Source organism: Pseudomonas sp. MF08875 (assembly GCF_059862525.1).
Genome location: NZ_JCBCUW010000006.1, coordinates 112,696 through 163,179, shown reverse-complemented (window position 1 = coordinate 163,179; position 50,484 = coordinate 112,696). Strand labels below are relative to the sequence as shown.

Here is a 50,484-nt window from a genome sequence, read left to right as displayed (position 1 = left end):
GATCGCTGATGATCGGGGCAGTGGGGTTCATGGGCGTGAAATCCAAACCAGGCATAAGGTTGCGAAATTCGCAGTTCAGCCAGTCGGCCATAACCCGCCAAAGAGGCTAACAGCGTTGGGATGTGAAGCGCGCCAGGCAGCGGGGCGCGGCGGCATTGTGCCTAGTTGCGGGGGAGGATTGAGGGGGGGTGGAGCGTTTAAATATGAGGCCTACATAAATTAGAGAAACGCCCTACGCAAACGTGCACGTTAATGGGCCCGCGCGCATTGCAACGTAAAAAATATCCACCCGACCAAGACTCGCCTGCCGGCCAATACCCGAGCAAAACCATCGGCATTTCTTGATCGCCATCAAGCTGTTTCCCACCCTGCGGTTTCTAGAATGGTCACGCCAAGCAATAGAGGAAGCGACCATGTCAGAGACCTTCACCAAAGGCATGGCCAGGAATATCTACTTTGGGGGAAGCGTGTTCTTTTTCCTCATTTTTCTGGCCTTGACCTATCACACGGAACAGACCTTCCCGGTGCGCAGCAACCAGGCGCAGTTGAGCGAGTCGGTCATACGGGGCAAGGGCGTTTGGGAGCGCAATAACTGCGTCGGTTGTCACACGCTGCTGGGCGAGGGCGCCTACTTTGCGCCGGAGCTGGGCAATGTGTTCACCCGCCGTGGCGGCGATGAGGCGTTCAAGCCGTTCCTGCACGCCTGGATGAAAATGCAGCCCCTGGGCGTACCCGGGCGGCGGGCGATGCCGCAATTCAATCTCAGCGATCAGGAGGTGGATGACATTGCCGAGTTCCTCAAGTGGAGCTCGAACATCAATACCAACGGCTGGCCGCCCAATAAGGAGGGCTGAGAGATGAGCATTGCCAATCCACATCTGAAATTCGCCTCGCAAGCCGTGGCCAAACCTTACTTCGTGTTTGCTCTGATCCTGTTCCTGGGCCAGGTGCTGTTCGGTTTAATCATGGGCCTGCAATACGTGGTGGGCGACTTTCTGTTTCCGTTGATCCCTTTCAACGTGGCGCGGATGGTGCACACCAACCTGCTGATCGTCTGGCTGCTGTTCGGCTTCATGGGCGCGGCTTACTACCTGATACCGGAGGAGGCTGACCGTGAACTGCACAGCCCGAAACTGGCGCTCGTGCTGTTTTGGGTGTTCGCCGTGGCGGGGGTGTTGACGATCCTGGGTTACCTGTCGGTGCCCTATGCCACGTTGGCGCGGATCACCGGTAACGACCTGCTGCCGACCATGGGGCGTGAGTTCCTGGAGCAGCCGACCATCACCAAGATGGGCATCGTGGTCGTCGCCCTGGGCTTTCTCTACAACATCGGCATGACCCTGCTCAAGGGCCGCAAGACCACCGTGAGCATGGTCATGCTCACCGGCCTGATCGGCCTGGCGGTGTTCTTCCTGTTCTCCTTCTACAACCCGGAAAACCTGGCCCGCGACAAGTTCTACTGGTGGTGGGTGGTGCACCTTTGGGTGGAAGGCGTGTGGGAACTCATCATGGGCGCGATGCTGGCCTTCGTGCTTATCAAGATCACTGGCGTAGACCGCGAAGTGGTGGAGAAGTGGCTGTACGTGATTATCGCCATGGCCCTGATTACCGGGATCATCGGCACCGGTCACCACTTCTTCTGGATTGGCGCGCCCGAGGTCTGGCTGTGGGTCGGTTCGATCTTCTCGGCGATGGAGCCACTGCCGTTCCTGGCCATGGTGATTTTCGCCTTCAGCATGGTTCGCAACCGGCGCCGCGAGCACCCCAACCGCGCCGCCACGTTGTGGGCCAAGGGCACCACGGTCACGGCGTTCTTCGGCGCTGGCGTATGGGGTTTCCTGCACACCCTGGCACCGGTCAACTACTACACCCACGGCACCCAACTGACGGCGGCCCACGGCCACCTGGCGTTCTACGGTGCCTACGCGATGATTGTGATGACGCTTATCAGCTACGCCATGCCTCGCTTGCGCGGCCTCGGTGAAGCACCGGATGCCCGCTCGCAGACCTGGGAAATCCGTGGTTTCTGGCTGATGACCCTGTCGATGGTGATGATTACCTTGTTCCTCACCGCTGCTGGTGTAGTGCAAGTGTGGCTGCAACGCTGGCAGGCCGATGGTGTGGCCCTGCCATTCATGGCCACCATGGATCACCTGGCGCTGCTGTTCTGGGCGCGGCTGGTCAGCGGCATTGGCTTCCTGCTCGGCCTGCTGTGCTACCTGTACAGCTTCAAGCGCCGCGGCGCGGAAGTGAGGCAGCCCCATGCGGCGGTGAGCCGGGCATAAGGAGAAAGTGAGGGGCTGTGTGTGGATGTGGCTGCGGGAGCGGGCAAGCCCGCTCCCACACAAGCCTGCTCCCCTACGCCTGTGCTTTCACAAAAGCCCGTTCACCGACAGTGATCCATCCAATCCCCAAGGAGGGCGGCCCGGCAGGTACTGCGGGCCGTTTTACTTTCTACCCCGGCCGAGGACAGTGCCATGGCATTTACCGTTGAACTGGAAGAGTGGGTCGGTAGCGTTTGGCACCGCTTTATCACCCGCCGTGCCAGCCCGGATTTCCCCGAGGCGCGGGTCGAATTGCTTGAGCGCCAGCGTGCGCTGGCGTTGCTGTTCCGGGCCACGGGCGGGGCCAGTGGCATGAGCGTGGAGGCCGCCAGCGAGCGCGACCTGCTGCTGCGCCGCAGCTTGCTGCAACAGGTCGCCGGCACCTGCAAGAGCGTGCCCCTGGCCTGGCGCGACGACAACAGCCTGCGCCTGCCGGCGAGCCTGGCGGTGTTCCCCGACGCCACCCTCAACCAGGACCTGTACCGTTGGCTCGCACTGTTGGCCGCCGAGGCCGGGCCGATGCGCCATTGGGGCCGCGACAACCAGCGCTGGACCCGTCACCTGTTGCAGCGCTACCCGGCCATGGCGCCACGCTACCGGCGCCTGGTGGACGCCCATCTGGCGCTGCGCCCCGACCCGGCCACCCTGGGCCCCGGCGAAGCGGCCCTGGAACGGGCCCTGTGCCAGGCCCTGCGCGAGCCCGGCAGTGTCGAGCAGTTCCCGCGTAGCGAACGGGCGGCCTGGCCGCTGCCGCTGTGGCTGTACCCGCCGCAGCAACTGGGCAGCCCTCAGGCGGCCGACCTGGACGATGAATCCGAAGAAACCCTGGCCACCCGCCCCGGCGAGCAGAAAAGCGGGCGCAAGCGCGCCACCCGGGTGGACGAAAACCGTCGTGACGGCGGCTTTTTGGTGGTGCGCCTGGAGAACCTGTTCAGTTGGACCGAGCACGTCGACCTCGATCGCTGGTCCGACGACAGCGACGACCCGGATGCCAGCAAAGTCGCCGATGACCTCGATGAGCTGACCCTGTCCCGCCAGCGCGTGCGCAAGGGCGGCGGCTTGAAGCTGCACCTGGATCTGCCACCGGCCGATGTGGACGACATTCCCCTGGGCGAGGGCATTAAGTTGCCGGAGTGGGACTACCGCCGCCAATGCCTGCAACCGGACTTCGTCAACCTGCAAATGCTCCTGCCCCGCGACGACGAAGCGCGGCCCTTGCCGCCCCGCCTGCACGCCCCGGCGCAGCGTTTGCGGCGCCAATTCGAGCACCTGCGCAACGACCGCCAATGGCTGCGCCAACAACCCCAGGGTTCAGAGCTGGACCTGCCGGCGTGGCTGGATTTTCACGTGGAGCGCCAGCACGGCCAGTGCGCCGAGCGCGGTTTGTTCCTGGAGCAGCGCCACACCCAACGCGACCTGGCCTGCCTGCTGTTGGCGGACCTGTCGATGTCTACCGACGCCCACCTCAATGACCAGCACCGGGTCATCGATGTGGTGCGCGACAGCCTGTTGCTGTTCGGCGAAACCCTGGCGGTGCTGGGGGATGATTTCGCTCTGTACGGCTTCTCGTCCCTGCGTCGCCAGCAAGTGCGCATGCAGCAACTCAAGTCATTCACCCAGCGTTACGACGACCACACCCGGGGCCGTATCCAAGGCCTCAAGCCTGGTTACTACACACGCATGGGCGCGGCGATTCGCCAGGCCAGCGAACTGCTCAAGGGCCGTAAGCGCCGGCGCAAACTGCTGTTGTTGCTCACTGATGGCAAGCCCAACGACCTGGATCTGTACGAAGGCCGCTACGGTGTCGAAGACACCCGCCAGGCTGTGCTTGAAGCGCGGCGCCTGGGGCTGACGCCGTTTTGCATCACCATCGACCAAAAGGCCGGCGACTACCTGCCGTACATGTTCGGTGCCAATGGCTACACCCTGATCCACCAACCCGAACAACTGCCCCTGCGGTTGGTGCAGCTGTACCGGCAACTGACCCAACCGTGAGGGATGACGGTGTGCAGCTGGGAGCACACCGCTCCCACCGGGATATTTCCGGGTTTACGAGATCCGGGTAAGCCAAAACTCCACACTGGGTTCACTGGCTGTTGGCGCAGCCGCAGGCTCAATAAATGCTGCGCGGCAACCAGAAGAACATGCTCACGCAGAACAGGGTCAGGCCCAGGCAGAACCACATGAAGCGCCGCTGGCGGTCTTCGCTGGCCTGTTCGGCGCGGGCGGGCAGGGGCATGCCGCATTCGTCGCAATCGCTGGCGGCGGCGGGGTTGGTGTGTTGGCAATACAGGCAACGGCGCATGGGGGTTACTCGAACTGTTCCAGGCGCAGGCGATCGAGAACGCTGATCTGCCGGCCTTCCTGGGTGATGATGTTTTCGTCGATCAGCCTGCGGATGATCCGCGAGAAGGTTTCGGGCTGGATCGACAGGTGCCCGGCGATCAACTGTTTGGCCATCGGTAGCTCGAAGCGGTTGCCCGGGGTGGGCAGGCGCATCAGTTGGGTCAGCAGGTAGCGCACCACGCGGTGGGTGGCGTTTTTCAGCGACAGGGTTTCGATCTCGTTGACCCGCTGGTGCAGGCGCACACACAACTTGCCCAGCAGGGCGAACGTCAGGCGGCTGTTGCTTTGCAGCAGACGCATGTAGGTGGCGTTGGATACCCGGTACAACTGGGTCGGGCACACGGCTTCGGCCGAGGCCACGTAGTTGGGCGTGTCCATCAGCATCATGGCCTCGGCGAAGGTCTGGCGGTCGCCCACCACCTCGAAGACCTTTTCCTGGCCGTCGGGGGTGAGGCGGTAGATCTTCACCGCACCGGCGATCACAAAGTAAAACGCCTCGGCCGGCTCGCCCTGGCGGAACAGCGGTTCACCCTTGTCGACACTGAGCAACTGGCTGGTGCTCATCAACTCGTCGAGCTGCTCCTCGTTCAACGGCTCGAACAGGTGATGGCTGCGCAAAATCTGATGATGGACACGATGTAGCACCATGGGGATTGATCCTGAAAGTGAAGGGCGGGTCAGAGCAGCCCGAGGGACAGGCTGCTGGCCAGGGCCAGTACTGAACTGAGCACCACAAACCAGGTCAGCGGGGGAATGATTTTTTGCATGGCGCGCTCCATCAATGAATAGGTGACCTGTGCAGAGCAAGAGCCGGGCCAGGGGCGCAGGCCTTGATCTGTGCGGGCTCAGGCCAAGATGTGGTCATAAATACCCTGGCGCACTAGGGTTTTATTGACCCTTAAATGGTTTTAATGACCATTTCTATGGCAAGCGGGCTTGCCCGCGCTCGGGTGCGCAGCCGCCAGTACGGTGGGGTGAGCGCCACTTTAGGGCGGCTGCGCCACCCCGTGCGGGCGAGCCCGCACGCTACAAAAACTGCCGGCGGCATGTTCGTTGCAACCCAAGCCCCGACCGGGCGCGCAATCTAGCGCAACCGCCATGACCCGCCTTGATCTATGACAAGGGCGGGCCGTGGGCAATACCCGATGATGACGCCGGGGTATTGCCCGGCGAGGCCCGGGCTGTTTAAGGAGTGCAACGATGCAAGTGCTTGACCGTCGTACCGCCATGGCCATCGTGCCGTTGTTGCGGCTGGCTTTCCGGCCGTTTTTCCTGGCCGGTAGCCTGTTGGCGCTGCTGGCGATCCCCCTGTGGCTGTTGGCGTTCACCGGCCAGCTTGGGCAATGGCAACCGGCCGGCGGCTGGCTGGCGTGGCATCGCCATGAATTGTTGTTCGGGTTTGGCCTGGCGATCATCGCTGGGTTCCTGCTCACGGCGGTGCAGACCTGGACCGGCCGCCCGGGCCTCAGTGGCAAGCCCCTGGCGGCCCTGGCGCTGCTGTGGTTGGCGGCGCGCCTGGCCTGGCTGGCCAATGCCCCCTGGCCGCTGCTCGCCGTGTTGGAGCTGGCCTTCCCCCTGGCCGTGGCCGGGGCGATGGGCGTGACCCTGTGGAAGGTGCGGCAGACGCGCAACTACCCGATTGTGCTGGTGCTGGCCCTGCTGGCCGGCGCCGATGGCTTGTCGTTGCTGGGCTTGATCCAGGGCCATGAAGGTTGGCAGCGCCGGTCGGTGCTCACCGGGATCTGGCTGGTGGCGGCGATGATGGGCCTGATCGGCGGGCGGGTGATTCCCTTTTTCACCCAGCGTGGCCTGGGCCGAGCCACGGCCGTGGCGCCCTGGCCGTGGCTCGACTGGCTGCTGTTGGGCGGTTCGGCCCTGGTGGCGCTGTTGTACGCCAGCGGCCCGGCGTTGACGGCCAACCCGGCAATCGGCCTGCTGTTCGGCGCATTGGCGGTGGGCCACAGCATTCGTTTGGGGCGTTGGCATGATCGCGGCCTGTGGCGCGTACCGCTGCTGTGGTCGCTGCACCTGGCCTACGGCTGGCTGGCGCTGGCCTGCCTGGGCATGGCGCTGTGGCATTTGGGCGTGCCGCTCAACCCCAGCCTGGCGGTGCATGCGCTGACCATCGGGGCCATGGGCGGGTTGATTCTGGCGATGCTCGCCCGCGTCAGCCTGGGCCACACCGGCCGCGCCCTGGAGCCGCCGGCGGGGATGAGCCTGGCGTTCATCCTGCTCAACCTGGCGTGCCTGTGCCGGGTGTTGCTGGTGTTGGTGTTGCCTTTGGGCGCCCTGTGGTTGGCGGCGCTGTGCTGGACCCTGGGCTTTGCCCTGTACGCCTGGCGCTACGGGCCGATGCTGGTGCGCGCGCGGGTGGACGGGCACCCGGGTTGATGGGCCCCCTTGACGGAGAAACGCTGTGATCTACCCCTTGCTGTTGATTGCCCATTTGCTGGCGGCCATTGCCTTTATTGGCACCCTGTTCTTTGAGGTGGCGATCTGGTTCAGCGCCCGTCGCCCGCTGCCCTGGTCGGCCCGCTTGAGCGCCGACCAAGCCATCGCCCAGCGTTCGCGCAAGGTGCTGCATGGCGTGGTGCTGGTGCTGTACGGCGCCGGGGCGGGCCTGGCGTGGCATCACTGGGGCGCGCTGAGCCAACCCCTGGCCAGCCATTTTGGCCTGCTGCTGACGGTCAAGATCTTCCTGGCGCTAAGCATCATCGGCCACTACCTGCTGCTGGCCTACTGGCTCAAGCGCGGGCGCATCACCCAGGCCCGCGCCGACGGCGTGCGCCACAGCATCCTGGGGCACATGCTGTTGATCGTGGTGTTGGCCAAGGGCATGTTTTATTGGTGAGTGGGCAGGGCGGGAGATCCCCTGCGGGGCCAAGCCCCACAAGGGTTAGCGCAGCCCTCAAGCTTGCGGATCGAGCGCCTGCACAAACAACACATTGTTCTCCAGGTGGATGTGTTGCATCAGGTCATCACGAAACTCTTCCAAGCCACGGTACAGCGCGCGCCAGGTGTTGCAGGCGTTGGCGGGTGGGGTGATCTGGTCGGTCAGGGCCAGCATCCGCTCCAGGGCCTCGCCATGCTGGTCGTGCTCCCAACGCATCACCTGGATCGGTGGCGCCGCTTGCGGGCCCAGGCCCTGTTGCAACAGGGGGAACAGGATCTGCTCTTCCTTGCGCATGTGGCTTTCCAGCTCTTGTTGGATATCGCGCAGCAGGTCAGCCAGGCCGTTGGGGCAGCTGTCGCGCGCGCCGTGGACCTGCTCGACGCGGCTGGCCAGGCGGATCAGCTCCGGTAGTTGTTCGCGGTGGCGGGCGTGGTAGCGGCTGAGCAGGTGCTCGATCAACCGCGTCTGCGGTTCATTGCGCCAGTCGTGCCCAGCGTCGCCGCGGGCCTTAAGGGCCAGCAGCGTTTCGGCTACTTGCAGTGGGTCCAGGCCTTTGCCCAGGGCCGCTTCGCGCAGGCTTGTGCGGCCACCGCAGCAGAAGTCCAAGTGGAAGGTATGGAAGGCGCGTGTGGCGCCGGGAATGTCACAGGCCAATTGGCCCAGGCTTTGGTCCAGCAGGGAAAGGCTCATCGGGATTCCTTATGCGGTTCACGGATTCCTGAAGGCCGTTGCAGGCGTTGTGCCAGATCTAAATGATTGAAAACGAACAATTAATTTTTTGTGGTGGTGATTTCTACCCTGGAGTGACAGGGTAGTTGCCACCCTTTGAAGGTAATGATGACCATGCTGCGTGAAAGCCTGGTGGCCGACCTGATCGTCGAGCTGCCCAATGCCGTGCGGTTGCAGCGTCTGGTGCAGACCCTGCGCGAATACTTCCACAGCGGCGCCGTCGGCCTGTTGCGCCTGGACGACGACAGCCTGCGCCCGGTGGCCACCGTGGGCCTGGTGCACGAAGCCCTCGGCCGGCGTTTTGTGATCGCCCAGCACCCGCGCCTGGCCGCGATCATGGCCTCGCGCGCGCCCACCTGGTTCGAGCCCGACAGCCGCTTGCCGGACCCTTACGACGGCCTGCTGGACAACCATGTCGGCGAATCCCTGCCGGTACACGACTGCATGGGCGTGAGCCTGTACGTGGAGGGCCGCGCGTGGGGCGCCATCACCCTGGATGCGTTGCACGCCGGCACCTTCGATGCCCGCGCGCGGGACGAGCTCAAGCGCTGCACCCTGCTGATCGAAGCCGCCGTGCGGGTCACGCGCCTGGAGCAGGAAAACCGCAGCCTGCGCCTGTCGCGCAGTGACCTGGTGGACGTGCGTGCGCCGCGGGAGGAGGGCGAGATCCTCGGCCAGAGTGAAGTGCTGCACCAATTGCTCAATGAACTGGACGTGCTCGCCGACTCCGAATTGCCGGTGCTGTTGCTGGGGGAAACCGGCGTGGGCAAGGAGCTGTTTGCGCGGCGCCTGCATCGCCTGTCGCGGCGCAGCCACAAGCCGTTGGTGCAGGTCAATTGCGCGGCGCTGCCCGAGTCCCTGGCCGAGAGCGAGTTGTTCGGCCACGTCAAAGGCGCGTTCTCCGGGGCCAGCAGCGACCGCGCCGGGCGTTTCGACGCGGCCAATGGCGGCACGCTGTTTCTCGATGAAGTCGGCGAGCTGCCCTTGAGCGTGCAGGCCAAGCTACTGCGTACCCTGCAAAACGGCGAGATCCAGCGCCTGGGGGCGGACAAACCGCTGCATGTGGACGTGCGCATCATCGCCGCCACCAACCGCCACCTGCCTGACAGCATCCGCGATGGCCTGTTTCGCGCCGACCTGTACCACCGCCTCTCGGTGTACCCGGTGCCGATCCCGCCGCTGCGCGAACGGGGCAACGATGTGCTGCTGCTGGCCGGGCATTTTCTTGAACTCAACCGCACTCGCCTGGGCCTGCGCGGTTTGCGCCTGGCGCCCGCGGCGGAGCGGGCATTGTTGGATTACGCCTGGCCGGGCAACGTGCGCGAACTGGAGCACGTCATCAGCCGCGCGGCGCTCAAGCAACTGAGCCGGGGCAACAGCCGCAGCCAGATCATTACCCTGGAGGCCGGCGCCCTCGACCTGGATAACGGCCGTGGCGAGCCGGCCCCCGCGCCGCTGATGGCTGTGACCCCGCAGCAGCCGTTCCAGCCCATGGCCGAGGCAGTGGACGCCTGCCAGCGCGAGAAAATCCTCCAGGCCCTGAGCCTGTGCCGCGACAACTGGGCCAGCGCGGCGCGCCTGCTGCACATCGACCCCAGCAACCTGCACAAACTGGCCCGGCGCCTGCGCCTCAAGTAAGGCGCGCGCGGCACAGTGTTGATGGTGGTCAAGGTTCTGCGTGGCGCGGCCTCGCACACTGCGCAGAACTTTTTGGAGAGCTCCGCCATGACCCTGTCCCTGGCGCAAATGCGCCGCAACTACACCCGCGCCGGCCTGCCTGACGACCTTACCTGTGATGACCCCCAGGCCCTGTTCCACGAATGGATCGCCCAGGCCAGCGAAACCGAGAACGCGCCGTTCGAGGCCAACAGCATGGCCCTGGCCACCGTCGACAGCCAGGGCCGGCCCCATTGCCGGATCCTGCTGCTCAAGGGCCTGAGCGAAGAAGGCTTCATTTTTTACACCCACTATCTGAGCGACAAGGGCGAGGAACTGGCGGGCAACCCCTATGCCGCCATGACCTTCTTCTGGCCGGGGCTGGAGCGCCAGGTACGGATCGAGGGCCGCGTGACCCAACTCGACCCCCAGGACAGCGACGACTACTTCGCTTCGCGCCCCCTGGCCAGCCGCCTCGGTGCCTGGGCCTCGCCCCAGAGCCAGGCCCTGGCCAGCCGCGAAGAACTGGAGTTGCGCATGGTCGATACCCGCGAGCGCTTCGCCAGCCAAGAGCCGCCACGGCCGCCGCATTGGGGTGGCTACTGCCTGCACCCGCAGCGCCTGGAATTCTGGCAAGGCCGCCCCGACCGTTTACACGACCGCCTCGACTATCGCTTGCACGACGGCGTGTGGGTACGTAACCGCTTGGCGCCGTAAGCCCGCTTGCTACAACCACAGCCTGCGGGCATACCTCCTTGGAGGAATAGCCGCGCCCGGCCCACGGGTGCAGGCTTTGGCCAATATTCTTTGCAATGGGAAGACTCTCACATGGCCCATCTGGCGCAACGCACCTTCCAACCCCTGAACATCGCCGTGCTGACCATCAGCGACACCCGCACCCTGGCCACCGATACCTCCGGGCAAACCCTGGTGGATTTGCTGCAAGCGGCCGGGCATCGCCTGGTGGACCGAGGGTTGGTGACCGATGACATCTACCAGATCCGCGCACGGGTTTCCCAATGGATTGCCGACCCGGCGGTGCAAGTGGTGTTGATGACCGGCGGCACTGGCTTCACCGCCCGGGACAACACCCCCCAAGCGGTGCAGCCGTTGTTGGATAAGCAGGTGGACGGTTTCGGCGAGTTATTCCGCCAGGTCTCGCTGGCAGAAATCGGCATGTCCAGCCTGCAATCGCGGGCCCTGGCCGGGCTCAGCAATGGCGTGCTGGTGTGCTGCATGCCCGGTTCGCCCGGGGCGTGCCGCACGGCGTGGACGAAGATCCTCGGCGAGCAATTGGACAGCCGCACCGGCCCGTGCAATTTCGCCCCACACCTCAAGCCCCAGGGCGAGGCTCTGGTCGGCGCTTGCGAGTCACGGCTGTGAGCCTGTCGGTGTGCGACAGCGGCCATCTACTGCCGGTGGACGAAGCCATCGCCCATTTGCTCAGCCAGGCGCCGGCCGCGCCAGCGGTGCACTACGTCGCCCTCAGCCACGCCCTGGGCCGGGTGTTGGCGGCGGAGGTACGCAGCCCGATGAACCTGCCGGCCTGGGACAACAGCGCCATGGACGGCTACGCCCTGCGCGCCGCCGACCTGCCTGCCGGGGGCGGTTACTTGCCCGTGGCCGGGCGCATCGCCGCCGGGGATGATGCCGCCGCGCCGCTGCCGGTGGGGCAGGTGGTGCGGATTTTTACCGGCGCGCCGTTGCCGCCGGGGGCCGATACCGTGGTGCCGCAGGAGCGCTGCCAGGTCGATGGCCAGCGCGTCTGGTTGCCGGCGGTCACCCTGGGCGAGCACGTGCGCAAGGAGGGCGAAGAGGTGCACCGGGGCGAACGCCTGTTGGCGGCGGGCAAGCGCTTGCGCGCCCAGGAAATCGGCCTGCTGGCCGGCGCCGGGGTGACTCGCCTGGAGGTCTACCAGCCGTTGCGGGTGGGCCTGTTGAGCAGCGGCGATGAGTTGCGCGAACCCGGCGAGCCGCTGGCCCCGGGGCAGATCTACAACAGCAACCGCCATTGCCTGGGCGCCATCCTGCGCGGCTGGGGCGTGGAGGTGGTGGATTACGGGGTGATGCCCGATGCCCTGGCCGCCAGTTGCGAAGCCTTGCGCCGGGCCGCGGCGGAGTGCGACCTGCTGCTGACCTCCGGTGGCGTTTCGGTGGGCGAGGAGGACCATCTCAAGCACGCCATCGCCGAGGTGGGCAGCCTCGACCTGTGGCGTTTGGCGATCCAACCGGGCAAGCCGCTGGCCTTTGGCGAGGTGGCAGGCACGCCGTGGGTCGGCCTGCCGGGCAATCCGTCGGCGGCGCTGATTACCGCGCTGGTGGTGCTGCGCCCGTTCGTGCGCAAGGCTCAAGGCCTGTGTGACCTGATGCCGCAGGCCGTGTGGGTGGCGGCGGATTTTTCCTGGTTGAACGCCAACAAACGCCGTCAATACCTGCGCGCCCGGCTCGCCGCCAATGCTTCGGGGCAACTGAGCGTGGCCCTGCATCCCCAGCAAAGCTCGGCCATGCTCAGCGCCGCGTGCTGGGCCGACGGCCTGGCGCTGGTGGAGCGCGGCCAGGTATTGAGCCTGGGTGAACCGGTGCCGTTCCTGGCGTTTGCCGAGCTGTTGCAGTAGGCGCACTTGATTGTGGTCAAGGTCGGCGCGTGGGCGCTGGTTATGCTGGCCACGGATTTTTCGCCGGCGCGGGCACCTTCGGGGGCGGGCCGGTGCCGACCTGGGTTCTGATGAGGATCAACCATGCAACTGGTCTGCCCGGCAGGCAACCTGCCTTCGCTCAAGGCGGCCGTGCGCCAAGGCGCCGATGCCGTTTATGTGGGTTTTCGAGATGACACCAATGCCCGGCATTTCGCCGGGCTGAACATGGACGACAAGCAGTTCGACGCCGCCGTCGCCCATATCCGCGAGCACAAACGCAAGCTGCTGGTGGCGGTCAACACCTACCCGCAACCGCGCGGCTGGGAGCGCTGGCAACGGGCGGTGGACCGCGCCGCCGACTTTGGCGTGGACGCCATGATTACCGCTGACCCCGGCGTGCTGCACTACGCCAGCCAGCGCCACCCCAACCTGGGGCTGCACCTGTCGGTGCAAGGCTCGGCCACCAACGCCTCGGCCCTCAAGTTCTATGCCGAGCGCTATGGCATCCGCCGCGCCGTGCTGCCCCGGGTGCTGTCCCTGGCCCAGGTCAAGCAAGTGGCGGCCAGCACCACGGTGCCCATCGAAGTGTTCGCCTTCGGTAGCCTGTGCATCATGGCCGAGGGGCGCTGCCACCTGTCCTCCTACATCACCGGCGAATCACCGAACCTGTGCGGCGTCTGCTCGCCGGCCAAGGCCGTGCGCTGGAGCGAGGATGCCGAGGGCTTGAGCGCGCGCCTGAGCGAGGTGCTGATCGACCGCTACAGCGCCGATGAGCCCGCCGGTTACCCGACCCTGTGCAAGGGCCGTTTCCTGGTCAACGGCAAGCGCTTCCATGCCCTGGAAGAACCCACCAGCCTCGACACTCTGGACCTGCTGCCGCAACTCAAGGCCATGGGCGTGGTGGCGGTGAAGATCGAAGGCCGCCAACGCAGCCCGGCCTATGTCGAGCAGGTCACGCGGGTCTGGCGTACCGCGCTGGACGCCCATCGCGCTTCGCCCGCGACCTTTGCGGTCAAGGATCAATGGCGCCAGGTGCTGGCCGGGTTGTCCGAGGGCAACCAGACCACCCTCGGCGCTTACCATCGCTCATGGCAATAAGGGGAGGGCACATGAAGCTCAGCCTGGGACCGGTCCTGTATTACTGGGACAAAGTACAACTGGGGCAGTTTTACGCCGAGATGTCGGCCTTGCCCCTGGACGTGATTTACCTGGGGGAAACCGTGTGCTCCAAGCGCCGCGCGTTTTCCCTGGATCAATGGCTGGGCCTGGGGCGTGAGTTGCAGCAATGCAGCCCGGCGCAGATCGTGCTGTCGAGCCTGACCCTGATCGAGGCCGCCTCCGAGCTGTCGAGCCTGCGCCGCCTGTGCGACAACGGCCAGCTCCTGGTGGAGGCCAACGACATGGGCGCGGTGCAGTTCCTTGCCGAACGCAAGCTGCCCTTCGTCGCCGGCCCGGCGCTGAACATGTACAACGGCCATGCCCTGGGGCAATTGCAGGACGCCGGCATGATCCGCTGGGTGCCGCCGGTGGAATGCTCCCAAGGGTTGATCCGCGATGTGTTGGACCAGCTCGGTGAAATGGGCCGCACGCTGCCCGAAGTGGAAATCTTCGCCTACGGCCACCTGCCCCTGGCCTATTCGGCGCGCTGCTTCACGGCGCGGGCGGAAAACAAGCCCAAGGACGACTGCGATTTCTGTTGCATCAACTACCCCGACGGCCTGGCCCTGACCAGCCAGGAAGGCCAGGCCCTGTTCACGATCAACGGGATCCAGACGATGTCTGCCCAGATCACCAACCTGTTGGCCGACTACCCGGCGCTGGTGGCCTGCGGCGCTGACTTGCTGCGCTTGAGCCCGCGGGCCCAAGGCATGGCCGAGGTGGTTGCGGCCTATCAACGGGTGCGCGAAGGCGCGCCGCCGCCGCTGTTCGTCGACGGCTGCAACGGCTACTGGCACGGCCAGGCCGGCATGCTGCGGGTTGAGGAGGTGGGCCTGTGTTGATCCGCAAAGCCTGGCTGCTCAAGGGCGCCGACCGCGTGCTGCCACTGGCGCGCCGTGTGCCGTTCGGGGTGCAGCGACTGGTGTTGCAGCAGGCCCTCAACCGTTGCTTCGCCGAGCCGTTGCGTGACGGCGAGTTCGAACTGCTGCGCGGGCGCTGGATGTGCCTGCACGTGGCCGACCTGGGCTTGCGCTGGTACGTGACCCTGGCCCGTGATGGCCTGCGCATCGCCCGCCAGGCCGAGGCCCAGGTGACCATCCGCGGCAACTGGCGCGAGTTCCTGTTGCTGGCCAGCCGACAGGAGGACCCGGACACCCTGTTCTTTCGCAGGCGCCTGGTGATCGAGGGCGATACCGAACTGGGCCTGGCCCTGAAAAACCTTATCGACAGCCTCGACCCGGACGTATTGCCGCCCTGGCTGTGGCGCAACTTGGAGCGTGCGGGCAAGGGCCTGGCCAGCGCCGGCTAACAGCGTGGCGGCGGATGCGGGCGGTGGATACTTAGGTTTTTGCGGGCGGGACAGTGAGTAGGCTGGCGGCTTTACCCTCCATCAAGGATGAGCTCAATGCCCCAACCGATTAGCCGGAACACCGACTCCGCGCCCGCCAGCCTGCATTACGACCTGCTCAAAAGCCGCTTGCCGGCCTGGTACAGCGCCGCCACCACCCACCGTCAGCAAGCTTTGGCCGAGCACAGCCTTACGCTGCCCACGTGGTATCGGCGCGCCAGCCACGGCGCGCGCACTGCGTTGCTGGCCCGGCATGGTCAATACCACGCCACGTTGAACCGTATCGACCACCAACTGGGTGCGGTGCAAGACATCATGGCCTTCGCCGAGCCCCTGTTAACCCAAGCGATCCAGAACGAATTCGGCCTGGCCCTGGATGTGCGCCAGGTGTTTTTCGCTCGCAAGTATGGCTTCAAGGGGCGCGACGACCTGTTCGGCGCATTGGTCTTCGAGCGTCAGGACGACCCCGCCAGCCACTACCTCTACCGAGGCATCTCCCTGCTGGAAGCGGCACTGGCCAACTTCGCCCCCGAAGACGAGCAGGCCAGTGCTTGCCATGACTGCCGAGTGATTACCCGCTGGAGCAGCTATGACGGCGCGATCCTGGCCGATTATGCCGCTGTCTCCAGCCAGGCCGTGGCGCTGGCGCCCGAGGCTTTCGCAGGGCTGTGCCGACGCCTGGACCTGGGCCGACGCTATCAGGAACACTTGCAAAGTATTGTGCTGCCGCCCGACGCCCAGGCCCGCACCGAACTCAACGAACAACTGCGCGAGCACCATCGACAGCTGCTGACCCTGAGTACCGAGATCGGGGGCCTGCAAGGTGCCGGCGTGGGGATCGGCAGCCAGGCCTACCAGATGCTTCAGCAGTGGTTGAGGGCGCCGGGTGAGGCGCGGCTCGACGGTCGCGCGGTGGTGGCCACCGCCTTCAAGGTTCTGGATGTGGAGCTGATCGGGCCCTTGCTGCTGGGGCCGGCCCGCGAAGGCAGCGAGCGGGTCGAGCGGGTGCTGGCCTATCTGCCCGGCGACCCGCAGCAACCCTTCAAGGAGTACGCCTCCAGCGCCGAGTTCATGGCCGATTTGCGCACGCGCCTGCACAGCGGCGCCTACCGACGCTTTTTCAGCCGTTTCATTCCAGTGCGTGAGCAGGGGCGTTTCTTCGAGCGTTTCAACCGCTTGTACCAACCTGCCGAGCAGTCGGATGCGACCCAGGATTACCCGCTTGGCCCTCGTCCTGCGGCGCTGCCCATGACTGAAGTGCCCTTGGTCGGCGACCTCTGGCAGTTGCTGGCCCAGCGCCAGGTCAACAAGGTGTTTGCCGATGCCCGGGTGCTGGCGGTGCCTACCGGCGACGAAGACCGTCAGGCACGCCTGGAACGGCTTGCCGGGTTTCTCAACGCGGCGCAGAACGTTTTCATGCTGGCGGCCTTTGTCGTTCCCGTGTTGGGGCCGCTGTTGCTGGCGGTCGGCGCCGCGCAGATGCTCGATGAAGCATTCGAGGGCATCGAAGCCTTTGAAGACGGTGAGCTGAGGGAAATGTGGGCCCATCTCTCCAGCGTCGCTTTGAACGTTGCCTTTATCGCGGCTGGGTCCGCTGTGCTGCCCGCGATCCATTCCTCGCCTAAGGTCGATAACCTGCGCCCCGTGGAACGGCCCAACGGCCAAGCGCGGCTGTGGCACCCGGACCTGGCGCCCTACGCGCGCGAGGTACCCCTGGTCAACGGCGCGCAGCCCGATGAACAAGGCTTGCACCGGGTCAACGGCCAGGCTTACCTGGCGCTTGAAGGCAGGTTATATGGCGTCACGCAGGAACCGCTGACGGGCCGCTACCGCATCCAACACCCCACCCGCCCCGACGCCTATCAGCCTTTGTTGCGGCACAACGGCACCGGGGCCTGGAGCCATGAACTGGAACAACCGCGCACGTGGCAGGGGTCGTTGCTGATGCGCCGCCTGGGGCACCGGGTGGCGGCGTTCAGTGACGCGCAACTGGAGCAACTGCGGCGCATCGGAGGCTTCGACGAAGGCCTGTTGCGGCGTTTGCATGCCGAAGGCGAGCCGTTGCCGCCCTTGCTCGCTGACCAGATCGCGCGGTTTGAGTCGGCCCGCCAGATCGACGCCTTTATCGACGCCATTGGTAGCGATGTGCCGTCGCTCAATGCCAGCGCCGACCCCATGACTCAGTTGCACATCCTCACCCAATACGGGCAATGGCCACGGCAGGCCCGCCTGCAACTGCTCGATGCCAGCGGTGAGCCGGTGTGGCGTTATGCCGAGCCGCAGGCGTTGCCCGATACGACCCGTGAGGTGCGGCTTTGGGAAGCCCAGGTGCGTAGCCCGGACCTGCTCAGGCATTTGCTTGACGCCATGGATCGGGCAGGCGTGCGCCCGGGGTTCGAGGGCGATGTGGCCGGTGCCCCGATGGAAGCGCGCGTGGCGCATCTGCGCGAAAAAATCGCCACCTTGGCCAGGCAGCAAAAGGTGCGCTTATTCAACGACCATTACGCCAGCCTCCAGGCCAAGGACGGCCCGCGGGTGGACTTATTGATGGCGCGTTTTCCCCTTGTGCCCGCGGCGGTGGTCAAGCAGTTGCTGAGCCTGGTAAGCCCTGCAGAAGAGCTGCAAATGGCAGCCTGGGACTTTACCCAGCCGCAGCAAACCAAACCGGTGCCGTTGCGCTTGGCCGAAGCGCTGCGCCTGTACCAGCGCGAGGTGCGCCTGAACCGCGCCTATGAGGGTCTGTACCTGGATTATCTGGCGAGTGCGGACACCCGCAGGTTGCAGTTGGCTACCCTGCAGACCCTGCCCGGGTGGAGCGCCAGTGTGCGCATCGAGTTGCGCGCCGACTAATTCAGTGGCCCGTTGCGTGCCAGCGCCGGGCCCGGCGAGGCGCGGTTCACCAAGGTGCTGGTGGAGCAGGGCGGGCGCTATAAAGCCTATGACGCCCAGGAAAACGAACTCTGCGCCTGGACGGATTTCTACCAGGCGGTACAACACGCCTTGCCCGACAGCGAGCGCCTGGCCTTGGGTGTGCCCTCGGTGCATCAGGGGGCTGAACTCGGGCAACGGGTCTTGGCCAGAATCATTCCCCGGGGGCAAGCGGCCCAGGTGCTGGGCATGCAGCCGCTCAAAGCGTTCTTCAAGCCACCCTTGCGCCTGGACGCCGGCCGGGTGGGCTACCCTCTGAGTGGCGGCTGGAAATGGTGGCGCGCAGGCTCGTCCGTGTTGCGTGGCAAAGTGCTGGAGTTGTATCCGGATTTCTCGCCGGCGCAAGTCGATGCCCTGCTGCAATCCCTGGGGCGCAATGCCCAGGTCGCGCTGCAAAGGCTCGCGGTGGAGTTTCAGCAGTTGACCAAGGCCCTGGACCAATGGGCTGCACAACGCCTGATGGTGGAGGCGGGTGAGCATCACATCCAGATTGTGCCCGATGGGACCAAGCAGGAAGTGGTGCGCCGGATCAAGGCGTGCTGGCGCCAGCAGGGGCGGCGCATCCGCCTGGGCGATGGCCAACTGGGTGGTTTTGAACTGGACCTCAACGACCTGCGTGTGGGCCAGTTGCCGGACCTGTCGGCCAACTTCAGCCATGTCGCCTCCCTGAGAATGCGCAACATGGGCCTGACCCACTTCAGTTGCGAGGCGTTTCTCAGTGGCTTCCCCCAGCTGCGCTGGCTGGACATGATGAACAATGGCCTGCGCGTACTGCCTGCACCCCTGGCCTCGATGCGCCAAATGCCCCGGCTTTACCTGACCGGCAACCGGATGGTGCTGACGGCGTCAAGCGCCCAAACCCTGGCAGGCCTTACACAGTTGAAAATCCTCAACCTGGCACGCAACCCCTTGGGCGTGCTGCCGGATTTTTCCCCATTGAGCGACCTGCTGGGCCTGGACCTGCACCAAACCGGTATCGGCGTTTGGCCTGTGGGCCTGCGCGGCCAGGCGCTGGAGGCCCTGGACCTGCGCGACAACCAAATCGCCGAAATCCCCGACTACCTGTTCACCCCCCCGGCCGAGGAAGCCGAGGCGATCATCAGAATCAACCGTGTGACCTTTTTGCAGCGCAACCCCATCAACGAAGCCAGCCGCCAACAGCTGCTTGGCTACTGGCCGCGCGTTGAGCAGCAGTACCCACAATGGGTGCAAGGGCGCCTCCCCGCGACCTTCACCTTGGGCGAGGTGGAGCCGACCGGGCAGAGGGGCACAGTGGCGCGTTGGCTGAACAACCTGAGTGGTGAAGACGCCCGGAGCAAGACTGCTCTGTGGGATGCGCTGCGACGCGAGCCGGGCGCTGACGAGTTTTTCGAACTGCTGCAGCGTTTGGGTAACAGTTATGTGGACGCTGAAAGCTATCCCGACCTGCAAGCGCGCATCTGGCAAATGCTGGAGGCGGCCGAGCAGTCGACCCAATTGCGCACACGGCTGTTCGAACAGGCCGGCGAGCCTGCCTGCGAAGACCGCGCGGCGCTGTCTTTCAGCAGCCTGGAAATCACCTTGATGGTGCACAACGCTACCCTGCTCAGCGCGGTGGGCGAAGAGGGCGAGCAGCTCTACAACTTGGCCAAGGGCTTGTTCCGCCTGGACGAAGTGGAAAGCATCGCCTTGCGCGATATTCAGCAGCGCAGGGATGCCATTACCACGGCCGACCTCAGCCAGGAGCAGCAGCTTCACCAACTGGCGCGGATCGAAGAAGTGGAGGTGCGCCTGGCCTACCGGGTGGGCCTGCGTGAGCGCCTGCAATTGCCAGGGCAGCCCAAGAGCTTTCGCTTTCACGCCTTGGCCAACGTCACTAACGCCATGCTCGACGCCGCGCAGGCACAGGTCAGTGCCCTGGAGGGCTCCGAGGTGCAATTGCAGTCCATTGTCGGTCGGGATTTTTGGGTGGAGTTCATCCAAACCAGTCACCGCCCGGCATTCGACGCCTTGAACGAGTCCTTCCTGAAGCGCCAAACCACCCTGGATGAACAATACGCAGGCACCACCCTGTCGGAGGATGACTACCAACGCCAGTCCCAGGACCTCGAGCTGCAACTGCGGGTGGAACAGGCGCAACTGTTGGTGGACCTGACGCGGGCGCAAATCGAAACCATAGTCGGAAGTACGGATTTGTAAGCTGCAAGCGGCAAGTGGTGAGGTTCAGGCCTGCGGCTTGAAGCTGGCCGCTTGCGGCTGCATCAATTGCTTGATTTCTTCGAACAGATCGTCGCTCTGAGCCTGGCTGCAATCCTGGCCGTAGCGTTTGCGCAGGCCGTACTGGCTAAGGACGACGTGTACGTCGGCCTCCAACCCGTGCTGGTTCAGGCAGCCTTCCACGCATTGCAGCGGGCAGCCGTCCAGGGCGACGATCGGTCGCCCCGAACGGGCCTTGTTCACCAACGAGGCCACGTGCCCGCCCAATCCGGCAATACACGACATCTCCGCCAACCCGGCACGATCCAGGCGCAAGGCCAGGGTATTGGCCAGTTGAGCGACGTTGGAACAGCCGGAGCAGGAATAGACCAGCGGCAAGTGGGCACGGGACATGACAGACCTCCACGGATGAACCGCGTCAGTGTGCCGCGCCCCCTGCCCAGCGCCTTGACCATCGTCAAGACCGACATCGCCATCGTCGGATCGCCGCCCGGACCAAGCCCTGTGGGAGCTGGCTGGCCAGCGATGGCGGCCTTGAAATTGCCATCGCGAGCAGGGCTCGCTCCCACAGTTGAACTGCGGTGCGGGTGGGATTTTCATTTTTCCACTATGGGAGCGAGCCTGCTCGCGATGGCGGCACGCAGTGGCGGTGACAAGCCACCGGCGATCTTGGATGCTTGGCCGCCATCGCGGGGCGAGCCCGCTCCCGCCGGTGGGGGGCTTGTTCGGGTCACCAAAAGCCTGTTCCCACAGGGGGCTTATGGCTGGCTTTATTGTTGGTACACCGCCAGTTCTTCCTCGGCGAGGATGCGGATGTTGCGCCGGTGCATTTCGATCAGGCCGCCTTCGACCAGGCGATGGAGGATGCGCGAGAAGGTCTCTGGCTGGATGCCCAGTTTCGACGCCACCAGGCGTTTGGACACTTGCAGCACCACGTCGCCGCTGACCGGGTCGCGTTCCTGGAACAGAAAGTTGATGACCCGGCGGCTGGCGTTGCTCAGGGTCAGGGTGTCGATGTCCTTGAGGCGCTGGTGCAGGTGGATGCTCATGCTGCCCAGGATCGCCAGGCAGATTTTCGGTTGTTCCTCCAGGGCCTTGCGGTAGTGCGTACCTTCGATGCTGACCAGCACGCTGTCTTTGAGGGCGGTGGCGGTGACCGGGTAGCAGCGGGCCTCGCTGAACAGCAGGGCCTCGGCGAAGGTCTGCCCGGCGTGGATGATCTCCACCAGGTTTTCCTGGCCTTCGCCGGTGACCCGGTGCAACTTGATCTGGCCGCTGACCAACAGAAAAAACCGTTTCGCCGGGTCGCCCTGGTGCATCAGGCTGGCCTGGGCGTCCAGGCGTTTTAGGTTGGCCAGTTGGCACACGTCCTGGAAGACCTTTTCCGGTAACTGGCTGAATAAGTGATGGCGACGCAGGATCAGAACAATGGATGGATGGGTCAGCATGGCGTACCTCCGCTGACGAACAGGGTAGCGCCCGCGTCGCGGGCGGCCTATGCCTCTGCCGGCCTACCTCCGAAGAGGCAGTCGGCTCAGGCGCTCTGGCGCAGGTGCTCCATGGCCCACACCGCCGCCTCCACCCGCGAGCGCAGGCCGAGTTTGTGCAGCAGGTTCTTGACGTGGACCTTGACCGTGCCTTCGGTGATACCCAGTTTGTGGCCGATCACCTTGTTGCTGTAGCCGCTGGCGATGCTCTTGAGTACCTGGCGCTCGCGCTCGGTCAGTTCCACCGTGGCCTGGCGCGGAGCCGAGCGCAGGGCCTGGGCCATGGCCTGGGTCAGCCCGGGGCTGATGACCAGCTCGCCAGCCAGGGCATCGCGGATGTACTGCACCAGCAACTCGGGTTCCATGTCTTTGAGCAGGTAGCCGTCGGCGTCCAGGCGCAGGGCGTCGCGGATGTCGTCCTCGGCGTCGGACACGGTGAACAGCAACACCTTGGCCGTGCAGTCCAGGCTGCGCAGGCGGCGCAGGGTTTCCAGGCCATTCATCTGCGGCATGTTGTTGTCCAGCAGCACCAGGTCGGGCTTGAGGCTGTGGATCAACGCCAGGGCTTCTTCGCCGTTGCCGGCTTCGCCGACCACGTGCAAGTCGTCTTCGAGTTCGAGCATCTGGCGGATGCCACGACGCATCATCGGGTGGTCGTCCACCAGCAAGAGGCGGTGGGGCGCGGAGGGGATCATGAGGCGGTACCTTCAGTGGGCTGGCCGAGGAATTCGGGGTGGAATTCCAGTTGCACCAGGGTGCCCTGGGGGGAGCGGGAAAAGATCTGCAAGCGGCCGTTCAGGCTGCGGGCGCGCTCGTCCATGATGGTCAGGCCGTGGTGTTCGCGCTGGTCCACCGCGCCGCAAAAGCCACGGCCGTCATCCTCGATCACCAGGCGCACCGTTTCGCCTTCCTGGCGCAAGGCCAGCCAGGCGTTTTGCGCATGGGCGTGGCGCAGGCAATTGGACAGGGCTTCGCGGGTGATTTGCAGCAGGTGGATCTGTTCGCTGGCCGACAGCGCGAAGGCCAGGGTGTCGATGTGCAAGTGCACCTGGAAGTCGCCGCGGCGGGAAAACTCCTGGGCGGTGTCCTTGAGTTCCTGGCTCAGCCCGGCGTCGTGGATGTGCAAGCGGAAGGTGGTGAGCAACTCGCGCAACTGGCGGTAGGCGGTGTTCAGGCCCTCGCGCAGTTCGGCGGTGACGTTCTCCAGGGTTTCCACCGGTTCGCCACGGCGCATCAGGGTTTGCATGCGGCTCACTTGCAGCTTCATGTACGACAGCGCCTGGGCCAGGGAGTCGTGCAACTCGCGGGCGATGATGGTGCGTTCTTCCAGCAACAGCAGGCGATGGTCTTGCTCGCGCTGGCGCTTGAGGGACAGCGAGGTGCCGATCAGGTGCGCCAAGGCCTGGATCAATTCGGTTTCCCAGGGTTGCGGGGTGTGGCCGTCGAGGAAGTGCGCCTTGAGTTCGCCCAGTTCGCTGCCCTGGTTGCTGATGCTGAAGGTCTGCGGCGGGCCGGCCTTTTGCTTTTGGCAGGTGGCGCAGTCACCCACGGCGCAGACGTTGCGGCTGTTCTCGCCATGCAGGGCGAGCATCTGCTTGGCCGGCGCCAGGTAATGGCCTTGCAGGCACAGCGACAGGCGCAAGCCCGGCAGGCGTTGCTGGAAGCGTTGGATCAACTGGTCCAGGCCCTCGGCGTTGGCCAGGCGCGTGGCCAGGCTGCTGCTGCTTTGGTAGAGCAGTTCGAGGGCGGCGTTGGCCTGTTGCAGGTGTTGGGTTTTGTTGCGCACCTGGCTTTCCAGGGTGCGGTGGGACTCTTCGATGGTCTCGGCCATGGCGTTGAAACTCAGGGCCAGTTGCCCCAGCTCATCGGCGGACTGATGGTTGACCCGCACCTTGAAATCACCCTGGCGAAAGCGCCGCGTGGCTTCCACCAACTCTTGCAGCGGCATGATGACGCCGTACTGCAATTGATAGAGGCCAATGAGCAGGATGAACAGGGTGGCGAACAACGCCATGCCCTGGATCGCCTGCTGCCAGCCCTGTTTGTGTTCGCTCTGGCGCTGCAACAGGGTGACGAATTGGTTCAGGTGTTCGACGAAGGGCAGGGCGTTGGCCTGGAAGAACACCCCGTCGCCGCGTTCCAGGGCCGGGCGCAGCACCTCGTTCCAGCGCTGTTGCAGTTGCCGGTAGTTGGTTTGCAGGGCGCTGGCGGGGCCGTCTTCGAGCACGGCTTTAAGGGACTGGCTCTCCAGGCGTTGTTGCAGGCTGTCGCTGATGCGGCGGATCTCTTGCGCGTCGGCGCCGGCGGCGAGTTTCCAGCTCAGGTGGTAGGTTTCCATGCGCACCGAACCTGCGGTGTTGATCGCGGCGCCGTCGCCCTGGCTGAACCAGGCGATCAGCCCGGCGCTCAGGGAACTGGCCAGGGCCAGGATGGCGATCAGGATCACCGCCAACCCGGCGCGGGCGGGCAGGGAACGGCGCAGCCAGGTCAGCATCGGCTGCGACTCGCGGGCAGGGGGGGCAAAGCAGGCATGGAAGGCTCCGAAAAACCAGGTGGCGAAGGGAAGGGCTGCCGATCCTGGCGTTCTACCTCTAAAGAGTTGCCGGCCGTCGCAGCGCTGCGAAAACGCCGGCACAAGAGGTCAATCCATTGATAAACAAAGCATTTCTCTTGTTTTTCGAACTACCACCTAAGAGGTAGAGGGCACAAGCAAAGGCCAATACCCCCAAGGCCCACGTTGACCTGAGTCAAGTTTTGCCGGGGCTGTGTCCCTAGTCTGCAGTCATTGTTCAACTGACTGGAGAGCATCGTGACTCAAGCGCGTATGCAACAAGGCTTGGTGCTGGGCATGAGCACACTGGCCTTCACCGTGTGTTTTATGGTGTGGATGATGTTCGCCGTGTTGGGCGTGCCCATCAAAGAGTTGCTGCAACTCAACGAGACCCAGTTCGGCCTGCTGGCAGCCACGCCTGTGCTCACCGGCTCGCTGGTGCGCCTGCCCCTGGGGCTGCTCACTGACCGCTTCGGCGGGCGCATCGTGTTCTTTCTGCTGATGCTCACCTGCGTGTTGCCGCTGTACCTGATTACCTACGCCACTGCCTATTGGCAGTTCCTGGTGCTGGGCCTGTTCGTCGGTTTGGCCGGCGGTTCGTTTTCGGTGGGCATCGCCTACGTCGCCAAGTGGTTCGACAAGGACAACCAGGGCTTTGCCATGGGCGTGTTCGGCGCCGGCAATGCGGGGGCGGCGGTCACCAAGTTCCTGGCCCCGGCGTTGATTGCGTTCGGCACCTGGCACCTGGTGCCCAAGGTGTTCAGCGCGATCCTGTTTATCACCGCATTGCTGTTCTGGTTCCTCACCGCCGAGAACAAAAGCCACCGCAGCGCCAGCGGCGCCACCCTGCGCGAGCAACTGGCTTGCCTGAAAGACCCGGCCGTGTGGCGCTACTGCCAGTACTACTCGATCGTCTTCGGCGGCTATGTGGCCCTGGCGTTGTGGATGACCAAGTACTACGTGCAGGAATACGGCTTCAGCCTGCAAAGCGCGGCGTTGCTGGCGGCCTGTTTCTCCCTGCCCGGCGGTGTGCTGCGCGCGGTGGGCGGTTGGATGTCGGACCGCTGGGGCGCCCACAGCGTGACTTGGTGGGTGCTGTGGGTGAGCTGGGTCTGCCTGTTTTTGCTGTCGTACCCGCCCACCCAATTACAGGTGCAGACCGTCAACGGCCCCCTGGATTTCCATATCGGCCTTAACGCCACCCTGTTCACCGTGCTGCTGTTCGTGATGGGCATCGCCTTCGCGTTCGGCAAGGCCTCGGTCTTCAAATACATCAGCGATGACTACCCGAAAAACATGGGCGCGGTGTCCGGCATCGTCGGCCTGGCCGGTGGCCTGGGCGGGTTTGTGCTGCCGATTTTGTTTGGCGCCCTGGTGGACCTGACCGGCGTGCGCTCGTCCTGCTTCATGTTGATGTACGGCGTGGTCTGGGTGTCGCTGGCCTGGATGTACCTGAGCGAAGTGCGCAAGAACCCGCTGCTGGGCAAACGCCCCCTGTAGCAAGCCCGCTTGCTACACACACACACATACGCCAGGGCAGCCCTTTTAATGATGCGAGGAGAGTGATTATGACCATTGCGCAAAAGCCCGATTCGGGCCCGGTGATCCATGACTGGCGCCCCGAAGACCCCGCATTCTGGGGCGCCAGCGGCAAGCAGACCGCCACCCGCAACCTGTGGATCTCCATTCCCGCACTGTTGCTGGCCTTTGCCGTATGGATGGTGTGGAGCACGGTGATCGTGCGCCTCAACGCCGTGGGCTTTAGTTTCACCACCGACCAGTTGTTCTGGCTGGCGGCATTGCCCGGGTTGTCCGGCGCGACCTTGCGGGTGTTCTACTCGTTCATGGTGCCGATCTTCGGCGGCCGCCGCTGGACGGCCCTGAGCACCGCCTCGCTGTTGGCCCCGGCGCTATGGATGGGCTTTGCCGTGCAAGACCCCAACACCCCCTACAGCGTGTTCGTGCTGATCGCCTTGCTTTGCGGTTTTGGCGGCGGCAACTTCGCCTCCAGTATGTCCAACATCAGCTTCTTCTACCCCAAGGCCCAGCAAGGCACGGCCCTGGGCCTGAACGCCGGCCTGGGTAACCTGGGGGTGTCGGTGATGCAGTTCTGCGTGCCGCTGGTGATTACCTTCGGTGTGTTCGGCTTCATTGGCGGCAACCCGCAAGTGCTGGCCGACGGTAGCCAATTGTGGTTGCAGAACGCCGGTTTCATCTGGGTGCCATTCATCATCGCTGTAACCCTGATCGCCTGGTTCGGCATGAACGACCTGTCCAGCGCCCGCGCTTCGTTCAGCGAGCAAGCGGTGATCTTCAAGCGCAAACACAACTGGCTGATGTGCTGGCTGTACCTGGCCACCTTCGGTTCGTTCATCGGTTTTTCGGCGGCGTTCCCGCTGCTTATCAAGACCTCGTTCCCGGACGTGATCGCGCTCAAATTCGCCTTCCTCGGCCCCCTGGTCGGTGCCCTCGTGCGGCCGCTGGGCGGCTGGCTGGCGGACAAACTGGGCGGCGCCCGCGTGACCCTGTGGAACTTCGTGTTGATGATCGTGATGGTGTTCGGCGTGCTGCACTTTTTGCCGCACAACGGCCAGGGCGGCAACTTCTACGGGTTCCTGGGCATGTTCATGCTGCTGTTCATCACCACCGGGGTGGGCAACGGTTCGACCTTTCGCATGATCCCGGTGATTTTTCGCACCCTCCACGAAAAGGCCAGCGCCGGCCAACCGCCCGCCGCGCGCGAGCAAGCGCTGCGCAACGCCGGCAAGGAGTCGGCCGCGGTGCTGGGCTTCAGCTCCGCCATGGGCGCCTTCGGTGCGTTTTTCATTCCTAAGACCTTCGGCAGCTCCATGGCCCTGACCGGCGGCCCGGAGGCGGCCTTCTACATGTTCGTCGGCTTCTACCTGAGTTGCATTGCCGTGACCTGGTGGTGGTACGCCCGCAAGGGTGCGCAGACCCCCTGCTAACCGACCCGAATCCAACCATTGCGTGGGCGGGGCACAGAACCCCGCAGCAAGCCTGAGAGGAAAGCGACATGAGTCATCTATTGGACCAACTGCGGTTTTTCAAGCGTAAGCAAGGCGAATTCTCCGATGGTCACGGCGAGACCCGCCAGGAGTCCCGCGACTGGGAGAACGTCTACCGTTCGCGCTGGCAGTACGACAAGATCGTGCGTTCCACCCATGGGGTGAACTGCACCGGCTCGTGCTCGTGGAAGATCTACGTGAAAAACGGCCTGATTACCTGGGAAACCCAGCAGACCGACTACCCGCGCACGCGCAACGACCTGCCCAACCACGAACCGCGTGGCTGCCCCCGTGGCGCCAGCTACAGCTGGTACATCTACAGCGCCAACCGGCTCAAGTACCCGAAAATCCGCAAGCCCCTGCTCAAGCTGTGGCGTGAAGCACGGCTGACCATGAAACCGGTGGAAGCCTGGGCAAGCATCGTCGAGGACAAGGCCAAGGCCGAGTCCTATAAAAGCAAGCGCGGCATGGGTGGCTTCATCCGTTCCAACTGGGACGAAGTCAACGAAATCATCGCCGCCGCCAACGTCTACACCGTCAAGGAATTCGGCCCTGACCGGGTGGTGGGCTTCTCGCCGATCCCGGCCATGTCCATGGTCAGCTACGCCGCCGGCTCGCGTTACCTGTCGCTGATCGGCGGCGTGTGCCTGAGTTTCTACGACTGGTACTGCGACCTGCCGCCCGCGTCCCCCATGGTTTGGGGCGAGCAGACCGACGTGCCGGAATCGGCCGACTGGTACAACTCCAACTACATCATTGCCTGGGGCTCCAACGTCCCGCAGACCCGTACCCCGGATGCACACTTCTTCACCGAGGTGCGCTACAAGGGCACCAAGACCGTGGCCATCACCCCCGACTACTCGGAAGTGGCCAAGCTCACCGACCTGTGGCTCAACCCCAAGCAGGGCACCGACGCCGCCCTGGCCCAGGCTTTCAACCATGTGATCTTCAAAGAATTCCACCTGGACAAACCGAGCGCGTACTTCACCGATTACGCCAAGCGCTTCACGGACTTGCCGGTGCTGGTGCTGCTCAAGCCCATGACCGGTTTCGCCCCGGGCGCCGGTTACCAGCCCGACCGCTTCCTGCGCGCCTCGGACCTGGCCGACAACCTGGGCCAGGAGAACAACCCCGAGTGGAAAACCATCGCCATGGACGCAAGCGGCGAACTGGTGTCGCCGCAAGGCTCCATCGGCTACCGCTGGGGCGAGAAGGGCAAGTGGAACATCCTGCCGCGCGAGGGCGGCGAAGGCCGTGAAATCGACCTCAAACTGAGCCTGATCGGCGCCGATGTGGCCGAAGTGGGCTTCCCCTATTTCGCCGGCGAAGTGCAGGACTACTTCCAGCACGTGGCGGGCGATGCGGTGCAGTACCGCCGCGTGCCGGTGCACAACCTGACCCTGGCCGATGGCAGCCAGGTCAAGGTGGCCACGGTGTTCGACCTGTCGGCCGCCAACCTGGCCATCGACCGTGGCCTGGGCGGCGCCAACGTGGCCCGCGACTACAACGATGCCAGCGTGCCCGGCACGCCGGCCTGGCAGGAGCAGATCACTGGCGTGAGCCGTGAGAAAGCCATCCAGATCGCCCGTGAGTTCGCCGACAACGCCGACAAGACCCGAGGCCGCTCGATGATTATCGTCGGCGCGGCGATGAACCACTGGTACCACATGGACATGAACTACCGTGGCCTCATCAACATGCTCATGCTCTGCGGCTGCGTCGGCCAGACCGGCGGCGGCTGGGCCCACTACGTGGGCCAGGAAAAACTGCGCCCGCAATGTGGCTGGCTGCCCCTGGCCTTCGGCCTGGACTGGAACCGCCCGCCACGGCAGATGAACGGCACCAGTTTCTTCTACGGCCACAGCTCCCAGTGGCGCCACGAAAAAATGAACATGCACGACGTGCTCTCGCCCCTGGCCGACAAGTCGCAGTTCCCCCAACACGCCCTGGACTACAACATCCGCGCCGAACGCGCCGGCTGGTTGCCCAGCGCGCCGCAACTGAACATGAACCCGCTGCACGTATGCCGTGACGCGGCCGCGGCCGGCATGGCGCCCAAGGACTACGTGGTCAAGTCCTGGCAGGACGGCAGCCTGCGCTTTGCCTGCGAGCAACCGGACAACCCGGTGAACTTCCCGCGCAATATGTTTGTGTGGCGCTCCAACCTGCTGGGCTCCTCGGGCAAGGGCCACGAGTACATGCTCAAGTACCTGCTGGGCACCAAGAACGGGGTGATGAACGAAGACAGCGGCAAGGTCGGCGACTGCACGCCCACCGAAGCCGAATGGGTCGAGGAGGGCGCCATCGGCAAGCTCGACCTGGTGACCACCCTGGACTTTCGCATGTCGTCCACCTGCATGTACTCCGACATCGTACTGCCCACGGCGACCTGGTACGAAAAAGACGACATGAACACCTCCGACATGCACCCCTTCATCCACCCGCTGTCGGCCGCCATCGACCCGGCGTGGGAGTCGCGTTCGGACTGGGAAATCTACAAAGGCATCGCCAAGGCGTTCTCGGCCATGACCGACGGCCACCTGGGCGTCGAGCAAGACCTGGTGACCGTGCCGCTGTTGCACGACAGCGTCGGCGAACTGGCCCAGCCTTTTGGCGGCACCGACTGGAAAACCGCCGGCGTGGCGCCGCAACCGGGCAAGAACGCGCCCAACATCCATGTGGTGGAACGCGACTACCCGAACATCTACAAGCAGTTCTCCTCGCTCGGCCCCTTGCTGGAAAAATTCGGCAACGGCGGCAAGGGCATCAACTGGAACACCGATGACGAGGTGAAATTTCTCGGTGAACTGAACTACCGCGAAGGCGATGAAGGCATCAGCAAGGGCCGGCCGAAAATCGACACCGCCATCGACGCCGCCGAAGTGATCCTGTCCCTGGCCCCGGAAACCAACGGCCATGTGGCGGTCAAGGCCTGGGCCGCACTGTCGCAGTTCACCGGCATCGACCACAGCCACCTGGCGCTGCCCAAGGCCCACGAGGCGATCCGCTTCCGCGATATCCAGGCGCAGCCGCGCAAGATCATCTCCAGCCCCACCTGGTCGGGCCTGGAAGACGAACACGTGAGCTACAACGCCGGCTACACCAACGTCCACGAAAACATCCCATGGCGCACCATCACCGGCCGCCAGCAGTTCTACCAGGATCACCCGTGGATGCAGGCCTTCGGCGAGCAGTTGATGAGCTACCGCCCACCGGTCAACACCCAGACCATCGCCGGCGTCAAGGACAAGCGCAGCAACGGCCACACCGAGATCGTCCTGAACTGGATCACCCCGCACCAGAAATGGGGCATCCACAGCACCTACAGCGACAACCTGCTGATGCTCACCTTGAGCCGTGGCGGGCCGATTGTCTGGCTCTCGGAGATCGACGCACAGCGCGCCGGCATCGAGGACAACGACTGGATCGAGTGCTTCAACATCAACGGCGCCGTGACCGCCCGCGCAGTGGTCAGCCAGCGGGTCAAGGAGGGCATGGTGATGATGTACCACGCCCAGGAACGGATCGTGAACCTGCCCGGTTCCGAAACCACCAAGACCCGTGGCGGGCACCACAACTCCGTGACCCGGGTGGTGCTCAAGCCGACCCACATGATCGGCGGCTATGCCCAGCAGGCCTACGGCTTCAACTATTACGGCACCGTGGGCTGCAACCGCGACGAATTCGTCGTGGTGCGCAAGATGGCCAAGGTGGATTGGCTCGATGGCTCCAGCGGCGATGACCTGCCGCGCCCATTGCCGACCGATATCGAGGAGAACTGAGATGAAAATTCGCTCACAGATCGGCATGGTGCTGAACCTGGACAAGTGCATCGGTTGCCACACGTGCTCGATCACCTGCAAGAACGTCTGGACCAGCCGCGAAGGTATGGAATACGCCTGGTTCAACAACGTCGAGTCCAAGCCCGGCATCGGCTACCCCAAGGAATGGGAAAACCAGGACAAGTGGAAGGGCGGTTGGGTGCGCAACGCCAACGGCTCGATCAACCCGAAGATTGGCGGTAAGTTCCGCGTACTGGCGAACATCTTCGCCAACCCCGACCTGCCGAGCCTGGACGACTACTACGAGCCGTTCGACTTTGACTACCAGCACCTGCACACCGCGCCCCTGGGCGAGCACCAACCGGTGGCCCGCCCGCGTTCGCTGGTGTCGGGCAAGCGCATGGAAAAAATCGAGTGGGGCCCCAACTGGGAGGAGATCCTGGGCACCGAGTTCGCCAAGCGGCGCAAGGACAAGAACTTCGACCAGATCCAGGCCGACATTTATGGCGAGTACGAAAACACCTTCATGATGTACCTGCCGCGCCTGTGCGAGCACTGCCTCAACCCGGCGTGCGCGGCGTCTTGCCCCAGTGGCGCGATCTACAAGCGTGAAGAGGACGGCATCGTCCTGATCGACCAGGAAAAATGCCGCGGCTGGCGCATGTGCATCAGCGGTTGCCCGTACAAGAAAATCTACTTCAACTGGAAAAGCGGCAAATCCGAGAAGTGCATCTTCTGCTACCCGCGCATCGAGGCCGGCATGCCCACCGTGTGCGCCGAAACCTGCGTGGGGCGCATCCGCTACCTCGGCGTGCTGCTCTACGACGCCGACCGCATCAGCGAGGTGGCCAGCACCGCCAACGAGCAGGACCTGTACGAGAAGCAGCTGGAAATTTTCCTCGACCCCAATGACCCGGCGGTGATTCGCCAGGCCCTGGCCGATGGCGTGCCGCAGTCGGTGATCGACTCGGCGCAGCGTTCGCCCGTGTACAAAATGGCCGTGGACTGGAAATTGGCCCTGCCGTTGCACCCCGAGTACCGCACTTTGCCGATGGTCTGGTACGTGCCGCCCCTGTCGCCGATCCAGAACGCCGCCGCGGCCGGCACCGTGGGCATGAACGGGGTGATCCCGGACGTCGACAGCCTGCGCATTCCGTTGCGCTACCTGGCCAACCTGCTCACCGCCGGCGATGAAAAACCGGTCAAGCGCGCCCTCAAGCGCCTGCTGGCGATGCGCGCTTACAAGCGCTCCGAACAGGTGGACGGCGTGCAGGACTTGCAAGTGCTGGAAGACGTCGGCCTGAGCGTGGCCCAGGTTGAAGAGATGTACCGCTACCTGGCCATCGCCAACTACGAAGACCGCTTCGTCGTGCCCAGCGCCCACCGTGAAGAGGCCCTGAGCGACGCCTTCGCCGAGCGTTCGGGTTGTGGTTTCAGCTTCGGCAGCGGCTGTAGCGGCAGTTCCGACACCAACATGTTCGGCGCGAAGAAGGCCAACCGCCGCGACGTGCTCAAAACCGTACAGCTGTGGGAGGAATGAGCATGCGCATCCTGAAAGTAATTTCGTTGCTCCTCGATTACCCGACCCAGGGCCTGATCGAGGGGCGCGATGAACTGGAGCAGGCGATCATCCAGGCCCGGGAAATCAGCCCCAAGCAGCGCGGCGGTTTGTTCGAGCTGCTGGAGCTGATCTGCGGCAATGACCTGATGGACGGCCAGGAACACTACGGCGCGCTGTTCGGCCGTGGCCGCTCGCTGTCGCTTTTGCTGTTCGAGCACGTCCACGGCGAGTCCCGCGACCGGGGCCAGGCCATGGTCGACATGATGGCCCAGTACGAAGCGGCGGGGTTCGCCATCGGCGTCAAGGAACTGCCCGACTACATCCCGTTGTACCTGGAGTTCCTCTCCACCCGCGAAGACATCGAGGCCCGCGAGGGCCTGGCGGATGTCGGGCATTTACTGGCCCTGCTGGCGGCGCGCCTGGACGAGCGCGAAAGCGCTTACGCCAGTTGCTTTCGTGCGTTGCTGCAAATCGCCGGCATGGAGCCGCAAAAGGCCGTGGCCGAGTTGCGTGAGCAAGTGGCGGCGGAGGTACGCGACGACTCCCTCGAAGCCCTGGACAAGGTCTGGGAAGAAGAGGCCGTGGACTTTATGAAGGCCGAGCAGCAGGACCGTTGCAGCTCGATGCCCAGCGCCCCGGGCAAGGCCCGCGAGGAAAGCGCGGTGCCGTTGCACTGGGTGGATTTTCAGCATGAAGGGCAGGCCGGCGCGCCTGCCGTGGAGGTGAAGCATGGATAAGTGGAATCTGTTGGCCTTCGGGATTTATCCCTATGTCGCCCTGGCGATCTGCCTGATCGGCAGTTGGGCGCGGTTCGACCTGTCGCAGTACAGCTGGAAGGCCGGCTCCAGCCAGATGCTCAGCGGGCGCGGCATGCGCGTGGCGAGCAACCTGTTCCATGTCGGCGTGTTGTTTGTGTTGGCCGGGCACTTTGTCGGCCTGCTGACCCCAGCGTCGATCTACCACCACGTCATCAGCACCGAGCATAAGCAGTTGTTGGCCATGGTTTCGGGCGGCTTTTTCGGCGGCCTGTGCCTGATCGGCCTGCTGATGCTCATCAACCGCCGCCTGACCGACCCACGGGTACGCGCCACCTCCAGCCCCTCGGACATCCTGATCCTGTTCGTGCTGTTGGCGCAGTTGCTCCTGGGCCTGCTGACCATCGCCGCCTCCACCGCCCACATGGACGGCTCGGTGATGGTGCTGCTCGCCGACTGGGCGCAGAACACCGTGATGCTGCGCCCGATGGAAGCGGCGGCGGCCATCGCCCCGGTGGGCCTGACCTACAAGCTGCACGTGTTCCTCGGCTTGACCCTGTTCGTGCTGTTCCCGTTCACCCGCCTGGTGCATATCGTCAGCGCGCCGGTGTGGTACCTGGGGCGGCGTTATCAAATCGTTCGGCAAAAAGCCCAAGGAGGCAATCATGTCTAGTGGCTGCGGATGTGGCGGCGGCAACGGCGGCGGTGGCTGCGGGTCGTCCAATAAAGAAAGCCTGGCCCCAGTGGCGGCTGCCAGCGGCGCGGTGGAATTCGAGCCCGTGGCCGAGGCTGCGCCAGAGTTGATCGCCAGCAGCGAGCAGGAATGGCCCATCGTCAGCGTCAACGGCGTGGCCATCACCCCCGAGGCCATGGCCCTGGAGCTGCAATACCACCCGGCTGAAAGCCGCGAGGAGGCGGTGTTCCTGGCCGCCCGCGCCCTGGTGATCCGCGAGCTGTTGCAGCAGCGTATCGCCGAGCTGGGCCTGCTGTTGCAGGTCGGCGCCGGGGAAAACGAAGAGGAAGCGGCCACCCGCCTGCTGCTGGAGCGCGAAGTGCAGGTGCCGCAATGCGACGAGGCCACGTGCCTGCGTTACTACGAGAGCAACCGGGCGCGCTTTCACAGCGCACCGTTGCTGGCGGTGCGGCACATCCTCCTGGAGTGCGCGCCGGACGACGCCGAGGCGCGCCACTTGGCGCGCGAGCAGGCGGACATCCTGGTGCAACGCCTGGCTGACCTGCCCGGCAGCTTCGCCGAGTTGGCGCTCAAGTATTCGGCCTGCCCGTCCAAGGCCCAGGGTGGGGCGCTGGGGCAAATCAGCAAGGGCCAGACGGTGCCGGAGTTCGAGCGGCAACTGTTCACCCTGGCCCCGGGGTTGTGCGCCAAGCCTCTGGAAAGCCGCTACGGCTGGCACGTGGTGAGCGTCGATCAGCGCGTGGAAGGCATGCCGCTGCCCTATGAAGCGGTGGCGGTGGCGATCCGCACCCAGTTGCAGCAAGGCGTGTGGCAAAAGGCCCTGGTGCAATACCTGCAAACCCTGATCGGCGCCGCCGATGTGCGCGGTATCGCCTTGCAGGGCGCGGACTCGCCGCTGGTGCAGTGAGCCTTTGGCCAACGGGGAGTATGGGATGAAAACAGTCATGCAGGATGGTTTTGGACGCCAGATCGACTATCTGCGGATGTCGGTCACCGATCGTTGTGATTTTCGCTGTGTGTATTGCATGGCGCAGAACATGACCTTCCTGCCCCGCCAACAGGTGCTGACCCTGGAAGAGTTGCAGCGCCTGGCCGGGGTGTTTGTCGGCCTGGGGGTGCGCAAGATCCGCCTGACCGGAGGCGAGCCGCTGATTCGCCCGGGGATTGTCGACCTGTGCCGGCACATCGCCGCGCTGCCAGGGCTGCGCGAATTGGTGATGACCAGCAACGGCTCGCAACTCGGGCGCCTGGCGCGACCGCTGGTGGAGGCGGGGGTCAAGCGCATCAACATCAGCCTGGACAGCCTCGACCCGGCGCGGTTTCGCGCCATCACCCGCAACGGCGACCTGGCCCAGGTGCTGGCCGGGATCGAAGCAGCGCGGGACGCGGGGTTCGCCCGGGTCAAGCTCAACTGCGTGGTGATGAAGGGGCGTAACTTCGACGAAGTGCCGGCGCTGGTGCAATACGCCATCGACCAGGGCATCGACATCAGCTTTATCGAGGAGATGCCCCTGGGCGAGGTGGGCCGCGAACGCGGCGAGTCGTTCTGCTCCAGTGACGAGGTGCGGGCGCTGATCGAGCGCGATCACACCCTGCTCGACAGCACCGAAAGCAGCGGCGGTCCGGCGCGCTATGTGCGCCTGGCCCGCCACGCGCAGACGCGCATCGGCTTTATCTCGCCCAACAGCCACAACTTCTGCGCCACCTGCAACCGGGTGCGCATGACCGTGGAAGGGCGCCTGCTGCTGTGCCTGGGCCAGGAAAACGCCCTGGACCTGCGCGGCCTGCTACGCCGCTACCCCTTGGACGACGCGCCGCTGATCGAAGCCATCCACACCGCCTTGCGCGGCAAACCCCAACGCCACGACTTCAGCCCCGATGGTTCGGTGCAGATTTTGCGGTTTATGAGTGTGAGTGGCGGTTAAGGGGCTGTGGGCGAGGTTTGTTTTTCCTCTGTGGCTGTGGGCGGGATTTGTTTCTCTTCTGTGGGAGCGGGCCTGCCCGTGATGGCGGCATTCCGGCCGCCAGAAGTGCAGCGCCTGCCCCGGCTTCCTCGCGGGCAGGGCCCGCACCTAATGCGATCAATTCCCTTTTGCCGCCCCTGTGGGCGGTTTTTTTCGCCTGCAAAACTTGATGTCGGTCAATGGCCTGAGGGGGCTTTGTCCGTAGTCTTTCCCGCATCTTGTGTTTTTAAAACTATAAACACCTATATGTAGTGTCTGGAGGCGGGATGCAGAGCACGTTGATTACGGCGGGACTGAACCGGTTGCATAAGCGCGATGGCAGCCTGGTGGCCTTTGATGCCGATAAGATCCGCCAGGCGTTGATCGCCGCTGGGCGGGCCACGGGCGAGTACACCGAGGTTGAGGCCGAGGTGTTGCTCGACGCCGTACTCGCACGCCTGGAGGGCCATGGCCGCTTGCATGTCGAGCAGATCCAGGACCGGGTGGAGCGGGTGTTGATGGACGCCGGCTACTTCTTTGCCATGCGTGCCTATATTGTCTACCGCGAGCAACACGGACGCCTGCGTCGCGACCGCAAGACCCTGGTGGAAGTCGCCACCTCGATGAACGAGTACCTGGACCGCGACGACTGGCGCGTGCAGGCCAACGCCAACCAGGGCTACTCCCTGGGCGGGCTGGTGCTCAACGTGTCGGGCAAGGTCACCGCCAACTACTGGCTGGATGAGGTCTATAGCCATGAAATCGGCCAGGCCCACCGCGAGGGCGACCTGCATATCCACGACCTGGACATGCTCGCCGGCTACTGCGCCGGTTGGTCCCTGCGCACCCTGCTGCACGAAGGCCTCAACGGCGTGCCGGGGCGAGTGGAGGCGGGGCCGCCCAAGCACCTGAGCAGCGCCCTGGGGCAAATGGTCAACTTCCTCGGCACCCTGCAAAACGAATGGGCCGGGGCCCAGGCGTTCAGCTCCTTCGACACCTACCTGGCGCCCTATGTGCGCAAGGACCAACTGACCTACCCCGAGATCCGCCAGGCCCTGCAAGAGTTCATCTACAACCTCAACGTGCCGTCGCGCTGGGGCACCCAGACGCCGTTCACCAACCTGACGTTCGACTGGGTCTGCCCGGAAGATCTGCGTGAGCAGATCCCGGTGATCGGTGGCGAGGAAATGCCTTTTGCCTACGGCGACCTGCAAGCGGAAATGGAGCTGCTCAACCGCGCCTACATCGAAGTGATGCAGGCCGGCGACGCGAAGGGGCGGGTGTTCACCTTCCCGATCCCCACCTACAACATCACCCATGATTTCCCGTGGGACAGCGAAAACGCCGATCGCCTGTTCGAGATGACCGCGCGCTATGGCCTGCCGTATTTCCAGAACTTCCTCAACTCCGACATGCTGCCCAACCAGGTGCGCTCGATGTGCTGCCGCCTGCAACTGGACGTGCGCGAACTGCTCAAGCGTGGCGGCGGCCTGTTCGGCTCGGCGGAGCAGACCGGTTCGCTGGGGGTGGTGACCATCAACTGCGCGCGCCTGGGCTATGTGTTCCGGGGCAACACCAGCGGCCTGTTGCAGCGCCTGGACACTCTGATGGAACTGGCGATGGAGAGCCTGGAGGTCAAGCGCAAGGTGATCCAGCACCACATGGACGCCGGCCTCTACCCCTACACCAAGCGCTACCTGGGCACCTTGCGCAATCACTTCTCCACCATCGGCCTCAACGGCCTGCACGAGATGCTGCGCAACTTCAGTGGTGACCAAGAGGGCACGCACACCGAACAGGGCCGCGAATTCGCCCTGCGCCTGCTCGACCATGTACGCGCCACCCTGCTGCGCTTTCAGGAAGAAACCGGCCACCTGTACAACCTTGAAGCCACCCCGGCCGAAGGCACCACGTACCGCTTCGCCAAGGAAGACCTCAAGCGCTACCCGGACATCCTCCAGGCCGGTTGCGCCACGGCGCCGTACTACACCAACTCCTCGCAACTGCCGGTGGGCTTCACCGACGACCCCTTCGAGGCGCTGGAACTGCAAGATGCGCTGCAATGCAAATACACCGGCGGCACCGTGCTGCACCTGTACATGGCCGAGCGCATTTCCTCGACCCAGGCCTGCAAGCAACTGGTGCGCAACGCCCTGGGCCGGTTCCGCCTGCCGTACCTGACCGTGACGCCAACCTTCTCCATCTGCCCGGTGCACGGCTACCTCGACGGCGAACACGAGTTCTGCCCCAAGTGCGACGAAGCCCTGCTGCAACAGGCCCAGGTGCTTGGCAGCGCCGACTGATTTCCCTTTACCCACCGCAAGGAGTCTCACCATGAATGCCACCGCAACCCTGCCGCAAGACCAACGCCAACGCTGTGAAGTCTGGACCCGGGTGATGGGCTACCACCGCCCCGTCGCGGCCTTCAACCCCGGTAAGCAATCGGAACACCGCGAGCGTCAGCACTTCACCGAAACCGCGGCCATGGCCGCCCGCCAATGAGTCGAATGCTCAGGGTCGGGGGCCTGGTGCCCCTGACCACGCTCGACTACCCCGGGCAACTGGCCTGCGTGCTGTTTTGCCAGGGCTGTGCCTGGCGTTGTCGTTACTGCCACAACCCGGACCTGATCGGCCCGCGCGGTAGCGCCGAGCTGGATTGGTGCCGGGTGTTGGCGTTTTTGCAACGCCGCCAAGGCCTGCTCGACGCCGTGGTGTTCAGCGGCGGCGAACCGACCCTGCAAGAAGGCTTACCGGCGGCCATCCATGAAGTGCGGCAAATGGGCTTTCGCATCGGCCTGCACAGCGCCGGGATCAAACCTGCAGCGTTCGCCAAAGTGGTGGGCTTGGCCGATTGGGTAGGTTTCGACGTCAAGGCCCTGCCCCAGGACAGCGAAAGCGTGACCGGCGTGGCCGGCAGCGGTGCCGCCAACTGGCGCAGCCTGGACCACCTGCTCGACAGCGGCGTGGACTACGAATGCCGCACCACCGTGCACTGGCACTTGTTCGACCCGCCGCGCCTGCTGGAGTTGGCCGAACAACTGAGCGAGCGCGGGGTAAAACGCTTCGCCATCCAACTGGTACGCACCGCCCGCATGCTCGACCCCGAACTGTCCCTCATCTCCCCCCAAACCCGCCAGGCAGAACTATGGGCGCAAATGCGCGAGCTGTTTCCGGAATTCATCTTGCGAGGATAGGAGGGGGAGCAGTTGTGAGCTGTGAGCTACAAGCTGCAAGCAGAGGCAGGCGCTTGTTGCTTGCAGCTTTTCGCTCACCCCCCTCTACCACCCCCAGAACTGCAACCACCAGCCGAGGCCCACGCCGCCATTTGCGGCTATCAGGCACGCCATGGCGGCGAGGCGGCGGGTGGGGGCGGCGGGGTCGCGGCCCAGGCGTTTCCAGCCCAGGGCCAGGCACCAGGCGATGGCCGCCAGCAACAGCAAGGCGCGGGCCGGTTGTACCCAGGCCAGGATCAGGCCTTCGTAGCGCAGCAGTTTGACGGTGGTGGCCGAGAGGCCGAGGAACAACCCGGCGGCGCCCACGGGGGTGAGGGTCAGGGCCAGCGCCAGGTAGGGCTGGCGGCCCAGGCGCGCGGCCAGGCGCAGCAGGAGCATCAGGCCACCGCCCAGCAGCAGGGCGCTCAGGCCCAGGTAGAGGACGATGCTGGCGCCGTCGAGCCAACTGAAACTGTCGTTGAGTTGCGGGTAGTGGGTCAGCAGCCACCAGGGGGCGTTGTCGTCCAGGGGCCACAGCACATCGTGCTCCACCAGCCACTGCGCCAGGGCCTGTTTGAGGGTGATGAACCAGGGGCTGACGGTCCATTGGAAGGCGCCCATGGCCAGGCCGATCACGCCGAACAGCAGCAAGCGCGCATCCCACAGCGATACGCTGCGCGGGTCGGCGTCGAGGATTTCCGCGTTGCTGGAGCGGGCAATCAACTGCACCGCGCCGCGTTGCCCGCTGCAGCGCCCGCAGGCATGGCAGTCGCTGGCGCCACGCATGCGGCGGATGTCCAGCAGCGGCGCGCAGTTGGGCGGGGGCAGGCGCGGGGCGGTGTTGGCCAGCCAGCGCTGTTCGTCCACGGCGAAATGCACCGGGGCCAGGCGCGCGAGCAGGGCGAACACGCCGCTGACCGGGCACAGGTAGCGGCACCAGATGCGCTTGCCGCGCACAAACATCAGGCCCACCGCCACGGCGGCCACCGTGGAGCCGCCGAGGATCAGCAACGCGGCCTGGGCGTAGTCATAGACGCTTATCAATTGGCCGTAGAGGGTGGTCAGGCAGAACGCCAGGGTCGGCCAACCACCCCAGCGCAGCCAGCGCGGCACGCCCAGGCCACGGCCGTGGCGGCTGGCCCATTCGCTGAGGGAACCTTCGGGGCAGAGCACGCCGCACCACAGGCGCCCGAACAGGACGATGGACAACAGCACGAACGGCCACCACAGGCCCCAGAACAGAAACTGTGCGAACAGGGTCAGGTTATCCAGCATCCGCGCCTGGCTGTCGGGCAACGGCAGCCACGCTGGGATCACCAGCAGCACGGCGTAGAACAGCACCACCGCCCATTGCATGGCGCGGATCGCTGTGCCATGGCGGCGCATGCCATCGCCCAGGCGTGCGAGCCAACGGTTACCCAGGCTCAGGCCGGACATGGCAGGCGCTCGCGGGAGGCGCGGCGCAGCCAGCCACCGACGCCCAGCCAGTAAGCCACCACCGCCAGCAGCACGGCGGCGCTGGGGCTGGCCCGGTAGCCGGCAAAATCGGCGAGGAAACTGCCCAGGCCACGGCCGTCATCCAACCACGGGCCCGTGTCCCACAGGCCCTCACCGACCGCGCCATACACCCATTGCGGCACATCCAGGGCAAGCAACTGGCCGCCGATGCGCTCGGTGGCGCTGACCAGCAGCGCGGCGCCCAGCAGCAGGAGAATGACTTCGCTGATGGCGAAAAAACTGCGCCAGGAAATGAACCGGCGGCTGCCGTGCAACACAGCCACGGTCAGGCCCGCCAGCAACAGGCCAAGTACGCCACCGATGGCGAACAGGCCCAGGGCCGAGCCTTGCAGGCGCGCGCCCAGGCCATAGAGGAAGACCACGGTTTCGCTGCCTTCGCGGCTCACCGCCAGCATCGCCAGCAATAGCAGGCCGAGGCCGCCCTGGCGCGCCACCTGGTGATCGGCGTCGCGCAGCAGGTCGTGGCGCAGGGTGCGGCCGTGGCGGTGCATCCAACTGACCATCTGCACGATCAGCAGGCTGGCGACCAGGGTCAGCGCAGCCTGGAACCACTCATTGGCCGCGCCGCTCATGGCCTCGCCAGCAAACAGGATCAGCCCGGCCAGCACTCCCGACAGCAGCAGCCCCAACAGCACGCCGCCCCACAGGAAACGGTGCAGGCGCGAGGCCTGGGCCTGCTGGCCGACCCAGGCCTGGAGAATGCCGATCACCAACAGGGCTTCGACACTTTCGCGCCAGACGATGAACATCGATTGATTCATGCAAGGCTCCAGCGGTTAGCGGGCGAGAATGCCGCCCTCGGGCAATTGCGGGTGGAACTCGTCGAAGAACGGATAGTGGCCCGGCTTGAGCGGGTGGATCACGACGAAGGTGGTCACCCCCGGCGACAGCACCTTTTCCACCCGTAGCGGCGTGCTCTCGAACTCCGCCGGGCCTTGGCCGATGTTCTTGAGCACGATCTTGAACCGCAGCCCCGCCGGTACTTCCAACAGGGCCGGGGTGAAATGGCCGTCGTCGATGCTCAGCTCATAGGTGGGCAGCGGCGCGGCGGCCAGCGGCGTGACCGCCAGGGCCAACAGCAGCGCGCCGAAGCGCCGGTGGGTCTGGGCGAAGCGGGAAGGGATCGCCATTCAATAGCCGCCTTTCTTGCCGATCCCCGCGTAGACGAATTCGTACTGGAGTTCGCAGCGCTCGAACCAGGGTTCGACGCCGGTTTCCTTGTCGGTGTGGCGGCCCAGCGAAGCGTGGCCCGAGGGTGGTAGCACAGTGAACGTGAGCTGGTACTTGCCTGGGCCGAGCAACTTGACGTTGTCGCCGTAGTGCGGCCCGTCATTGGCCACCATGGCGTGGAAATCCCCTTTGATCTCGTCGCTGGCGCCCTGTTTTTTCAAACTGAAGGCCACATTCAGGTAGGGCACGAAACTGCCTTCCTGAAAGCCCTGGCGGTTGTCGGCGGTGGCGCGGATATCGGCTTCCAGGTGCACATCGGAATCGGCGGTGGCGCGCATCATCCCTGCTGGCGCCATCTCGATGGGTTGCAAATACACGGCGCCCACCTCCAGCCCAGGGCAGAACTGCGGTTCGCCAATCGGGTATTCCTTGGCCTGGGCCAGGGGCGACAGAAGCAGCAGGGCAACAGACAGCGAAACGGGCGTGCGCATGGGAATTTCCTGGGCTCGAGGGAGTGGGAACCCGAGTCTAGGAAGCTTTGCTGCGAATAATAATGATTATTGTCAATTTTTCCGGTGATAGGCCTCAACGGTGATAGCCGCCCTCCTGCCGCCAGCGGTGCATCGCCTGTACCGGCCCTATCGCGGGCGAGGCCCGCTCCCACCGTGGAGGCGTGGTGCTGGCGGGATGTGTGGCAAGCCGCAGCCTCTGTGGGAGCGGGCCTTGCCCGCGATGGCGGCAGCCCTGACGCACCGCTCCCCTCTGTCGCAAGCCCTTGCTACAACGGCGCTTTTTTCAAGCGATAGGCCAACGCCGGGCGGGTCATGCCCAGCAGGCGTGCGGCTTCGGAGACGTTCTGCCCGGCCCGTTGCAGGGCGCTGTTGAGCATGGCCTGTTCGACCTGTTCCAGGCTCAGGCCACGGTCCATCAGTTGTTCGGCCCAATCGCTGGCCACGTCCCGTTCCTGGCTGACCAGGTTGCCGTCGCTGCCCAGGCCAATGCTCTGGGCTTCGTCGCCCAGGTGCGGGAACAGGGCGTCGACGCAGATGCTTTGGTTGTGGTCGGTGATAATCACCCCACGTTCGATCAGGTTCTCCAACTCGCGGATATTGCCTGGCCAGTCGTAGCGCATGCAGGCCTCCAGGGCGCGGTCGGAGAGGCCAAGGTTTTTCTTCGGGTAGGTGGCGTGGAGCTTGTCGAGGAAGTGTTCGATCAGCAGCGGGATATCCTCGCGGCGCTCGCGCAGGGCGGGGATTTTCACCGGGTAGACGTTCAGGCGGTAATACAGGTCGGCGCGAAAACGCCCGGCCTTGACGGCTTGGGCCAAATCTTCATGGGTAGCGGCGATGACCCGCACATCGACGCGGCGGGTCTGGCTGTCGCCCACCCGTTCCAGTTCGCCTTCCTGCAACACCCGCAGCAGGCTGGCCTGGGCCCTGGGCGTGAGTTCGACGATTTCATCGAGAAACAGGGTGCCGCCATTGGCCCGCTCGAAGCGCCCCATGCGTGATTGGTGGGCGCCGGTGAACGCGCCTTTCTCCACGCCGAACAGCTCCGATTCGATCAGGTCCGCCGGGATTGCCGCGCAGTTGAGGGCAATGAACGGCCCGTCGGCGCGCTCGCTGCGCAGGTGTACGCTGCGGGCGATGATTTCCTTGCCCACCCCGGTTTCGCCGGTCAGCAGCACCGAGGTCTTGCCCGGCGCAGCCTTGTCGATCAGGGCGCAGGTCTTGCGGTAGATCGCCGACTGGCCAATGCCATAGAACTGCCCGGCGCGCAGTTCCAGGCGCTGGTTCAGGCTCTCGATCTGGATCTTGAGGCTGTGCAGCTCTTCGATGATCGGGTCGCTCTGGAAATAGCGCATAAAGGCGTCGGCGTCGTCCCATTGCTCGGCGGGTTTGCCGATGATCCGGCAGTGCAGGTCACCGCAGCCGCGGCAGCTGATTTCCTTGAAGATGATCTGGCGCCCGACGAAAAACGAGGTGTAGCTGATGGCGTAACCCAGCAGCATCCAGCACACCGGTTGGTGCGAGGGCAGGTGCTCGCTCTGGTGGTTTTCCACCTCGAAGGAATCGAGCCATTCGATGTCGGCGTAGAAGTGGCCGCGCTCCAGGTCGATGTCCATTTTCAGCGGCCGCACATTGACCATGCCCTTAAGGGAATGCAGTTGCGGGCCGGTGAGAAACATCTCGATATCGCTGCCATTAGGGCGAAGTTTGCGGGCAAGTTCGGCGTCCTTGAGGCCCGACTGATAGCCCAGGCGCAGGAAGAAACCCTTGGCCCGTTCTTCGCCGATCATCTCGATCAACTCGCGCCGGCACGACGCCATGGCCGACACCTGCATCAGCAACATGCGTTGTTCGTCGAGCCAGATTTTGCCTTCGCTGCCCAGGAATCGGATGCGTTCGGCCAGGTCCTTGACCAGCGGAGCGTGCTCCGTGGCCCGGTATTTGATGCTCATGCACGCTAACCCCTGTTGTTTTTTTAGTAGGGACTTTGGGTATTGCCTGTGGCGGTGTGGCAGGCGCCCACAGGTTGCTTTCAGGCGCTTATTAAACGGCCTGAATTCGCCGCGAAAGTCAATTGCCACAGCGCCTTGCACCATTTGCTCAAACGGCCTTGGGGCGATGGATCAAATGATGAAAAACCCCGCTCGCCCGGGCTGGGATCGAGACCATCCAGACACCCCGGCGCGCTCCCTAATTTTATTTATTAACGATGTAAATCAATGGGATAGAAATAATCCAAGGTTTTTGAAACGGTCCTGGCACAGCCATTGCTCTAGCCCCTCTGGCCCCTGTGAGGAGTTGAGCATGCCCACCCCATCCACCCCGTTCGACCGTTTGCCGCGCTATGTGCGGGTACGCAGTGACGAAGCCGCCACTTTCGTCGAGTTCGACTTCGCCATCGGCACGCCCGACCTGTATGTCGAACTGGTCATGCCGCGCCCGGCCTTCGCCCAGTTCTGCCAGGCCAACCGGGTGCAGCACATGGATGCGCAGATGTGCGCGGCCATCGAGGCCGACATGCGCAAGTGGCGCTACGGCGACGCCTAGCGCACACCGGCCCATAACAAAAACAAAGGACCCCAAGCCATGAGTGTAGAAATCAAGACCACCACGGTGCAGACCTTGCGCCATACCTTCAGCCATACCCGCCGGCGTTTTGGCGACAAGCCCGCCAGCCGTTATCAGGAGGCCAGTTTCGACCTGGAGGCCGCCACCAATTTCCATTACCGCCCGCTGTGGCAGCCCGACAAATTGCTCAACGACCCGACCCGCACCGCCGTGGTCATGGCCGACTGGGGCAAGGTCAGCGACCCGCGCCAGTATTACTACGGCGCCTACGTCCAGGCCCGGGCGCGGATGCAGGAAAACGCCGAGCACGACTACGCCTTCTGCGAGAAGCGCAACATGCTTGCTGGCCTCGACCCCGTGAGCTTGACGCAGATCAGCGCGCTGCTGCTGCCCCTGCGTCACGCCGAGTTGGGGGCGAACATGAACAACAGCAACATCGCCGCCGATGGCCTGGGCACCAGCCTGACCCAGATGCACATGTTCCACGCCATGGATCGCCTGGGCATTGCCCAGTACCTGTCGCGCATCGGCCTGATGCTCGACGACGGCGACGTCCTGCTGCTGGCCAAAGCCAAGCAGCAATGGCTGGGCGACCCAGCCTGGCAAGGCCTGCGCCGCTATGTCGAGGACAGCCTGGTGGTGCGCGACTGGTTCGAGCTGACCCTGGCGCAGAACCTGGTCAGCGATGGCCTGGTGTACCCGCTGCTGTTCCACAAGTTCGACGAACAACTGAGCGCCAACGGCGCCGGGCAGGTGGGCATGCTCACCGAGTTCATGCGCCTGTGGTTCGCCGAGAGCCAGCGCTGGGTCGATGCCCTGGTCAAGACCGTGATTGCTGAAAGCCCGGCCAACCTGGCGCGGGTCGAAACCTGGGTCGATCAATGGAGCCGCCGCGCCTTGGCCGCCGTGCGCCCGCTGGCAGCCATGGGCCCGGGCGACGCGGCGCTGGACGCGGTGTGCAGCGAGTTTGCCGTGCGCCTGAAGAAAATCGGCCTGAGCGGGGTGGCGCCATGACCTCGCGCGTGTACATCAACCTGCAGGACAACGATTACGCCCGCGCCATTGTCGAGGCCATCGTCCAGGACAACCCCGGCGCCGTGGTGCAGCACCAGCCGTCGATGATCCGCATCGAGGCCGACGCGCGCCTGGACATCCGCCGCGAGACGGTCGAGGCCCTCACCGCCAGCCCCTGGGACATCCAGGAAATGCTCATGTACGTGATTACCCTGGGCGGCAACGTCGAGGAAGAGGACGACTGTTTTTCCCTGCACTGGAACACCTGACCCGCGGCGTGCGTGCCGTAGCTTTTCAACAATAAGAACATTTGCGGGAGAACCGTCATGGCCGTGAAAAAACGCCTGAACGCCAAAGAAAAATACCGTTGCATGACCCGGGACCTGGACTGGGAGCCGAGCTACCAGCGCCACGAAGACATCTACCCGCTGGAGCGCTTCGAGGGCATCAAGATCACCGACTGGGACAAGTGGGAAGACCCCTTTCGCCTGACCATGGATACCTACTGGAAGTACCAGGCCGAGAAAGAGAAAAAGCTCTACGCGATCTTCGATGCCTTTGCCCAGAACAACGGCCACACCAGCCTATCGGACGCCCGTTACGTCAACGCCTTGAAGCTGTTCCTGTCCGGCGTCACGCCTCTGGAATACCAGGCCTACCAAGGGTTTGCCCGGGTTGGCCGGCAGTTCAGTGGCGCCGGTGCACGGGTGGCCTGCCAGATGCAGGCCATCGATGAACTGCGCCATGTGCAGACCCAGATCCACGCCATGAGCCACTACAACAAGCACTTCAACGGCCTGCATGATTTCGCCCATATGCACGACCGGGTGTGGTTCCTCTCGGTGCCCAAGTCGTTCTTCGAGGACGCGCGCACGGCGGGGCCGTTCGAGTTCCTCACGGCGATTTCGTTTTCCTTCGAGTACGTGCTGACCAACCTGTTGTTCGTGCCTTTCATGTCCGGCGCGGCGTTCAACGGCGACATGGCCACCGTAACCTTCGGTTTCTCGGCCCAGTCCGACGAGGCGCGGCACATGACGTTGGGCCTGGAGGTCATCAAGTTTTTGCTCGAACAGCACGAAGACAACGTGCCGATCATCCAGCGCTGGATCGACAAGTGGTTCTGGCGCGGTTATCGCCTGCTGACCCTGGTGGGCATGATGATGGACTACATGCTGCCCAACAAAGTCATGTCCTGGTCCGAGGCCTGGGGCGTGTACTTCGAGGAGGCGGGCGGGGCGCTGTTCAAGGACCTGGAGCGCTACGGCATCCGCGCGCCCAAGTACGTGGAAGAGGCCAACATCGGCAAGGAACACATCACCCACCAGGCCTGGTCGATCTTCTACCAGTACAGCCAAGCCACCAACTTCCACACCTGGATGCCCACCGACAAAGAGCTGGACTGGCTCTCGCAAAAGTACCCGGACACCTTCGACGCGATCTACCGCCCGCGCTTCGAGCACTGGCGCGCCCTGCAGGAAAAGGGTGAGCGCTTCTACAACCCGACCCTGCCGATGCTGTGCCAGATCTGCCAGATCCCCCTGGCGTTCAGCGAGCCCGACGACCCCAGCACCCTGAGCCACCGCAGCGCCGAGCATGAGGGCGAGCGCTACCACTTCTGCTCCGATGGCTGCTGCGACATCTTCACCTTCGAGCCGCACAAGTACATCCAGGCCTGGCTGCCGGTGCACCAGATCCTGCAGGGCAACTGCGGCGGCGCGGACGTGGAGTCGGTGGTGCGCGACTACTACAACATCACCCCCGGCGAAGACAACTTCGAGTACCTGGGCTCCACCGAGCACCAGCGCTGGCAGCAATGGCACCCCAACCACAAGGCCGGCTGAACCCGCCCAACCCGGGGCTTTAGCCCCGGGGCATCGACCCATAACAAGAAAGGACAAGACCATGCCCGTGACTGCCATCGGCCCCTACGAGGCCATCGCCCTGGATCGCCAGGAAAACTTCAACGGCCTGCAACTGGTGTACCTGTGCTGGGAACGCCACCTGATGTTTTGCGCGCCGTTCACCTGGCCGCTGCCGCCGCAGATGCTGTTTGCCGACTTCCTCACCCAGGTGCTGCGCCCGGCCCTGGTGGCGCACCCGGATGCGGCACAGGTGGATTTCACCACCGCCCACTGGCGCCTCAACGACCGCCCGTTCGTGCCCGACCCAGCCCTGAGCCTGGCGGCCAATGGCATCGACCACAAGAGCCTGCTGCACCTGGACACCCCCGGGCTTAACGGCATCGCCGGCACTGGCAATTGAGGAGGCGCCCATGAGTTATCAAGTCACCATCGAGCCTACTGGCGAACAGATCGAGGTCGAGGAGGGCCAGACCATCCTCGAAGCGGCGCTGCGCCAGGGCGTGTGGCTGCCGTTTGCCTGCGGCCACGGCACCTGCGCCACCTGCAAGGTCCAGGTGTTGGAAGGCGAAGCCGACCTGGGTGCGGCGTCCACCTTCGCCCTGATGGACATGGAGCGCGACGAGGGCAAGATCCTCGCCTGCTGCGCCATGCCCCAGAGCGACATGGTCATCGAGGCCGACCTGGACGTGGACGCCGACTTCGCCGGCCACCCGGTACAGGACTACCGGGCGCGGGTCACCGCGCTGACCGAGCTGTCGCCCACCATCAAGGGCCTGCACCTGAAACTGGACCGGCCCATGGCGTTCCAGCCTGGGCAATACATCAACCTGCAACTGCCGGGCATCGACGGCACCCGGGCGTTTTCCCTGGCCAACCCGCCCACCCGCGCCGACGAAATCGAGCTGCACGTGCGGCGGGTGGAGGGCGGGGCGGCCACCGGGTATATCCACCAGGGCTTGCAGGTGGGCGATGAAGTGGCGGTGGCCGGGCCTTACGGGCAGTTTTTTGTTCGTGATTCCCAGGCTGGCGACCTGATTTTCATCGCCGGCGGCTCGGGGCTGTCGAGCCCGCAATCGATGATCCTCGACCTGCTGCAACGCGGTGATGGGCGGCGCATCGTGCTGTTCCAGGGCGCGCGCAACCGCGCCGAACTGTACAACCGCGAACTGTTCGAGGACTTGGCGCGGCGCCACGCCAATTTCAGCTACGTACCGGCCCTCAGCCAGGCCGACGACGACCCGCAGTGGCAAGGCTTCAAAGGCTACGTGCACGAAGCGGCCAAGGCCCATTTCGACGGCCGCTTCAGCGCCAACAAGGCCTACCTGTGCGGGCCGCCGCCGATGATCGACGCGGCGATCAGTTGCCTGATGCAAGGGCGCCTGTTCGAGCGCGACATTTTTATGGAGCGTTTCTACAGCGCCGCCGACGGCGCCAGCCAAGGCAACCGCTCGGCACTGTTCAAGCGCATCTAGCGCCTTGTGTGTAGCAAGCGGGCTCGCCCGCGCTCGCTCGCGTAGCGGCCGTAAATCGCTGTTCGGCCGGGCACGGTTTGGGAGCTGCTGCGCACCCCAGCGCGGGCGAGCCCGCTGGCTACAGAGAAGCAACGCCATCAACCCGGATAACAACAATAAAAGGTCAACCCTGATGAGCCCATTCACCTGCAAAACCAATGCTTCCCTGCTGTGCGGCCTGTTGGCCGGCGTCGCGCTGCCGGCGCTGGCCACCGAGGGCGGCGGTTCTACCTACCCCAATGGCGCAGAAAACTACCTGTCCGGGGCCATGCCGCCGCCGGGGCTGTACTCGCAGTTTTTTGTCGGCCATTACGAGGCCGACACCTTGCGCGGCAATGACGGGCGCAAGGTGCCGGTGGACCTGCGCATCCGCGCCAACTCCATCGCCCCGCGCCTGATCTGGGTCACCGAGCAGCAGGTGCTGGGCGCCAGCCTGGCGTTCCATGCGTTGGTGCCGCTGGTGGACCTCAAGGTTTCGATCAATGGCCATTCGCAAAGCAAGCAAGGCCTGGGGGATGTGATCTTCGGCCCGGCCCTGGGCTATCACCTGAGCGAGAAAATGCACGCCATCGTCGCCCTCGACCTGCTGGCCCCGACCGGGCGCTACGAGCGCCACGACCAGACCAACATCGGGCGCAACTACTGGGGCATCGAACCGGTGCTGGCGCTGTCGTACATCGACCCGGCGGGGTGGAACCTGGACGCGAAGATCATGTACGACTTCAACCTCAAGAATGACGCCACCGACTACCGCTCCGGCCAGGAACTGCACGTGGACTACGCCCTGGGCTGGGGCTTGGGCAATGGCTGGGTGGTGGGGGTGGGCGGCTACGTCTACCGCCAGACTACCGACGACCGCCAGTACGGCGAGCGCATCGACGATAACAAGGGCCGGGTTTTCGCCGTTGGCCCCTCAGTGAAATACACCAACCCCAACGGCTGGTTCCTCACCGCCAAATGGGAGCAGGAAACCCAAGTGCGCAACCGTGCTGAAGGGCAGGCGTACTGGATGAAATTGACAGTACCGTTCTGAGGCGGTGTGCGTGCCTGCGGCGGCAGTGTTGCAGCGGCCAGAAGTGCATCGCCTGTACCGCCGCCATCGCGGGC

General features: G+C 64.5%; 44 protein-coding genes. 32 read left to right on the top strand and 12 right to left on the bottom strand.

Going from position 1 to position 50,484, the window contains the following annotated elements; genetic code table 11:
• Nucleotides 1–413 precede the first annotated feature (413 nt).
• From AC19YT_RS05490 to AC19YT_RS05480, 3 genes are all read left to right on the top strand, one after another.
• On the top strand, nt 414–854 hold the full coding sequence (locus tag AC19YT_RS05490; protein ID WP_095110796.1) for a c-type cytochrome: 441 nt from the start codon (nt 414–416) through the stop codon (nt 852–854).
• 3 nt (nt 855–857) lie between these two features.
• Entirely contained in the window at nt 858–2,285 is a 1,428-nt protein-coding gene (locus tag AC19YT_RS05485) for a cbb3-type cytochrome c oxidase subunit I (RefSeq protein ID WP_095110795.1), read from the top strand.
• A 192-nt stretch (nt 2,286–2,477) separates the two neighbouring features.
• Complete coding sequence (locus AC19YT_RS05480) at nt 2,478–4,319, top strand: nitric oxide reductase activation protein NorD (RefSeq protein ID WP_500609898.1); 1,842 nt, start codon at nt 2,478–2,480, stop codon at nt 4,317–4,319.
• 118 nt (nt 4,320–4,437) lie between these two features.
• Here AC19YT_RS05480 and AC19YT_RS05475 read toward each other — a convergent pair whose 3' ends face one another.
• Complete coding sequence (locus AC19YT_RS05475; protein WP_095110793.1) at nt 4,438–4,629, bottom strand: protein DnrP; 192 nt, start codon at nt 4,627–4,629, stop codon at nt 4,438–4,440.
• 5 nt (nt 4,630–4,634) lie between these two features.
• Complete coding sequence (locus tag AC19YT_RS05470) at nt 4,635–5,318, bottom strand: Crp/Fnr family transcriptional regulator (RefSeq protein WP_095110792.1); 684 nt, start codon at nt 5,316–5,318, stop codon at nt 4,635–4,637.
• Nucleotides 5,319–5,870: 552 nt separating this feature from the next.
• Here AC19YT_RS05470 and AC19YT_RS05465 point away from each other — a divergent pair.
• Complete coding sequence (locus tag AC19YT_RS05465) at nt 5,871–7,061, top strand: NnrS family protein (protein ID WP_500609897.1); 1,191 nt, start codon at nt 5,871–5,873, stop codon at nt 7,059–7,061.
• A gap of 25 nt (nt 7,062–7,086) precedes the next feature.
• Nucleotides 7,087–7,521, top strand: coding sequence for a hypothetical protein (locus tag AC19YT_RS05460; RefSeq protein WP_500609896.1), 435 nt, complete (start codon nt 7,087–7,089; stop codon nt 7,519–7,521).
• Nucleotides 7,522–7,578: 57 nt separating this feature from the next.
• On the opposite strand, the gene ytfE is transcribed toward AC19YT_RS05460, so the two are convergent.
• Nucleotides 7,579–8,253, bottom strand: a complete 675-nt coding sequence (gene ytfE, locus AC19YT_RS05455) for an iron-sulfur cluster repair protein YtfE (protein ID WP_500609895.1) — start codon at nt 8,251–8,253, stop codon at nt 7,579–7,581.
• A gap of 153 nt (nt 8,254–8,406) precedes the next feature.
• Between ytfE and norR the strand changes: the two genes are divergently transcribed.
• The 9 genes from norR (at nt 8,407) to AC19YT_RS05410 (ending at nt 20,196) form a co-directional block, all read left to right on the top strand.
• The gene (norR, locus tag AC19YT_RS05450; protein WP_095110799.1) at nt 8,407–9,930 is read left to right on the top strand and encodes a nitric oxide reductase transcriptional regulator NorR; all 1,524 of its coding nucleotides are present in this window, start codon (nt 8,407–8,409) and stop codon (nt 9,928–9,930) included.
• 87 nt (nt 9,931–10,017) lie between these two features.
• On the top strand, nt 10,018–10,665 hold the full coding sequence (gene pdxH / locus AC19YT_RS05445) for a pyridoxamine 5'-phosphate oxidase (protein WP_095110798.1): 648 nt from the start codon (nt 10,018–10,020) through the stop codon (nt 10,663–10,665).
• A gap of 111 nt (nt 10,666–10,776) precedes the next feature.
• Nucleotides 10,777–11,331: a molybdenum cofactor biosynthesis protein B gene (gene moaB, locus AC19YT_RS05440; protein ID WP_500609894.1), complete on the top strand. Its 555-nt coding sequence runs from the start codon at nt 10,777–10,779 to the stop codon at nt 11,329–11,331.
• On the top strand, nt 11,328–12,563 hold the full coding sequence (locus AC19YT_RS05435; protein WP_095110787.1) for a molybdopterin molybdotransferase MoeA: 1,236 nt from the start codon (nt 11,328–11,330) through the stop codon (nt 12,561–12,563). Before moaB ends, AC19YT_RS05435 begins: the two co-directional genes overlap by 4 nt.
• Nucleotides 12,564–12,686: 123 nt before the next feature.
• The gene (gene ubiU, locus AC19YT_RS05430; RefSeq protein ID WP_095110786.1) at nt 12,687–13,682 is read left to right on the top strand and encodes a ubiquinone anaerobic biosynthesis protein UbiU; all 996 of its coding nucleotides are present in this window, start codon (nt 12,687–12,689) and stop codon (nt 13,680–13,682) included.
• Between the two features lie 11 nt (nt 13,683–13,693).
• Complete coding sequence (locus AC19YT_RS05425; RefSeq protein WP_095110785.1) at nt 13,694–14,584, top strand: U32 family peptidase; 891 nt, start codon at nt 13,694–13,696, stop codon at nt 14,582–14,584.
• Complete coding sequence (gene ubiT, locus AC19YT_RS05420) at nt 14,578–15,051, top strand: ubiquinone anaerobic biosynthesis accessory factor UbiT (RefSeq protein WP_095110784.1); 474 nt, start codon at nt 14,578–14,580, stop codon at nt 15,049–15,051. Before AC19YT_RS05425 ends, ubiT begins: the two co-directional genes overlap by 7 nt.
• 96 nt (nt 15,052–15,147) lie before the next feature.
• Entirely contained in the window at nt 15,148–17,940 is a 2,793-nt protein-coding gene (locus AC19YT_RS05415) for a dermonecrotic toxin domain-containing protein (protein WP_500609893.1), read from the top strand.
• A 12-nt stretch (nt 17,941–17,952) separates the two neighbouring features.
• Nucleotides 17,953–20,196: an NEL-type E3 ubiquitin ligase domain-containing protein gene (locus tag AC19YT_RS05410; protein ID WP_500609892.1), complete on the top strand. Its 2,244-nt coding sequence runs from the start codon at nt 17,953–17,955 to the stop codon at nt 20,194–20,196.
• A 24-nt stretch (nt 20,197–20,220) separates the two neighbouring features.
• On the opposite strand, the gene AC19YT_RS05405 is transcribed toward AC19YT_RS05410, so the two are convergent.
• The 4 genes from AC19YT_RS05405 to AC19YT_RS05390 all read right to left on the bottom strand — a co-directional run bounded on the left by AC19YT_RS05405 (nt 20,221) and on the right by AC19YT_RS05390 (nt 24,195).
• On the bottom strand, nt 20,221–20,607 hold the full coding sequence (locus tag AC19YT_RS05405; RefSeq protein WP_095110782.1) for a putative zinc-binding protein: 387 nt from the start codon (nt 20,605–20,607) through the stop codon (nt 20,221–20,223).
• Nucleotides 20,608–20,984: 377 nt separating this feature from the next.
• The gene (locus tag AC19YT_RS05400; RefSeq protein ID WP_095110781.1) at nt 20,985–21,662 is read right to left on the bottom strand and encodes a Crp/Fnr family transcriptional regulator; all 678 of its coding nucleotides are present in this window, start codon (nt 21,660–21,662) and stop codon (nt 20,985–20,987) included.
• An 86-nt stretch (nt 21,663–21,748) separates the two neighbouring features.
• Nucleotides 21,749–22,396: a two-component system response regulator NarL gene (gene narL, locus AC19YT_RS05395; RefSeq protein ID WP_095110780.1), complete on the bottom strand. Its 648-nt coding sequence runs from the start codon at nt 22,394–22,396 to the stop codon at nt 21,749–21,751.
• Nucleotides 22,393–24,195 (bottom strand): HAMP domain-containing protein, encoded by a 1,803-nt coding sequence (locus AC19YT_RS05390; RefSeq protein WP_500597928.1) that lies wholly within the window; start codon nt 24,193–24,195, stop codon nt 22,393–22,395. The genes narL and AC19YT_RS05390 overlap by 4 nt, the downstream gene beginning before the upstream one ends.
• Before the next feature lie 330 nt (nt 24,196–24,525).
• Between AC19YT_RS05390 and AC19YT_RS05385 the strand changes: the two genes are divergently transcribed.
• The 11 genes from AC19YT_RS05385 to AC19YT_RS05335 all read left to right on the top strand — a co-directional run bounded on the left by AC19YT_RS05385 (nt 24,526) and on the right by AC19YT_RS05335 (nt 39,207).
• Nucleotides 24,526–25,752: an MFS transporter gene (locus AC19YT_RS05385; protein WP_371856250.1), complete on the top strand. Its 1,227-nt coding sequence runs from the start codon at nt 24,526–24,528 to the stop codon at nt 25,750–25,752.
• Nucleotides 25,753–25,820: 68 nt separating this feature from the next.
• A complete protein-coding gene (locus AC19YT_RS05380) occupies nt 25,821–27,218 on the top strand; it encodes a NarK family nitrate/nitrite MFS transporter (RefSeq protein WP_095110777.1) in 1,398 nt (465 codons plus the stop codon).
• A 68-nt stretch (nt 27,219–27,286) separates the two neighbouring features.
• Nucleotides 27,287–31,060, top strand: coding sequence for a nitrate reductase subunit alpha (locus AC19YT_RS05375; protein ID WP_095110776.1), 3,774 nt, complete (start codon nt 27,287–27,289; stop codon nt 31,058–31,060).
• 1 nt (nt 31,061) lies between these two features.
• Nucleotides 31,062–32,600: a nitrate reductase subunit beta gene (gene narH / locus AC19YT_RS05370; RefSeq protein ID WP_095110775.1), complete on the top strand. Its 1,539-nt coding sequence runs from the start codon at nt 31,062–31,064 to the stop codon at nt 32,598–32,600.
• 2 nt (nt 32,601–32,602) lie between these two features.
• Nucleotides 32,603–33,358, top strand: coding sequence for a nitrate reductase molybdenum cofactor assembly chaperone (gene narJ, locus AC19YT_RS05365; protein WP_095110774.1), 756 nt, complete (start codon nt 32,603–32,605; stop codon nt 33,356–33,358).
• Nucleotides 33,351–34,049 carry a respiratory nitrate reductase subunit gamma gene (narI, locus tag AC19YT_RS05360; protein WP_500597931.1) on the top strand — a complete coding sequence of 233 codons (699 nt, stop codon included), beginning with the start codon at nt 33,351–33,353 and terminating at the stop codon, nt 34,047–34,049. Before narJ ends, narI begins: the two co-directional genes overlap by 8 nt.
• A complete protein-coding gene (locus AC19YT_RS05355) occupies nt 34,042–34,977 on the top strand; it encodes a peptidylprolyl isomerase (RefSeq protein ID WP_095110772.1) in 936 nt (311 codons plus the stop codon). Before narI ends, AC19YT_RS05355 begins: the two co-directional genes overlap by 8 nt.
• Before the next feature lie 25 nt (nt 34,978–35,002).
• A complete protein-coding gene (gene moaA / locus AC19YT_RS05350) occupies nt 35,003–35,995 on the top strand; it encodes a GTP 3',8-cyclase MoaA (protein ID WP_095110771.1) in 993 nt (330 codons plus the stop codon).
• Nucleotides 35,996–36,300: 305 nt separating this feature from the next.
• Nucleotides 36,301–38,316 (top strand): ribonucleoside triphosphate reductase, encoded by a 2,016-nt coding sequence (locus tag AC19YT_RS05345; protein WP_095110770.1) that lies wholly within the window; start codon nt 36,301–36,303, stop codon nt 38,314–38,316.
• 31 nt (nt 38,317–38,347) lie between these two features.
• Nucleotides 38,348–38,515, top strand: a complete 168-nt coding sequence (gene nrdD / locus AC19YT_RS05340) for an anaerobic ribonucleoside-triphosphate reductase (protein ID WP_095110769.1) — start codon at nt 38,348–38,350, stop codon at nt 38,513–38,515.
• Nucleotides 38,512–39,207, top strand: coding sequence for an anaerobic ribonucleoside-triphosphate reductase activating protein (locus AC19YT_RS05335; protein WP_176465159.1), 696 nt, complete (start codon nt 38,512–38,514; stop codon nt 39,205–39,207). The genes nrdD and AC19YT_RS05335 overlap by 4 nt, the downstream gene beginning before the upstream one ends.
• Before the next feature lie 84 nt (nt 39,208–39,291).
• Here the strand turns inward: AC19YT_RS05335 and AC19YT_RS05330 are convergent, their stop codons facing one another.
• The 5 genes from AC19YT_RS05330 to AC19YT_RS05310 form a co-directional block, all read right to left on the bottom strand.
• Complete coding sequence (locus AC19YT_RS05330; protein ID WP_500609891.1) at nt 39,292–40,662, bottom strand: 4Fe-4S binding protein; 1,371 nt, start codon at nt 40,660–40,662, stop codon at nt 39,292–39,294.
• Nucleotides 40,650–41,504 carry an FTR1 family iron permease gene (locus AC19YT_RS05325; RefSeq protein ID WP_095110766.1) on the bottom strand — a complete coding sequence of 285 codons (855 nt, stop codon included), beginning with the start codon at nt 41,502–41,504 and terminating at the stop codon, nt 40,650–40,652. Before AC19YT_RS05325 ends, AC19YT_RS05330 begins: the two co-directional genes overlap by 13 nt.
• Before the next feature lie 15 nt (nt 41,505–41,519).
• Nucleotides 41,520–41,873, bottom strand: a complete 354-nt coding sequence (locus AC19YT_RS05320) for a cupredoxin domain-containing protein (RefSeq protein ID WP_095110765.1) — start codon at nt 41,871–41,873, stop codon at nt 41,520–41,522.
• Nucleotides 41,874–42,404, bottom strand: coding sequence for an iron transporter (locus AC19YT_RS05315; protein WP_095110764.1), 531 nt, complete (start codon nt 42,402–42,404; stop codon nt 41,874–41,876).
• Nucleotides 42,405–42,691: 287 nt separating this feature from the next.
• Nucleotides 42,692–44,374, bottom strand: coding sequence for a sigma 54-interacting transcriptional regulator (locus AC19YT_RS05310; RefSeq protein ID WP_500597939.1), 1,683 nt, complete (start codon nt 44,372–44,374; stop codon nt 42,692–42,694).
• 352 nt (nt 44,375–44,726) lie between these two features.
• Here AC19YT_RS05310 and AC19YT_RS05305 point away from each other — a divergent pair, with 352 nt between their 5' ends.
• The 7 genes from AC19YT_RS05305 (at nt 44,727) to AC19YT_RS05275 (ending at nt 50,410) form a co-directional block, all read left to right on the top strand.
• The gene (locus tag AC19YT_RS05305) at nt 44,727–44,969 is read left to right on the top strand and encodes a phenol hydroxylase subunit (protein WP_095110762.1); all 243 of its coding nucleotides are present in this window, start codon (nt 44,727–44,729) and stop codon (nt 44,967–44,969) included.
• 39 nt (nt 44,970–45,008) lie between these two features.
• Entirely contained in the window at nt 45,009–46,004 is a 996-nt protein-coding gene (locus AC19YT_RS05300; protein ID WP_095110761.1) for an aromatic/alkene monooxygenase hydroxylase subunit beta, read from the top strand.
• Nucleotides 46,001–46,273 (top strand): MmoB/DmpM family protein, encoded by a 273-nt coding sequence (locus AC19YT_RS05295; protein ID WP_095110760.1) that lies wholly within the window; start codon nt 46,001–46,003, stop codon nt 46,271–46,273. The genes AC19YT_RS05300 and AC19YT_RS05295 overlap by 4 nt, the downstream gene beginning before the upstream one ends.
• A 57-nt stretch (nt 46,274–46,330) precedes the next feature.
• On the top strand, nt 46,331–47,845 hold the full coding sequence (locus tag AC19YT_RS05290) for an aromatic/alkene/methane monooxygenase hydroxylase/oxygenase subunit alpha (RefSeq protein ID WP_500609890.1): 1,515 nt from the start codon (nt 46,331–46,333) through the stop codon (nt 47,843–47,845).
• Nucleotides 47,846–47,906: 61 nt separating this feature from the next.
• Nucleotides 47,907–48,266, top strand: a complete 360-nt coding sequence (locus tag AC19YT_RS05285; RefSeq protein WP_095110758.1) for a phenol hydroxylase subunit P4 — start codon at nt 47,907–47,909, stop codon at nt 48,264–48,266.
• Between the two features lie 10 nt (nt 48,267–48,276).
• Nucleotides 48,277–49,338 carry an NADH:ubiquinone reductase (Na(+)-transporting) subunit F gene (locus AC19YT_RS05280; protein ID WP_095110757.1) on the top strand — a complete coding sequence of 354 codons (1,062 nt, stop codon included), beginning with the start codon at nt 48,277–48,279 and terminating at the stop codon, nt 49,336–49,338.
• Between the two features lie 172 nt (nt 49,339–49,510).
• Nucleotides 49,511–50,410 carry a SphA family protein gene (locus tag AC19YT_RS05275; protein WP_500609889.1) on the top strand — a complete coding sequence of 300 codons (900 nt, stop codon included), beginning with the start codon at nt 49,511–49,513 and terminating at the stop codon, nt 50,408–50,410.
• Nucleotides 50,411–50,484: the final 74 nt, after the last annotated feature.

Coding starts and splice junctions, on each gene's coding strand:
- ytfE (WP_500609895.1), bottom strand. CDS start 8,253: ATGAGCCTTTCCCTGCTGGACCAAAGCCTGGGCCAATTGGCCTGTGAC.
- AC19YT_RS05475 (WP_095110793.1), bottom strand. CDS start 4,629: ATGCGCCGTTGCCTGTATTGCCAACACACCAACCCCGCCGCCGCCAGC.
- AC19YT_RS05280 (WP_095110757.1), top strand. CDS start 48,277: ATGAGTTATCAAGTCACCATCGAGCCTACTGGCGAACAGATCGAGGTC.
- AC19YT_RS05355 (WP_095110772.1), top strand. CDS start 34,042: ATGTCTAGTGGCTGCGGATGTGGCGGCGGCAACGGCGGCGGTGGCTGC.
- moaB (WP_500609894.1), top strand. CDS start 10,777: ATGGCCCATCTGGCGCAACGCACCTTCCAACCCCTGAACATCGCCGTG.
- narI (WP_500597931.1), top strand. CDS start 33,351: ATGGATAAGTGGAATCTGTTGGCCTTCGGGATTTATCCCTATGTCGCC.
- AC19YT_RS05415 (WP_500609893.1), top strand. CDS start 15,148: ATGCCCCAACCGATTAGCCGGAACACCGACTCCGCGCCCGCCAGCCTG.
- AC19YT_RS05490 (WP_095110796.1), top strand. CDS start 414: ATGTCAGAGACCTTCACCAAAGGCATGGCCAGGAATATCTACTTTGGG.
- AC19YT_RS05400 (WP_095110781.1), bottom strand. CDS start 21,662: ATGCTGACCCATCCATCCATTGTTCTGATCCTGCGTCGCCATCACTTA.
- AC19YT_RS05295 (WP_095110760.1), top strand. CDS start 46,001: ATGACCTCGCGCGTGTACATCAACCTGCAGGACAACGATTACGCCCGC.
- narJ (WP_095110774.1), top strand. CDS start 32,603: ATGCGCATCCTGAAAGTAATTTCGTTGCTCCTCGATTACCCGACCCAG.
- AC19YT_RS05290 (WP_500609890.1), top strand. CDS start 46,331: ATGGCCGTGAAAAAACGCCTGAACGCCAAAGAAAAATACCGTTGCATG.
- AC19YT_RS05275 (WP_500609889.1), top strand. CDS start 49,511: ATGAGCCCATTCACCTGCAAAACCAATGCTTCCCTGCTGTGCGGCCTG.
- ubiU (WP_095110786.1), top strand. CDS start 12,687: ATGCAACTGGTCTGCCCGGCAGGCAACCTGCCTTCGCTCAAGGCGGCC.
- AC19YT_RS05470 (WP_095110792.1), bottom strand. CDS start 5,318: ATGGTGCTACATCGTGTCCATCATCAGATTTTGCGCAGCCATCACCTG.
- AC19YT_RS05385 (WP_371856250.1), top strand. CDS start 24,526: ATGCAACAAGGCTTGGTGCTGGGCATGAGCACACTGGCCTTCACCGTG.
- AC19YT_RS05465 (WP_500609897.1), top strand. CDS start 5,871: ATGCAAGTGCTTGACCGTCGTACCGCCATGGCCATCGTGCCGTTGTTG.
- AC19YT_RS05480 (WP_500609898.1), top strand. CDS start 2,478: ATGGCATTTACCGTTGAACTGGAAGAGTGGGTCGGTAGCGTTTGGCAC.
- AC19YT_RS05320 (WP_095110765.1), bottom strand. CDS start 41,873: ATGGCGATCCCTTCCCGCTTCGCCCAGACCCACCGGCGCTTCGGCGCG.
- narL (WP_095110780.1), bottom strand. CDS start 22,396: ATGATCCCCTCCGCGCCCCACCGCCTCTTGCTGGTGGACGACCACCCG.
- AC19YT_RS05380 (WP_095110777.1), top strand. CDS start 25,821: ATGACCATTGCGCAAAAGCCCGATTCGGGCCCGGTGATCCATGACTGG.
- AC19YT_RS05310 (WP_500597939.1), bottom strand. CDS start 44,374: ATGAGCATCAAATACCGGGCCACGGAGCACGCTCCGCTGGTCAAGGAC.
- AC19YT_RS05345 (WP_095110770.1), top strand. CDS start 36,301: ATGCAGAGCACGTTGATTACGGCGGGACTGAACCGGTTGCATAAGCGC.
- AC19YT_RS05405 (WP_095110782.1), bottom strand. CDS start 20,607: ATGTCCCGTGCCCACTTGCCGCTGGTCTATTCCTGCTCCGGCTGTTCC.
- narH (WP_095110775.1), top strand. CDS start 31,062: ATGAAAATTCGCTCACAGATCGGCATGGTGCTGAACCTGGACAAGTGC.
- AC19YT_RS05485 (WP_095110795.1), top strand. CDS start 858: ATGAGCATTGCCAATCCACATCTGAAATTCGCCTCGCAAGCCGTGGCC.
- nrdD (WP_095110769.1), top strand. CDS start 38,348: ATGAATGCCACCGCAACCCTGCCGCAAGACCAACGCCAACGCTGTGAA.
- AC19YT_RS05315 (WP_095110764.1), bottom strand. CDS start 42,404: ATGCGCACGCCCGTTTCGCTGTCTGTTGCCCTGCTGCTTCTGTCGCCC.
- AC19YT_RS05325 (WP_095110766.1), bottom strand. CDS start 41,504: ATGAATCAATCGATGTTCATCGTCTGGCGCGAAAGTGTCGAAGCCCTG.
- AC19YT_RS05375 (WP_095110776.1), top strand. CDS start 27,287: ATGAGTCATCTATTGGACCAACTGCGGTTTTTCAAGCGTAAGCAAGGC.
- moaA (WP_095110771.1), top strand. CDS start 35,003: ATGAAAACAGTCATGCAGGATGGTTTTGGACGCCAGATCGACTATCTG.
- norR (WP_095110799.1), top strand. CDS start 8,407: ATGCTGCGTGAAAGCCTGGTGGCCGACCTGATCGTCGAGCTGCCCAAT.
- AC19YT_RS05305 (WP_095110762.1), top strand. CDS start 44,727: ATGCCCACCCCATCCACCCCGTTCGACCGTTTGCCGCGCTATGTGCGG.
- AC19YT_RS05330 (WP_500609891.1), bottom strand. CDS start 40,662: ATGTCCGGCCTGAGCCTGGGTAACCGTTGGCTCGCACGCCTGGGCGAT.
- AC19YT_RS05335 (WP_176465159.1), top strand. CDS start 38,512: ATGAGTCGAATGCTCAGGGTCGGGGGCCTGGTGCCCCTGACCACGCTC.
- AC19YT_RS05425 (WP_095110785.1), top strand. CDS start 13,694: ATGAAGCTCAGCCTGGGACCGGTCCTGTATTACTGGGACAAAGTACAA.
- AC19YT_RS05300 (WP_095110761.1), top strand. CDS start 45,009: ATGAGTGTAGAAATCAAGACCACCACGGTGCAGACCTTGCGCCATACC.
- AC19YT_RS05285 (WP_095110758.1), top strand. CDS start 47,907: ATGCCCGTGACTGCCATCGGCCCCTACGAGGCCATCGCCCTGGATCGC.
- pdxH (WP_095110798.1), top strand. CDS start 10,018: ATGACCCTGTCCCTGGCGCAAATGCGCCGCAACTACACCCGCGCCGGC.
- AC19YT_RS05390 (WP_500597928.1), bottom strand. CDS start 24,195: ATGCTGACCTGGCTGCGCCGTTCCCTGCCCGCCCGCGCCGGGTTGGCG.